Source organism: Mucilaginibacter sp. P4_E8 (assembly GCF_056401495.1).
This window is the reverse complement of sequence record NZ_JBFUJG010000007.1, coordinates 1-57,671: the sequence shown is the minus strand read 5'-3', so window position 1 is coordinate 57,671 and position 57,671 is coordinate 1. Positions and strand designations below refer to the sequence as shown.

General features: G+C 43.0%; 47 protein-coding genes and 2 pseudogenes (1 of these 49 running past the window's edge). 35 read left to right on the top strand and 14 right to left on the bottom strand.

What is annotated here, in order from left to right; translation table 11 throughout:
- The 4 genes from AC1DRQ_RS04950 to AC1DRQ_RS04935 form a co-directional block, all read right to left on the bottom strand.
- On the bottom strand, positions 1-552 hold the 5' portion of the coding sequence (locus tag AC1DRQ_RS04950; protein WP_477422568.1) for a glycoside hydrolase family 2 protein. It extends 1,290 nt beyond the left edge of the window; 552 of the gene's 1,842 nt are visible here — the first part of the coding sequence; its start codon is at positions 550-552; its stop codon lies beyond the left edge, outside the window.
- A gap of 88 nt (positions 553-640) precedes the next feature.
- The gene (locus AC1DRQ_RS04945) at positions 641-1,339 is read right to left on the bottom strand and encodes a DUF3823 domain-containing protein (protein WP_477422566.1); all 699 of its coding nucleotides are present in this window, start codon (positions 1,337-1,339) and stop codon (positions 641-643) included.
- Between the two features lie 4 nt (positions 1,340-1,343).
- Positions 1,344-3,293, bottom strand: a complete 1,950-nt coding sequence (locus AC1DRQ_RS04940) for a RagB/SusD family nutrient uptake outer membrane protein (RefSeq protein WP_429397002.1) — start codon at positions 3,291-3,293, stop codon at positions 1,344-1,346.
- 24 nt (positions 3,294-3,317) lie between these two features.
- Entirely contained in the window at positions 3,318-6,542 is a 3,225-nt protein-coding gene (locus AC1DRQ_RS04935) for a SusC/RagA family TonB-linked outer membrane protein (RefSeq protein WP_477422564.1), read from the bottom strand.
- Positions 6,543-6,734: 192 nt separating this feature from the next.
- Between AC1DRQ_RS04935 and AC1DRQ_RS04930 the strand changes: the two genes are divergently transcribed.
- The 6 genes from AC1DRQ_RS04930 (at position 6,735) to AC1DRQ_RS04905 (ending at position 16,594) form a co-directional block, all read left to right on the top strand.
- The gene (locus AC1DRQ_RS04930; protein WP_477422562.1) at positions 6,735-10,730 is read left to right on the top strand and encodes a hybrid sensor histidine kinase/response regulator transcription factor; all 3,996 of its coding nucleotides are present in this window, start codon (positions 6,735-6,737) and stop codon (positions 10,728-10,730) included.
- Positions 10,731-10,748: 18 nt separating this feature from the next.
- Entirely contained in the window at positions 10,749-11,792 is a 1,044-nt protein-coding gene (locus AC1DRQ_RS04925; RefSeq protein ID WP_477422561.1) for a glycoside hydrolase family 43 protein, read from the top strand.
- Positions 11,793-11,808: 16 nt separating this feature from the next.
- The gene (locus AC1DRQ_RS04920) at positions 11,809-11,949 is read left to right on the top strand and encodes a hypothetical protein (protein WP_477422560.1); all 141 of its coding nucleotides are present in this window, start codon (positions 11,809-11,811) and stop codon (positions 11,947-11,949) included.
- A 173-nt stretch (positions 11,950-12,122) separates the two neighbouring features.
- Entirely contained in the window at positions 12,123-12,719 is a 597-nt protein-coding gene (locus tag AC1DRQ_RS04915) for a short chain dehydrogenase (protein ID WP_477422558.1), read from the top strand.
- 318 nt (positions 12,720-13,037) lie between these two features.
- Positions 13,038-14,951, top strand: a complete 1,914-nt coding sequence (locus AC1DRQ_RS04910; protein ID WP_477422557.1) for an AMP-dependent synthetase/ligase — start codon at positions 13,038-13,040, stop codon at positions 14,949-14,951.
- 440 nt (positions 14,952-15,391) lie between these two features.
- Positions 15,392-16,594 (top strand): DUF763 domain-containing protein, encoded by a 1,203-nt coding sequence (locus tag AC1DRQ_RS04905; RefSeq protein ID WP_477422556.1) that lies wholly within the window; start codon positions 15,392-15,394, stop codon positions 16,592-16,594.
- Here the strand turns inward: AC1DRQ_RS04905 and AC1DRQ_RS04900 are convergent.
- Positions 16,586-17,116 carry a DUF4142 domain-containing protein gene (locus AC1DRQ_RS04900; protein WP_477422554.1) on the bottom strand — a complete coding sequence of 177 codons (531 nt, stop codon included), beginning with the start codon at positions 17,114-17,116 and terminating at the stop codon, positions 16,586-16,588. The two genes, AC1DRQ_RS04905 and AC1DRQ_RS04900, sit on opposite strands and share 9 nt — an antisense overlap.
- A 187-nt stretch (positions 17,117-17,303) precedes the next feature.
- On the opposite strand from AC1DRQ_RS04900, the gene AC1DRQ_RS04895 reads away from it, so the two are divergent.
- The 6 genes from AC1DRQ_RS04895 (at position 17,304) to AC1DRQ_RS04870 (ending at position 23,182) form a co-directional block, all read left to right on the top strand.
- Positions 17,304-17,651 carry an ArsR/SmtB family transcription factor gene (locus tag AC1DRQ_RS04895; RefSeq protein WP_429396986.1) on the top strand — a complete coding sequence of 116 codons (348 nt, stop codon included), beginning with the start codon at positions 17,304-17,306 and terminating at the stop codon, positions 17,649-17,651.
- On the top strand, positions 17,648-18,073 hold the full coding sequence (locus tag AC1DRQ_RS04890) for an SRPBCC family protein (protein ID WP_477422552.1): 426 nt from the start codon (positions 17,648-17,650) through the stop codon (positions 18,071-18,073). Before AC1DRQ_RS04895 ends, AC1DRQ_RS04890 begins: the two co-directional genes overlap by 4 nt.
- A gap of 12 nt (positions 18,074-18,085) precedes the next feature.
- A complete protein-coding gene (locus tag AC1DRQ_RS04885; RefSeq protein WP_429396983.1) occupies positions 18,086-18,211 on the top strand; it encodes a hypothetical protein in 126 nt (41 codons plus the stop codon).
- Positions 18,212-18,332: 121 nt separating this feature from the next.
- Complete coding sequence (locus AC1DRQ_RS04880) at positions 18,333-18,905, top strand: Crp/Fnr family transcriptional regulator (RefSeq protein WP_477422550.1); 573 nt, start codon at positions 18,333-18,335, stop codon at positions 18,903-18,905.
- A gap of 82 nt (positions 18,906-18,987) precedes the next feature.
- Positions 18,988-19,425, top strand: a complete 438-nt coding sequence (locus AC1DRQ_RS04875; protein ID WP_477422548.1) for a carboxymuconolactone decarboxylase family protein — start codon at positions 18,988-18,990, stop codon at positions 19,423-19,425.
- 187 nt (positions 19,426-19,612) lie between these two features.
- Positions 19,613-23,182, top strand: a complete 3,570-nt coding sequence (locus AC1DRQ_RS04870; protein WP_477422546.1) for a TraB/GumN family protein — start codon at positions 19,613-19,615, stop codon at positions 23,180-23,182.
- A gap of 75 nt (positions 23,183-23,257) precedes the next feature.
- Here AC1DRQ_RS04870 and AC1DRQ_RS04865 read toward each other — a convergent pair whose 3' ends face one another.
- A complete protein-coding gene (locus tag AC1DRQ_RS04865; protein WP_429396978.1) occupies positions 23,258-24,736 on the bottom strand; it encodes a glutamate synthase subunit beta in 1,479 nt (492 codons plus the stop codon).
- Positions 24,737-24,741: 5 nt separating this feature from the next.
- The gene (gltB, locus tag AC1DRQ_RS04860) at positions 24,742-29,259 is read right to left on the bottom strand and encodes a glutamate synthase large subunit (protein ID WP_429396976.1); all 4,518 of its coding nucleotides are present in this window, start codon (positions 29,257-29,259) and stop codon (positions 24,742-24,744) included.
- A gap of 395 nt (positions 29,260-29,654) precedes the next feature.
- Between gltB and AC1DRQ_RS04855 the strand changes: the two genes are divergently transcribed.
- From AC1DRQ_RS04855 to AC1DRQ_RS04800, 12 genes and pseudogenes are all read left to right on the top strand, one after another.
- Complete coding sequence (locus AC1DRQ_RS04855; protein WP_477422544.1) at positions 29,655-30,146, top strand: D-glycero-alpha-D-manno-heptose-1,7-bisphosphate 7-phosphatase; 492 nt, start codon at positions 29,655-29,657, stop codon at positions 30,144-30,146.
- A gap of 153 nt (positions 30,147-30,299) precedes the next feature.
- On the top strand, positions 30,300-31,829 hold the full coding sequence (locus AC1DRQ_RS04850; RefSeq protein ID WP_477422543.1) for a hypothetical protein: 1,530 nt from the start codon (positions 30,300-30,302) through the stop codon (positions 31,827-31,829).
- Between the two features lie 298 nt (positions 31,830-32,127).
- A complete protein-coding gene (hisG, locus tag AC1DRQ_RS04845; RefSeq protein WP_477422541.1) occupies positions 32,128-32,979 on the top strand; it encodes an ATP phosphoribosyltransferase in 852 nt (283 codons plus the stop codon).
- 112 nt (positions 32,980-33,091) lie between these two features.
- Complete coding sequence (gene hisD, locus AC1DRQ_RS04840) at positions 33,092-34,387, top strand: histidinol dehydrogenase (protein WP_477422540.1); 1,296 nt, start codon at positions 33,092-33,094, stop codon at positions 34,385-34,387.
- A gap of 35 nt (positions 34,388-34,422) precedes the next feature.
- Positions 34,423-35,574 carry a histidinol-phosphate transaminase gene (hisC, locus tag AC1DRQ_RS04835; protein WP_477422539.1) on the top strand — a complete coding sequence of 384 codons (1,152 nt, stop codon included), beginning with the start codon at positions 34,423-34,425 and terminating at the stop codon, positions 35,572-35,574.
- The gene (gene hisB / locus AC1DRQ_RS04830) at positions 35,571-36,713 is read left to right on the top strand and encodes a bifunctional histidinol-phosphatase/imidazoleglycerol-phosphate dehydratase HisB (RefSeq protein ID WP_477422537.1); all 1,143 of its coding nucleotides are present in this window, start codon (positions 35,571-35,573) and stop codon (positions 36,711-36,713) included. Before hisC ends, hisB begins: the two co-directional genes overlap by 4 nt.
- 43 nt (positions 36,714-36,756) lie before the next feature.
- Positions 36,757-37,410: an imidazole glycerol phosphate synthase subunit HisH gene (gene hisH, locus AC1DRQ_RS04825; protein ID WP_477422536.1), complete on the top strand. Its 654-nt coding sequence runs from the start codon at positions 36,757-36,759 to the stop codon at positions 37,408-37,410.
- A 5-nt stretch (positions 37,411-37,415) separates the two neighbouring features.
- Complete coding sequence (locus AC1DRQ_RS04820) at positions 37,416-38,165, top strand: 1-(5-phosphoribosyl)-5-[(5-phosphoribosylamino)methylideneamino]imidazole-4-carboxamide isomerase (RefSeq protein WP_477422534.1); 750 nt, start codon at positions 37,416-37,418, stop codon at positions 38,163-38,165.
- A 41-nt stretch (positions 38,166-38,206) separates the two neighbouring features.
- Positions 38,207-38,551: pseudogene (locus AC1DRQ_RS04815) on the top strand (endonuclease domain-containing protein); the annotation flags it as partial.
- Positions 38,552-38,560: 9 nt separating this feature from the next.
- On the top strand, positions 38,561-39,346 hold the full coding sequence (gene hisF / locus AC1DRQ_RS04810) for an imidazole glycerol phosphate synthase subunit HisF (RefSeq protein ID WP_477422651.1): 786 nt from the start codon (positions 38,561-38,563) through the stop codon (positions 39,344-39,346).
- Between the two features lie 190 nt (positions 39,347-39,536).
- Positions 39,537-40,139: pseudogene (gene hisIE / locus AC1DRQ_RS04805) on the top strand (bifunctional phosphoribosyl-AMP cyclohydrolase/phosphoribosyl-ATP diphosphatase HisIE); the annotation flags it as partial.
- Between the two features lie 75 nt (positions 40,140-40,214).
- Positions 40,215-41,123 carry a WD40 repeat domain-containing protein gene (locus AC1DRQ_RS04800; RefSeq protein ID WP_477422533.1) on the top strand — a complete coding sequence of 303 codons (909 nt, stop codon included), beginning with the start codon at positions 40,215-40,217 and terminating at the stop codon, positions 41,121-41,123.
- A gap of 190 nt (positions 41,124-41,313) precedes the next feature.
- Here the strand turns inward: AC1DRQ_RS04800 and AC1DRQ_RS04795 are convergent, their stop codons facing one another.
- Positions 41,314-42,075 carry a C40 family peptidase gene (locus AC1DRQ_RS04795; protein ID WP_477422531.1) on the bottom strand — a complete coding sequence of 254 codons (762 nt, stop codon included), beginning with the start codon at positions 42,073-42,075 and terminating at the stop codon, positions 41,314-41,316.
- 66 nt (positions 42,076-42,141) lie between these two features.
- On the opposite strand from AC1DRQ_RS04795, the gene AC1DRQ_RS04790 reads away from it, so the two are divergent.
- A complete protein-coding gene (locus tag AC1DRQ_RS04790; protein WP_477422529.1) occupies positions 42,142-43,098 on the top strand; it encodes a bifunctional helix-turn-helix transcriptional regulator/GNAT family N-acetyltransferase in 957 nt (318 codons plus the stop codon).
- Positions 43,099-43,212: 114 nt separating this feature from the next.
- On the opposite strand, the gene AC1DRQ_RS04785 is transcribed toward AC1DRQ_RS04790, so the two are convergent.
- The gene (locus AC1DRQ_RS04785; RefSeq protein ID WP_429396954.1) at positions 43,213-43,566 is read right to left on the bottom strand and encodes a 4Fe-4S dicluster domain-containing protein; all 354 of its coding nucleotides are present in this window, start codon (positions 43,564-43,566) and stop codon (positions 43,213-43,215) included.
- Between the two features lie 101 nt (positions 43,567-43,667).
- Between AC1DRQ_RS04785 and AC1DRQ_RS04780 the strand changes: the two genes are divergently transcribed.
- The 9 genes from AC1DRQ_RS04780 to AC1DRQ_RS04740 all read left to right on the top strand — a co-directional run bounded on the left by AC1DRQ_RS04780 (position 43,668) and on the right by AC1DRQ_RS04740 (position 52,413).
- Positions 43,668-44,693, top strand: coding sequence for an acyl-CoA reductase (locus AC1DRQ_RS04780; RefSeq protein WP_477422527.1), 1,026 nt, complete (start codon positions 43,668-43,670; stop codon positions 44,691-44,693).
- Positions 44,694-44,804: 111 nt separating this feature from the next.
- Positions 44,805-45,008, top strand: a complete 204-nt coding sequence (locus AC1DRQ_RS04775) for a fructose-6-phosphate aldolase (protein WP_429396951.1) — start codon at positions 44,805-44,807, stop codon at positions 45,006-45,008.
- Between the two features lie 6 nt (positions 45,009-45,014).
- The gene (locus tag AC1DRQ_RS04770; protein WP_429396949.1) at positions 45,015-45,695 is read left to right on the top strand and encodes a cell division ATP-binding protein FtsE; all 681 of its coding nucleotides are present in this window, start codon (positions 45,015-45,017) and stop codon (positions 45,693-45,695) included.
- Positions 45,696-46,024: 329 nt separating this feature from the next.
- Positions 46,025-46,621, top strand: a complete 597-nt coding sequence (locus AC1DRQ_RS04765) for a nucleotide exchange factor GrpE (protein WP_477422525.1) — start codon at positions 46,025-46,027, stop codon at positions 46,619-46,621.
- A gap of 120 nt (positions 46,622-46,741) precedes the next feature.
- The gene (dnaJ, locus tag AC1DRQ_RS04760; protein ID WP_477422523.1) at positions 46,742-47,911 is read left to right on the top strand and encodes a molecular chaperone DnaJ; all 1,170 of its coding nucleotides are present in this window, start codon (positions 46,742-46,744) and stop codon (positions 47,909-47,911) included.
- 91 nt (positions 47,912-48,002) lie between these two features.
- A complete protein-coding gene (locus tag AC1DRQ_RS04755) occupies positions 48,003-49,172 on the top strand; it encodes an exo-alpha-sialidase (RefSeq protein ID WP_477422522.1) in 1,170 nt (389 codons plus the stop codon).
- Between the two features lie 77 nt (positions 49,173-49,249).
- Complete coding sequence (locus tag AC1DRQ_RS04750; protein WP_429396939.1) at positions 49,250-50,158, top strand: ABC transporter ATP-binding protein; 909 nt, start codon at positions 49,250-49,252, stop codon at positions 50,156-50,158.
- 3 nt (positions 50,159-50,161) lie between these two features.
- Positions 50,162-51,412 carry an ABC transporter permease gene (locus tag AC1DRQ_RS04745; protein WP_477422521.1) on the top strand — a complete coding sequence of 417 codons (1,251 nt, stop codon included), beginning with the start codon at positions 50,162-50,164 and terminating at the stop codon, positions 51,410-51,412.
- A 74-nt stretch (positions 51,413-51,486) separates the two neighbouring features.
- Positions 51,487-52,413: a Ppx/GppA phosphatase family protein gene (locus AC1DRQ_RS04740; RefSeq protein WP_477422519.1), complete on the top strand. Its 927-nt coding sequence runs from the start codon at positions 51,487-51,489 to the stop codon at positions 52,411-52,413.
- Here AC1DRQ_RS04740 and AC1DRQ_RS04735 read toward each other — a convergent pair.
- Genes AC1DRQ_RS04735 through AC1DRQ_RS04720 form a run of 4 tightly spaced genes read right to left on the bottom strand, consistent with a single transcriptional unit; the run spans position 52,410 to position 55,161 of the window.
- A complete protein-coding gene (locus AC1DRQ_RS04735; RefSeq protein WP_477422518.1) occupies positions 52,410-52,679 on the bottom strand; it encodes a hypothetical protein in 270 nt (89 codons plus the stop codon). The genes AC1DRQ_RS04740 and AC1DRQ_RS04735 overlap by 4 nt on opposite strands.
- Positions 52,680-52,683: 4 nt before the next feature.
- A complete protein-coding gene (locus AC1DRQ_RS04730; protein WP_477422517.1) occupies positions 52,684-53,022 on the bottom strand; it encodes a hypothetical protein in 339 nt (112 codons plus the stop codon).
- Complete coding sequence (locus AC1DRQ_RS04725; protein ID WP_477422515.1) at positions 53,022-54,419, bottom strand: radical SAM protein; 1,398 nt, start codon at positions 54,417-54,419, stop codon at positions 53,022-53,024. The genes AC1DRQ_RS04730 and AC1DRQ_RS04725 overlap by 1 nt, the downstream gene beginning before the upstream one ends.
- A complete protein-coding gene (locus tag AC1DRQ_RS04720; protein WP_477422514.1) occupies positions 54,412-55,161 on the bottom strand; it encodes a prolipoprotein diacylglyceryl transferase in 750 nt (249 codons plus the stop codon). The genes AC1DRQ_RS04725 and AC1DRQ_RS04720 overlap by 8 nt, the downstream gene beginning before the upstream one ends.
- Before the next feature lie 111 nt (positions 55,162-55,272).
- Here AC1DRQ_RS04720 and AC1DRQ_RS04715 point away from each other — a divergent pair, with 111 nt between their 5' ends.
- On the top strand, positions 55,273-57,261 hold the full coding sequence (locus AC1DRQ_RS04715; protein WP_477422513.1) for a M1 family metallopeptidase: 1,989 nt from the start codon (positions 55,273-55,275) through the stop codon (positions 57,259-57,261).
- Positions 57,262-57,476: 215 nt separating this feature from the next.
- Here the strand turns inward: AC1DRQ_RS04715 and AC1DRQ_RS04710 are convergent.
- A partial coding sequence (locus AC1DRQ_RS04710; protein ID WP_477422512.1) for a hypothetical protein occupies positions 57,477-57,671 on the bottom strand: 195 nt, incomplete at its 5' end.

The window sequence follows — 57,671 nt, the reverse complement described above, 5'->3', positions numbered from 1 at the left end:
CTGCGGACCATCATCTGTTGGATCCCACACGCTTACTTTTATTTCCTGTTTGGAGCCGCCTTTTAAATATGGGGTTATGTTAAATGTAAAGGGATCAAAACCGCCCTCGTGTATACCTGCGCTTTTACCGTTCACAAAAACCTCGGTACGCCAGTCAACCGCGCCAAAATGCAGCAGCACATCCTTACCTTTTATGGTTTTGTTGAGGCTGATGGTGGTTTTATACCACAGCATACTGTCTTTACCTACAGTTTTACCAACACCAGAAAGTGCTGATTCTACCGCGAAAGGAACCAGTATTTCACCTGTGTATTTAGCCGGTCCGGTTACCGCTTTGGGGACTATAGCATAACTCCACAACCCATTTAAGTTTTGCCAGTTGGCCCTAACCAGTTGCGGCCGGGGATATTCGGGCAGTGGCGCCTTCGGATCAACCTTTTCGGCCCAGGGCGTGGTGATCTTATCTTTTAGGAGGTGCCAGTTACTTTCTTGAGCATTGGCTGATAATGTAGCTGAGATTAAGAGCGATAAACAAAGATTACGTTTTTTCATCAGGTGTTAACAGGGTCAGTAATAGAATATTAAAGAGTTACATTTTAAAATTAGGGTCATACCTAAGCATGACCCTAATTTACTGTATTTAGTACGACAACTTCACCAACGGCGAAAATATCATATCCTCCACCCCGGCTATCTTGATGCCTACACGGGCAAAAACATAGTTTTGTGAGGGCGAAATACCGGGAATATTTACATTCATGGTGATGTTATTTAAGCTGCCGATGGCTGATCCGGCAAGATCAGTGACCGCGATATTATCGCCACCGGATACAAACTGGGTTTTGTTGATGTATAAGCTAACCCTGTCGATATCCTTCGCGTTGGCATCGGTAACCACTTTTTCAATGTTGAAGGTTGCCGTTACTTTTCCGCTGGCGGCAGTTAGTTTGGCATCCCTGATCATGTAGAACGGGGTTACCTCTACATCTAAAGTTTGACTGCCTGTAAGCGAAACAGCTACAGAATCCCTTTTACCTGATGATAGTTCCTTCCACAGGAATGGGCCCTGATTAGGCGGAATGGTAAATTTATAGTTACCCTTAAACAGCAGGGACGAGTATGTACCATCCTGCCCAAAGGTTTGACCGATGGGGCCTACTTTACCAAAACCCGGTTGATAAAGCTCATAAGGCACCTGGTTGTATTCAACTCCTATGGCTTCGCCCTTGTACACCAACCTGCCGGTAAGCTTTAATGAAGGCGCGTCATAATTATCTTTCTTACAACCCAGGGTTGCCAGCAAGAGCGCCAGTATGATATAATGAAATTTCATTTTCATGATCTTATTGATTTGGTTGTTTAACAATTTTAGGATTGGCCGATATTACATCATTACCAATTTGTGAGTAATAATTACCTAACTGAAACCTGTTACGTCCGGTTACAGGGGCCGGTAACACTTCTTTAAATAGCCACTTACCGTTGTTAGCATTACCCGGATTGTAATATTTATATGGCCATAAACCATAAGGCTGCGTGTTACGTTTTTTGGCGTTGCCGATGTTGGTAACCAGGTCTGTAACGGTCATAGGGGTACCGTCCCAAACGGAGGTTGCCAGTCGCCAGCGTTTCATATCAAACAGGGTGTGTCCTTCAAATACCAGTTCCACACGGCGTTCATGAACAATCCTGTCAAACGTAATATCAGCAGTTGTTAGCGGGGTTGTTAAACCAACGCGGGCTCTTACCTGGTTCATATAACCGGCAGCTACTGATGTTTGGCCCAATTCAAAAGCCGCTTCAGCAGCATTTAACAAAACTTCGGCATAACGGTAGCGGATAAAGGCAACATCGCTGCCACGGCCCCTACGCCCTGAACCTACCGTTGGATCAAGATATTTACGAATATAAAAACCGGTTTGTGACCTAAACTCCTGGCCGTTTACCACGCCATCTTTACCTACTACCTGTACTGCTGTTGATGTGCCTGGCAGTGGTTTTAAATGCCCTGCATCATCACTGGTAAGTACACTGCCATCTGCTAACTGATAGCCTGCCCAAACATCGGTCTTTTTACCTTTAAATGAACCACCAGGTAAAAGTATGGTACCGGCAAGTCTTGCATCGCGGCCGGCAAAAATATCCAGCTGGTTCGCGTAGTATATTGGGTTGCCGGAGCCATCTTTGGTTGCCATTGGCGCATAAGTGTTATCCAGTTTTTCAAAGGCTTCAACCAGGTTCAATGATGGGTTTAAACGCCCTGCATCCAAACCTTCGTCAGATATAGAAAATGGCTGATCGTTGGTAGTAAAGCCATGCACACGGCCGCTGTTTACTTTAAAATCCTCCACAAATATCGATTCCTGGTTTACGCTGCTTTTATCCAGAAAAACGGCAGCAAAATTATCGGCCAGATCAGGCAAAACTTTATAAAGCTGATAGGTACCCGCGGTGCCATTAATAATGGCCTGCGCCGCAGCTAAAGCTTTAGTATAATATCCGCTGGCCATGCCGGCTGGTATACCTACCTCGCCGCCAGACAAGGAAACCTGTGGCGTAGTAGCGCCGTATTTGGCTATAGAACCTGCATATAAAGCAGCCCTTGCTTCCATCGCTAACGCGGCGGCTTTAGTTGCCCTTGACTTTTCATTAACATCGGCCGGTAACAGATCCTTAATGGCCTCGGCCTCGCTTATCACAAAATCATATATTTCTGATTCCTTAGCGCGTGGCTTTTGCAGCGGTGTAACATTTCCTGTATAATCATAAGCAAGCGGATCGGTAATAAGCGGTACGCCACCCATCCTCTTAACCATTTCAAAATAGTAATTGGCACGCAGGAACCGGGCTTCGGCTATAAAACGGGTTTTATCGCCATCAGTAAGTTTGGTTGCTGCCGTAGCTCTTTGGATAAACAGGTTAAGATCGCGGATGTAACCATAATCCCAAATTTTCCATTCGCCATAGTCCCAGCCAGTTCTTTGTACAATAAAACTACTGCCATTCTCTGATGGAAAAGCCTCGCTAAAATCGGCAAAAGTGCGCCACCCGGGTTCGGTATCGCCTGAAGGGGATAAAGGATATTCTCTGGACGGATATCCATCCAGGCTCGAAAAATCTCTTTGCCTGTTATATAAGTCGCCCAATATGGATAACACCAGGGCCGGGTCTGAAAAGGCCAGCTCAGTAGGCAGTACCTGCTTTGGCGGCACATCTAAAAATGCACTATCTTTTTTGCATGATCCTGTACCTAACAGAATTGCAAACATGGTTATTGATAATATTTTTTTCATTTGAATTTAAACTTAGGGGATCAATTAAAAGGTTAAATTAACACCAAAGTTGAGCACCTTGCTTTGAGGGAATTGAAGCCCGTTATCGTCGTTAACTTCGGGGTCAACGGAGTATTGCTTCAGGTTATCGAACGAAAACAGGTTGTACGCATTTACATAAAATCTTGCCCGTTTGATCTTAACCCTGGTTAACCATTGTGATGGCAATGAATAACCCAGCTCTATAGTTCTGGCCCTTAAGTATTTTACACTGTGCAGCCAGAAAGTTGAATTCCGCTGTCCATTTAGTTCATAATCACTGTGGCCAAAACCCGGATTAACCCTGTTTGCAGGATATTTACCCGGCACCCAGGCACTGTTCACATTAAATGGATCTGAATGATGCCACCTGTCTTCGAAAATGGTGTTTAAGTTCCCGTTATTCTGGAATGCCCATCTTGATTCATAGTTCTGGAACCAGGTATAACCGGCAGCTCCCGAGAAATCGGCATGAAAATCAAAACCTTTATACGCGGCACCAAGTGTAAAACCGAAGTTAATATTAGGCTGTTTACCGCCACCAAAGCCAACAGGGCGTTCGTCATACTGGTCAATCTTACCATCGCCATTCTGATCTTTATACATCAGGTCGCCGGGCAGCAGGGAACGGTTGCCCTTGCCATCGTTATTGATGGTGTAATTGTTGATTTGCTCCTGTGATGTGAACTGACCAATTACCTCATACCCCCAGTCGATGTGTGAGTACCTGTTTTGGGTAGAGTTGCGGTATTGATCCCACGAGTTATAAAACAGTGGATTGTATTGCGTAAGATCTTTAGAGCGGGTAAATGAAAAATTACCACCCACATTAAAGCTTACCTGCCCAATTTTATTGTTATAGTTCAGGGAAATTTCCTCGCCGTACTGGGCATCGCTGTTAGCGTTTTCCTGCGGCAGCGAGTAACCAATTTCAATTGGAACTATAACATCATTTTTAGTGCCCAGCAGGCCGGTACGTTTCCTGTAAAAATAATCAATCGTTCCTGTTAACTTATTGTTCAGCAAGCTAAAATCCATACCTACATCGGTGATCTTGCTTTTTAACCACGAGATACGGTTAACCGGGATACCTTTATCCCTTGATACGGTTATGGCGTTACCATCCAATATCGCGGTACCCTGGTTATAGTTATATCCGGGTAAATAGGCATAAGCCGGAACGATAGGGTTAGCTGTGTTATTAGGATCCCTGTCATCACCCAATACACCGTATGATCCACGGATCTTTAAGTCGTTAAGCACGCTATTTTCGCCCAAAAGGCTTTTCATAAAACCTTCCTGGGTAATTCTCCAACCGGCAGATACGCCAGGGAAATAACCTACACGCCTATCGGGAGCAAACAAATAAGATGCATCCCTCCTGGCCGAAGCCTCTAAATAGTATTTATTATCGTAGTTATAGTTTACACGGCCTATGTAGCCAATACGGGCCTCTTTATTATCACTATCCTGATACTGATCAGTAGTAGGGAAATAAATGAGCGGCAAATTATTTGAAATTGGCGAAGCATGGATCCAGTTCCTTAAATGGTTAAGCTCAATACGCTCCGCAACAAAGGTGGCACCTATAGTGCTTTTGCCAAATGTATTATTGTAGTTTAACTGGGCTTGCATAGTTTTTGCAAACTCTTTTCTTTGTTCGCGCTCGCGCCACGGGTTGGTACTACCACCGGTTACATCATAAGTGCCGGTTGCGGGCCTGTAGGTGTAGGCATTGTAGGTATACTCCTGGTTGTTAAGCAAGTAATCGGCAATATAATAGGAGTATAATCCTTTAAGCGATAAGCCCTTAACACCGGGGATCTGATATTCGGCATTAAAGTTGGTTTGCAGAACACGCCAGTCGCTGTGATATAAACCCGACAGGTCTTTATTTAAAAACGCGTAATTTGATTCGGTATGGCCAATATCATTCAGATACGCGGGGTTATCATTGGCATAAGGCCGCTCTAACGGGGTGTTCCTTAATACGGCAAACTTGGCTAAAAAGTAATCATCGCCGCCCGGTACACCCGGATTTTCGCGGGTTTCAATACGCCCGTTAATATCCAGGCTCACTTTTAAACCATTAGCAACCTTAACAGAAACATTCGACTGGATATTGGAGCGGTTAAATTTATACTCCTTACCCAGTTGCGAGTTTTGAAACAGGTTAGTTGCCGATACATAATAGTTAACCTTATCTGTACCGCCGGTGAAGTTGGCGTTTACCGAATTTTGAGGAGCGTTGTTATTGCTTTTCAAAACGTAATCGCGCCAGTTAAAACTCCGGTAAGCCGGATCAGTACCTGCTTTGTATTTATCAAGCTCGGCCGGGGTTATGCTGGTTGAACCATTGGTATTCACATCAGCTTCGGCCTTGTAGCGCATATAATCATAGGAGCTGGTAAGCACGTTAGGGAACCTTGTCCAGTTTTGATAACCCGTATAGGCATCGATATTAATGCGGCTTTCACCCGATCCCTTTTTAGTGGTTACCACCACCACGCCATTGGCCGCGCGCACACCATATATAGCAGCCGAACCATCCTTTAACACGGTGATGCTTTCCACATCATTTGGCGAAAGGTTATTAAACTGGCCTTCATCCTGCTGTATGCCATCAATTACATACAATGGCGAACCCATGTTACGGATCTGGATGCTGGCGCTTGCTCCCGGCCGGCCCTCAGATTGCCTGAACGTTACGCCCGGAATTTTACCCGCCAGTCCGGTACTTACCGTTGAACCGGCATGTACCCGCTCCAGATCTTTACTGGTTACACTGGATATAGCACCCGTTATTGATTCCCGCCGCTGTGTACCGTATCCTGTTACCACAATTTCCTGCAGGGAGGAGTTTGCTGATTTAAGGCGGATATTGATAAGTGAACGGCCATTTATAGGCACTTCCTGGGTAGTAAAGCCTATATAGCTAACTACCAAAGTCCCGTTGGCATCGGGAGCAGTAAGATTAAATTTTCCTTTAACATCAGTTGTTGTACCGGCCTGGGTTCCTTTCACCCTGATCGCTACACCGGTTAGTACCTCGCCCGTAGTGTCGGCAACGGTACCACTCACCTGTATTTTGTTTTGGGCTGATGCCGGAAACGAAACAAGCAGGTAAATCATGCAGGAAAAAATAATTAATGTTACTTTTTGGCCCCATTTACTGGGCGGCCATTGCAAGCGGAAATACCCTACTTGCCTGAGTAGTAAAAATTTTCTCATAAATAATTTATTAATTGGTTAAGTTTTAATTTAAAAATGTACGATTGACAGATTTAAATTATACTGTAAAGAAAAAGGATTTTGTTTGCTGTTTATTAACCAAATCATATCAATTATTAGTCAAAAAGTATCATTTTTTACCAGGACGAAAACCCTTGGAGAGAATGGCTATATTTGTTTCAACGAACGATTTTGAGACCTACATATTTAATTTACTTATTATTTCTCCTGCCCTTTAATGTCTGCCATGCACAGTCGTATTACTTCAAGCATTACCAGGTAGAACAGGGCCTGTCAAACAACACGGTTTACTGCACCCTGCAGGATAAGCATGGATTTTTATGGTTTGGAACCAAGGATGGGCTTAACCGTTTTGATGGTTATACATTTAAAATTTTCAGGCATGATCCAAAGGATAAGAACAGTGTTTCGAGCAACATGATACATGCCCTAAGTCTGGATAAGGATGGCAATTTGTGGGTAGGCAATGACCAGGGACTTGATAAATACAATTTTAAAACTGAAAATTTTACACATGTAAACGCGTCAAACACCGATGCTGTACGGTGCATTGTGAACGACCAGAACAATAACTGCTGGTTTGTTGCCGGGCCAGTAGTTACAAAGTACAACATAAGATCAGGCAAAATAACTGATTATAAACCATTTCAGCATTTTGAAGCAACATCAATAGCGATCAATAATGATGGCTCAATTTGGGTATCATCAACAACAGGCTCATTAGAAAGACTGGATACCATAGGCCGCTCATTTATAAGCTATAGTATGTTTAAAAACTCTAAATGGGTAGCTTCAAACTTTATCGAAAAAATATACAGCGCCGGCAACAACAAAATATTTGTGGGTACTACCAACCAGGGCTTTAAGGAGTTTGATTGCGTTACAGGCAGCTACCGGGATCTTTTAACCTATAACCCCGATAAAACCGAGGTATATGTGCGTGACTTTGTAAAATACTCCGATAATGAGTTTTGGGTAGCCACAGAATCGGGCGTGTTTATTTATGATGTGCAAAAAGGTACTTTCATCAATCTTAAAAAGCATTTTAATGATCCTTATTCCATATCAGACAATGCTATTTACACCCTTTATAAAGACGCCGAAGGCGGCGTTTGGGCCGGGACTTACTTTGGTGGGGTAAACTATTATCCAAAACAATACTCCACCTTTAATAAGTTCTATCCTGGTTCTGATAAAACCGGCCTGCATGGTAACGTGGTACGCGAAATTTGCAAAGACATGTACGGCAACCTATGGATGGGCACCGAAGATAATGGCCTGAACAAGTTAAGTCCTGATAAACGCACCTGGACACATTATTACCCCGGTGTTAAAAACGGGATATCAAACACCAACATACATGGGTTACTGGCCAACGGTAACGAACTGTTTATTGGCACGTTTGAACGTGGTTTGGATATTCTGGACATACCCAGCGGCAAGGTAGTTAGGTATTATCTGGCTGGCAAGGCAAAAAACATGCTGAAAAGTAATTTTATAATTACCTTTTGCAAAACCCGGTCGGGCATTATTTTGGTTGGTACTACCCGCGGCCTTTACAGGTATAATACCACAACCAAAGATTTTACGCTTATAAACAGCGTTCCTTTTTATGATTTTATTTACTGCATAACAGAAGATCATAATGGAAAAATATGGGTAGGTACTGTACATGACGGCATTTACTTTTATGATCCCGACAATAATTCGGGTTACAAATTAAATGATAGCCATACCTCAACCAATGCGTTTAACAGCAGTACGGTTAACGGAATATTTGAAGACAGCGATCACCAGTTATGGTTTGCAACAGAAGGTTTGGGCTTGTGGAACTATGACCCGGTAAAGAAAAGCTATAAGTTTTATGACCTGAACAGTGGTTTCCCCAGTAATTACGTTTTCAGGATCCTGGAGGATGATCATAAGAACATTTGGGTAAGCACAACCCGCGGACTGGTATGTTTAAATATAACCAACAGGAATATAAAAATTTATACCAGGGCCAGTGGCCTCCTGAGCGACCAGTTTAATTATAACTCCGCTTTTAAAGATACGGATGGCACCATGTATTTTGGGTGTGTAAAGGGGATGGTAAGTTTTAACCCCTCGCAATTTAAAAAGAATGATTTTATCGCGCCGGTGTATATTACCGGTTTTCAGGTTCATAACCAGGAAATTTCTGTTAACGGTAGTGATTCATTGTTGCAGCGGTCAATTATTTGCACCAAACAAATTAACCTTAACCATAACCAATCCTCATTTAGTATTGATTTCGCGGCGTTGAGCTATCCATCGMCCGAGATGACCCAGTACAAATATATCATGAAGGGACTTGACCGTGGGTGGACGTCATTAAAAACAAACAGAAAGGTTTATTTCACCCAGCTTTTACCGGGGCATTATACGTTTATTGTTAAAGCAGCAAACTATAACGGCATATGGACACCACAGGAAACCCGGCTTGAAATTACCATAACCCCTCCGTTTTGGGAAAGCGTATGGGCTTATATTATTTATATCTTGCTTGTACTGCTTACCGTATATTATTTACTGAGGCAGTATCACCTTAAAACCCGCGAAAAAAATAAACGGTTAATTGAGATCCTGGAAAATGATAAAGAGAAACAGATTTATAATGCCAAAATAGAGTTTTTCACCAATGTAGCGCACGAGATCCGTACACCACTTACCCTTATCAAGGGGCCCATGGAAAAGGTGATCAAAAGAGCCGGGAGCGTTCCTGATATTCAGAACAATCTCCAAATAATGGAGAAGAATACCAACCGGCTTTTGGACCTTACCAACCAGCTGCTCGATTTCAGGAAGACCGAAACCAATGGCTTTAGCCTCAGTTTTGTTAAAACCGATATAACCGAACTGCTTGCCGATACCTTTTTAAGGTTTAAGCCTATGACCGAGCAAAAGAATATGCGTTATGAGTTTATCCATCAGCATAAAAATTTATATGCCTATGTGGATATTGAGGCTTTTACAAAAATTGTAAGCAACCTGATCAATAATGCCATTAAGTACGGCAAATCTGTTGTTGAGGTGGAATTGCTGGAACACCAGGAAGACGATTTCACTTTTTCTATCGAGATCAGAAATAATGGCTATATAGTGCCTTATGAAATGCGCGAAAAGATTTTTGAACCTTTCTTCAGGCTTAAGGAATCGGAGAAGCAGATAGGTACCGGTATAGGTTTGTCTTTATCCCGCTCACTGGCCGAGCTGCATAAAGGGGTGCTGGTATTAAACAAGTCTGTAAATGATCTGAATATTTTTATGCTTACCCTGCCTGTGCACCAGGAAAAGGAGTTTGACCTGTACAATACACCTGATGATTATGAACTGACTGATAAAAATAAAGAGGAGGATTTTGACTTTATGAAACCAATTATACTTTTAGTGGACGACAATCCCGAGATACTTGATTTTATTTCGGACGACCTGAGCGAAAAATATGCAGTTATTAAAGCCCTTAACGGCCAGGAAGCGCTTGATATGATCGAGATAGAGAACATTCAGCTCATTATTAGTGATGTAATGATGCCCGTAATGGATGGCTTTGAGCTGTGCAAAAAAATAAAGACCAATTTTGATTACAGCCATATCCCTATTATACTGCTTACCGCTAAAAACACCCTGCAAAGTAAAATTGAAGGGCTGGAAGTAGGTGCCGATGCTTATATCGAAAAACCATTCTCGCCCGAGCATCTGCAGGTGCAAATAGCCAACCTGCTCATCAACCGCAATAAAATAAGGGAGCATTTTGCAAGTTCGCCGCTGGCCAATATCAACACCATGGCCTACTCCAAACCCGATGAAAGCTTTTTAGACAGACTGAACGCGGCCATCAATAAAAACATCCAGAACCCTGATCTTGATGTGGAGCACATAGCAGGTTTAATGAATATGAGCAAGCCTACGCTGTATCGCAAGGTAAAAGCCATATCAAACCTTACCATTAATGAGCTCATTAACATAACCCGTTTAAAAGCCGCAGCCAAACTGCTAGAAGATGGCGATTATAAAATATATGAGGTGGCCAGCATGGTTGGTTACAGCTCACAATCGCATCTGGGCCGCAACTTTTTAAAACAGTTTGGCACTACCCCTACCGAGTATCAGCAAAACAAACGAAACCTTAAAACACGATCACTTTAACCGGTTACCTGATCAGCTATGAAAAAGATAACAAGCGCTTTTTGCCTTTTATTAATTACCACCATTACCTGTTTAGCCCAGCAAAAAGAGGCTGCAACATTCACCAATCCGCTGCTACCATCTGGTGCCGATCCCTGGGTTATATACAAAAACGGTTATTACTACTATACTAACACCGCTGGCCGCAACCTCGTGATCTGGAAAACCAAACATATAGCCGACCTGGATAAGGCCGGGAAAAAAACAATATGGACACCGCCCACTGGTACAGCCTACTCCAAAGAGTTATGGGCTCCTGAACTGCATTTTTTGAAAGGCAAATGGTATATGTACTTTGCTGCCGATGATGGGGATAACAACCATCACCGTTTATACGTAATTGAAAACGCGTCTGCTGATCCGATGCTGGGTGAATGGATATTTAAAGGACAGGTAGGCGACAGTACCAACAAATGGGCTATTGATGGATCGGTTTTTGAAAACAAAGGACAGCTATACATGATATGGGCCGGCTGGGAAGGCGACGTGAACGGGCAGCAGAATATTTATATCGCCAAAATGAAAGATCCTGTTACCATAAGCAGCGAACGTGTTAAAATATCGAGCCCTGAATATCAATGGGAAAAATATGGCGACCTGCATGACGATAACAACCCGGCCCATGTAAATGTAAACGAGGGCCCCGAAATACTGGTGCATAACAACAAGCTATTCCTCATTTACTCGGCAAGCGGCTGCTGGACGGATTATTATGCCCTTGGGATGCTTGCTACAACCACTAACAGCAATTTGCTTGATCCCGCTTCATGGAAAAAATCGTCGGAGCCGGTGTTTAAACAATCGCCCGAAAATGAAGTTTATGCGCCTGGGCATAATTCATTTTTTAAATCGCCAAACGGCAGGGAGGATTGGATACTTTACCATGCCAACTCAAAACCGGGCCAGGGCTGCGGTAAGGACCGTTCGCCACGGGCACAAAAGTTCAGCTGGAATAAAGATGGTTCTCCAAATTTTGGCGTCCCTGTAAAAGCGGGTACTGCGCTGCCTGTTCCAGGCGAATAGCAGACCACAGCAAGTCATGCCGAATTTATTTCGGCATCCCATAGGACAGGTTGGTCATCATAAAGGTGAATTTACAGGTGAGATGCTGAAACAAGTTCAGCATGACCTGTTTTATAATATTCAAACGACCTGTCACCCTGAGCCTGTCGAAGGGTAGTGCGCAGAGGCCTTCACCCACGAGTCTTCGACAGGCTCAGACTGACGGGCCTTTTTGGGGGTTGTATTTCATAACAATATATACCCGAAATTTTATGACACTGAAATAATTATTCACAATGAATTAATACCTAAACTGGCATTAATAATTTATTCATTAAAAACATCGGGCATATGAAAATAGTTGTTGTTGGCGCCAGTGGCACCATAGGTAAAAAAGTAACCGAAGCATTGCGCGGGGAAAATGAAATCATTACCGCTGGTTCCAAAAGCGGCGACGTGCAGGTTGATATTACTTCAAGCGAATCTATCGAAGCATTTTATAAACAAATTGGCAGTTTCGACGCGCTGGTTAGCGTTACCGGCAGTGCACATTTCGGACCATTGAATACCATGACAGCCAAAGACTTTGATAGTGGCTTACAGAACAAACTTTTAGGGCAGGTTAACTTGGTGCTTATCGGTCAGCATTATATTAATCCCAAAGGGTCATTTACCCTCACATCAGGCATTTTGGCCGACGACCCTATTGTACTTGGCGCCAACCTGAGCGCGGTAAATGCCGCCCTTAACGCCTTTGCCATGGCCGCCGCCATTGAACTGGAAAACGGCGTACGTATTAACACCGTAAGCGCCGGTGTGGTTGAAGATTCGCCTGGCTATTTCCCTTATTTCCCTGGTCATATACCTATTGAAATGAGTAAAGTGGCAAATGCCTACTATAAAAGCGTGTTTGGCGCTTTAACCGGGCAAACTATCAAGGTTTGGTAATTTTGTCTGAACCGGGATTAATGGGATTAAAGGATTTATAGGATTTTAGTTCTTTTCTCGTAAAAGACTTAGTTTTTCAATTCCCCTCTTGAGAGGGGGAGCGCAGGGCTGCGTTGTTGCAGGGGTGTGTTAACCGCGAGTAAATAACACACCCCTCCACCCCTCTCAAGAGGGGAATCGCACAAATCCTTACTCGTCACGCTCTGCCTCCCAGGCGCGGTTGGCCTCATCTAACCGAATGTGGGGATATGTGCCATTTCATTTTAGTTTTAACTTTAAAAAACATAAGTTTGATGCTTGTAAATCCTTTTAAATTTAATGAACCAGGTAATAGAACCGTCAACCGTTCCGGCATTTATCCGCAACGTTGTAGCCAATATCCATCCCGATAGCCAAACTTTTTTATTACATAAAGTAAAAGATACCTGGGTTGAGATAACTTACAGGCAGGCTTTGGATAAAATAGATGCCATATCTGCCTGGTTCCTGCACATGGGTATCAGGAAAGGCGATCGCCTTTCGCTGCTTATTGAGAACGGTCCGGATTATGTTTATTATGATCAGGCCCTGCAGCAGATCGGCGCTGTAAATACCTCCATATACCCCACCCTTACCGAAACCGAAATAGAATATATCCTGAACGATTCGGGCGCTAAAATCATTATTGCAGGTAACCCTTTCCTGTTCCGCAAGGTGCTTAAGGTGGCCAATAACTGTGAATCACTGATCCGTATTATCCCGGCATTTGATGATTTTGAAAAATACAGCGATAAACTGACCCTAAATGCCGGTGTTATTGGTTTTGACCAAGTGATACAGGAAGGTTTAGGCCTGATTGAGCAATACAAACATGCCATAAGTGCCGCCCGCGAGGCCATTTTATCATCAGATATTTCATGCCTTATTTATACATCGGGTACAACGGGCATACCTAAAGGGGTAATGCTTACGCACCATAACCTTACTCAAAACGTAATTAACAGCCTCATCCAAATCCCCTTTATCGAAAAAACCGATCTGTTCCTGTCATTCCTGCCGTTATCGCACGTGTTTGAACGTACGGCTACTTACCATATTTGCCTGTACAAAGGTTGTAAAATTGCCTTTGCCCAAAGCCTGGAGCTATTGGCCAAAAACATGGCCGAGGTTAAACCAACTGTACTTAATTGTGTACCCCGCCTGCTGGAGCGCATACATGACAAGGCTATTAAAAATGGAACATCAGCCGGAGGCGTAAAATCAAAGATATTTTTGTGGGCGCTGGAAATCGGCAAAAAATACCGTTTGGTAAAAGAAGCCGGCAAAACGCCGGGTGTAATTTTAAGTGGTCAGCAAAAAATTGCCGAAAAATTGGTATTCAGTAAAATTAAGGAAAAAACGGGTGGTCGCTTAAAGTTCATGGTATCGGGCGGCGGCGCCTTGCCCAAAAACATCGGCGAGTTTTTTGGCGATCTGGGCATTATAATATTAGAAGGTTTTGGTCTTACCGAAACATCACCTGTTATGGCCGTTACCGAGCATCACCGTGTAATATATGGTACCGTTGGCCGCATTATTCCGGGTATTGAGGTGGCTATTCAAAATGTAGATACGCAGCATATTTATACGATACAAACCCATGATAGCTTTAAAGAGGATCTGCAATCGGAAGAAGGGGAGATCATTGTTCGCGGGCATTGCGTAATGAAGGGTTACTGGAACAAACCCGAGGAAACCGCTACGGTTATTGACCCTCAGGGCTGGTTTCATACCGGCGATATCGGCCGCTTTTACAGGGGAAACCTGCAAATAACCGACCGTCTTAAAAACATGCTGGTGAATGCCTACGGCAAAAACATATATCCCACCCCGGTAGAAAACACCTACCTGAAAAGTCCTAAGATAGAGCAGGTATTTTTAGTGGGCGATAAACGCGAATATATTACGGCCATTATTGTGCCCTCGCGCGAAACCATGCAGGAAGCCTTCGGTCTCAAGGATGATTTTTTTGAGCAACCCAATGTATTTGTTGAAGATAAAGAACTGGTTGACTGGATTGGCCAGGACCTGCGCAAGCTCAGCAACGAACTGGCCAAGTTTGAGCGTATTAAAGCATTCAAAGTAAAACGCAACCCCTTCAGTATGGACGATGGCGAAATTACCCCTACCATGAAAGCCAAACGTAAGGTAATTGAAAAGAAATACGCCGCCGATATTGACGATATGTACCTGCAGGAAACAGAAGCGGATTAATAACCGTTGATTTTCTGTGATTGCATTGATTACGTTGATCTTTGCACGTGCTGCCGCGAGCCTCCGGCTCGTGGTTAACATGGTTTCAGCTTTCAGCTGAACTTGTAAGCCAAAGACTTACCTCATGCCTACCACGAGTTACGCTGCGCTAAACTCGCGGTAGCGTAAGAAATAAAAACGTTGTCATTTCGATAGAGCTGGGAAAGGGAATGCGGGTAGCGCGAAAGAGAAATCTTCTACACGGTGCAAAGCCCGTATGAAAAGTCGTATAAGATTTCTCCTCGTACCTCGTTCGAAATGACATGCGTTTTATTTCTTCCGAACACTTGTGGGCTGGAACTGAACGCCAACTCTTCAAATCAAGACTATCCTAAAATCCTCTAATCAAGGTTCAGAAAAAAATCAATTGGATCAATAATCTTTTTGCTAACTTTGTTAGTATGAAACGATCCGGAAGTGCCGATCTGCCTTTACATTATGGTTATGTGCCGCAATGGCTTGCCGAGCGTATGGCAAAGCTGGGACTTGCCGTGATAGAAAATATCGTGATAGATTACGGCAAGGATGAGGTTCTTCGTCGCCTGAGCGATCCTTTCTGGTTTCAAAGCCTGGGTGCGGTAATGGGTATGGACTGGCATTCGTCGGGCATTACTACCTCGGTGATGGGCGCCCTTAAACGAGCCATCAATCCGCACAGCCGTGAACTGGGTATATACATTTGTGGGGGTAAGGGTAAATACTCCAAGCAAACCCCTGCCGAGCTTTTAAAGATCAGCGAAACCACAGGTCTGGATGGCAATTACCTGGTAAAATGCAGCAAGCTAAGCGCCAAGGTTGATAACACCGCTATTCAGGATGGTTTTCAGCTATACACTCATAACTTTATCCTGAGCGATACCGGTAAATGGGCCGTAGTACAGCAAGGCATGAGCGATAGCAGCAAAACCGCACGGCGTTACCATTGGCATTCAGAACAACTTACCTCCTTTGTCGATGATCCGCATACGTTTATCTATGGGCAAAATCACGGCCTGATCCTGAACATGGCCGATAAGCAGGCGGATAGTTCAAGAAATGGCGTAATGCAGATAGCCGCTGAAAACCCTGAGCTCATGCTGCGGGAGATCAATAAACTGGTGATGCCCGATCATCATCATGTAACCGCTAAAGATGTGGACCTGAAACGGCTTGGCGCGGTACTGTGGCTGGCCCACGAAAAACAACCTGCCGATTTTGAAGAACTGTTGTTGCTGCAGGGATTAGGTCCGCGTACATTACAATCGCTGGCGCTGGTAAGTGAGGTGATTCATGGTACGCCATCAAGGTTTAAGGATCCGGCCCGGTTTTCATTTGCTCATGGTGGTAAGGATGGGCATCCCTTCCCGGTACCCATAAAAGTTTATGACGAAACCATCAGCATCCTGCAAAACGCGGTTTACAAATCAAAAATAGGACAATCCGAAAAAAATGAAGCCATTAAACGCTTATCGAAAATTGCAGAGAATGCCGAAAAAGATTTTACCCCAAATGCTAATTTTGACCAGGTAATAGCCCGGGAACGCGAAAATTGGTGGAAATATGGTGGCCGCACTGTTTTAGGCAAAGTTAAACCACCAGTGCAGCAGCAATTGAAACTATTTTAAAATTAAGCTGATAACTTTAGCCGAATCCAGGTGTGCTTTTAAAACCGGAAGTGTTTTTTTAGCAAAGTCTGAAACATTAATATTTTTGTTCAGGCTGGCTGCATTAAACAAAACGATCTGTTGTTCATACTCGTTAATTACCTCCTGTATGTACGTTTTATCAAATATACCTGCACGTTTTTTTTCCAGATCGGCTATTATTTGCTGATGTATAGCGTTAATGGAATCTTTGGGTGTTATAAAATTATCGGTCTGCAATTTTTTCAGATCAACGGCAAGCCGGGTATGCTCATCTATCATCAATTTCGCGAATTGGATAACCTGCAGATTCTTTGAATTGGATATAACCAGGCCCGAAGCCTTAACGCTGGTGAGGCTTGCCTCAGCTGCATGGGTAAAAAACAACAGTCCTTCATCGTCAATCAGGGGCTTATTGTAATTGTTTGCACGCTTGTTATCCTGGCATGACAGTACCAAAACCAGGGTGACCAAACCCAACAACACACCCGCTATCCGCTTCATTTTCAGTTTGTTTATGATCCTCTTCTCATGTAACAAAAATTAACCGTTCTGGTTTCCTATGGCATCATAAAATATCAGCTGATCGTACCAATTTCAGTTAGCTACAATTTTTTTCACTTTTTTATTGCGTAACCAAAAGGTTTCACATATATTTGTAACCAAATGGTTTCATATAACCATCAAAATCATGTACAGAGATGTTTTTAGGGCCATAGCCGACCCTACCCGACGCGAAATAATTAACCTGATTGCCCATCAAAGCATGAATTTAAATACCGTGGCCGATAATTTTGACATGAGCCGACCGGCGGTATCAAAACATATAAAAATACTAACCGAGTGCGGTCTGCTGGTTATAAAACAACAAGGCCGTGAAAGATTTTGCCATGCCGACTTGCACCAGCTAAAAGAAGTAACCGATTGGGCCGAACAGTACCGCAGATTCTGGACCCAAAAGCTGGATGCCCTGGGCGATTTCCTTAATAAAGAGCAAGAATCAACCAATAATGTTAAACATAAAAATAAGAAGTTATGAGCGCACAACCTTTTGTAATTGAACGAGTTTACAACGCCCCTGCCTATGCAGTTTGGCAAGCCATTACCGATCATGCCAAAATGAARGAATGGTATTTTGACATTCCGGATTTTAAACCGGTAGTTGGATTTGAATTTACCTTTACCGGCGGAAGCAAAGAACAAACATATATTCATCTGTGCCGGGTAACCGAAGTTGTGGAAGGGCGCAAATTATCCCATACCTGGAGATACGATGGATACGAAGGTAATTCGGAGGTAACGTGGGAGCTTTTTCCAGAGGGCGACCAAACCAAAGTTATACTTACACATACTGGCCTGGAAACCTTCCCACCTCTAAAAGACTTTGCAAGAGAAAGCTTTACAAAGGGCTGGACAGAGATTGTTGGCCATATGTTAAAAGAGTATGTAGAAAAGGCATAAAAAGTATATCTAATGTTTATTGATTACAACCAGCAGAATTTGGCTAAAGCCATATTTCTGCTGGCTCTTTATCCGTTGGCTGAAGCCAACGGCAATGAATTAAACAGTTCATTGCCGTCCCTTTTAAGGGACGGATAACTATATAAGTCAGGAATTGGGCTTTAGCCGCCATAGTCTATTTGCAATAACTTGATTTGTAGTATTTTAACAACATCAATCCATATATCCAAGTCCTTATCATTATATTCGGGTTGTAATTATGCTAAACAACCTTACAGATCATATCAAAAAATTTGTGGAGCTTAATGAGACCGATATAGCGATCATTAATGCGGCTGTGGTAGTGAAACAGGTTAAAAAAAAGACTTACCTGCTGGAGCCTGATCATATATGCAAAGACACCTATTTTGTGAGCAAAGGCTGTTTGCGCTCTTATTTCATCAACAAAAAGTTAAATGAACAAATAACCCAGTTTGCTATTGAAAACTGGTGGATGAGTGACTATTACAGCCTGGAAAGCGACAAGCCCTCAAACTGTTATATACAGGCTGTTGAAAACTCAGAGATCATCAGCATCAATAAAAACAAACTTGAAGAACTTTTTGAAAAAACGCCCCGGCTTGAGCGCTATTTCAGGATAGTACAACAAAGGGCTTTTACCGCCGCGCAAAAACGCATTGAATACATTTACAGCTTTAGCGACGAAGAACGCTACAGGAACTTTAGCGAGCGTTTTCCTGATTTTATACAGCGCATACCACAATATATGCTGGCATCGTACCTGGGTTTTACTCCGCAGTTTATGAGTAAGATCAGGGCAAAAAAAGTTTAGTCCTGTATAAATTTCTTAATCTTGATTCATTTTTTGAGGCCTGTTTTGTCCCCACCTTTGGGTAACACAAAACAATAAGAAAATGAAAGCAAGAATCATCATCCCCAAGGTAGAACCAGAAGGATACAAAGCAATGTTAGGTTTTGACCATTACCTTAATAACACCGGTTTAACAAAAACACATAAAGAGCTAATAAAAATACGCGCGTCGCAAATAAATGGTTGTGCTTATTGCATTGACCTGCACACCAAAGATGCCCGCAAAGCCGGCGAAACCGAGCAACGTATTTATGCCCTTAACGCCTGGCGCGAAACCCCTTTCTTTACTGAAGAAGAAAGAGCAATACTGGCCTTAACCGAAGAAGTTACCCTGATACAAAACCATGTATCTGACAAAACCTATGAAGAAGCTGCAAGGCTTTTTGACGAACACTACCTGGCACAGGTAATTATGGCCGCCATAGCTATTAATGCCTGGAACAGGATAGGTATTGCTACTGGCCTGCAACCTGCTCTTTAAGTGTCATGCACATTCAATATATTCAGTAAAAACCTATAAAGCCATCTTAGGGGGAACAATCCAAAAGATGGCTTTATAATTACCCCAGATAAGTTTATCAAAATTTTCTCAATCCTATATTAAGGATAATAATATACTTTATATTAGTAGGTCGCTTATTTAAAATAAGCACTATTGATAATATTTTATGACCAAACCTTACTTTTCACAACTCCTGCAATTTATATTGCCCCTTAATTATTTATCAGGCTTTCTGAAGCCATTTTTATTGTTCGCAGCTTTGTTATGTATACTTCAACCTGTTGAAGCTCAGCAAAAAGGCAGTTATAACCTGCTATGGCGAATTAGCGGCAAAGGCCTAAGCAAACCCTCCTATTTATTTGGCACCATGCACGTGAAAGACAAACGGGCCTTTGGCTTTAGCGACTCCGTGATGTTGGCCATCCAAAATTCGCAGGCTTTCGCGCTTGAGGTTCACCCGGATACACTGATCGGTAAAATGTTTGAAACCCTACGTGAAAAAGACAGTACGCGCAGCGTCCGTAAACTACTTGGCAAGAATGATTATGCCCGGCTGGCCAAACGTTTCCAGGAAAAGAACGGGTACCCGATGGGCAACCTCGACCCGGTTCAGCTGGAATCAATGATGAAACCCGAAAAGAAAAAAGCCGATGACAAAAAAACCTTTATCGACGCTTATTTATACGGCGTAGCCCGCGCTATGAACAAAAGCATTTACGGGCTTGAGAACGCCGCTGAGCAATTCGACGAAAATTTTGGCTCAAAAGCCGATCTGAAATCAAAACTGCAAAACCTGCTTGATGACGATGAAGAACAAGATCTTGAAAATACCGAACGGATGACCAAAGTATACAGCACCGGTAACCTGGAAAGTATTTTAGCATTCATGGACGAAAATAACATCAGCACTGATGAAATTATTGTCCGTAACAAAGTAATGGCGAACAGCATGATGCTGCATATGAAAGATCAATCGCTGTTTACGGCTGTTGGCGTAGCGCATTTGCCAGGTGAGCAAGGTGTTATTGCGTTACTCAAAAAAGCAGGATATACGCTAACACCAGTTAACGCGAGTTTTACAGGTGTGGCCAACAACTATAATACCGATTACTCCAAACTCCAATGGCAAACTTATACGGAAGAAAATAATGGCTATTCTATAGATCTGCCTTTTAAACCCATCAAAACCAATATGCTTTTGGGTTTAAGCACAACCCTTTATGCCGATATTGCCAATGATACTTTTTTTGGCGCCTTTGCTATAATAAAAGGTTCTGATCAAAAACCTGCAAGCCAGGCAGAAGTTATGCAGAGCATGATTAACAGGTTTAAAGCCGATAAGAAAAATCATATCCTGAGTGAAAAACCAGTGGTGGTAAACGGATTAAAGGGTACTGATATCGTTATGAGATCGGGTAATAATGTTTTAAAATACAGGCTGTTATTTGATAACAACTACCTGTACTGCCTGTATGGCGGTAATGATGAGGCAACGATCAATTCGGCTTATGCCAATCGATTTTTCAATTCCTTTAAAAGCTTTAAAACCGCGGCAAAACCAAACCCCAGCTGGATGACCTTTAAAAATGATACCGGCGCATTTTCAGTTAATTTACCTGTAAAACCCCAATTAATTGAAAAGGAGATCCCCGATCCTAACAATATCCATGGTGATCCTTACCGGATGAAGATGTATTTAGCAACTGATACCGTTAACTTAGAGAACTACATTATAAGGTATAATGATTATCCAGAACAAAAGTACCTGGCCTATAAGGATAAAGTTTTTGAGGCAATAATCACTGAAATTAAATCAAAAGGAAAACAAACAGGCAAGGTCCAAAAAGTATTAAAAGATGGATATGAAGGCAGAGAGTTTGGTCTGCTTCTTTCAGATAAGTATAACTGCACCGTGCAAGTATTTGTACGCGGAAACAGGATCTACATGCTGATGAAACAAAACCTTCAGGCAGGATCATTGCAGCAGACGAAGGATGATTTTTTTGAGTCGTTTAAATTCACCCCCTATTTTAAGCAACAATTAGCACCCTATAAAATTGACAATGGAGCTTTTACAGCAGCTGCCTTCTCAAAATTAAAAACCGTAAATGACGTAGCACATGATCATACTTCGTTTTTGCGAACCATATCAGATACTTATTTAACCAATCCGGCATCCGGAGGTTTGTATATTTTAGAACATGCAACCATCAGTAAATATTACCGGACAAAAAATACAGACTCATTGTATAACTATCTGACGCCTAAACTTGTTACTTATCCCGACTCCCTTATTAAAACCGATACGATTACAGCTAACGGACTTAAGGGCCGTGAATTTATAACACTACAAAAGGCAACCGCAGAAAAAAAACGATACAGGATATTTATTGATAACAGCGATCTGTTCTTCTTTTTCGGGCATATGGCTAATGAAGAGCTATTTACCGAAAGCAATAACACCTTTTATAATTCTCTTACCAAAACGCGGGATACTGCGCAAATTGATCTTAGTGCTTCAAAAGCCGCTTTAATAACTACTGATTTACTGGCTTCAGATACCAGCAACTATAAAGCAGCACTCGGGGCTCTGTCCTACTATAAATTTGATAAGGATGAGCTTCCCTTTGTTTATAAGGCACTTGATAAAAAATACGCCGATGATACCAGTAGTAAAGGAGCACGTTCAAAATTGATCAAAGCACTGGCTAAGGTAAACGATAGCAAAACCATCGACAAATTAACTTCGCTTTTCAAAAGCACGGATACGGATGACGAGCTTAAGGTGAACATTCTGGCCACTATCCCCGAAGTAAATAAAAAAGAGGGATATGATATTTATCTCGACCTGTTAACCAATTCGCCTGCTTTAAAAACAGATAATGTTTATCCGGCATTAAGACCGTTGAGTGATTCGGTTGAATACGCGGCTGTTAATTTTAAACGCCTGCTGCCTTTATTAAAATACCCGGATTATCGTAAAAAACTCCTTTCCATTACGCAACAGATGCAGTATACCGACGTTAAGGAGAAATATTTACCATTATTAAAAACCCATTTTACCGACCTAACGCAATATGCCGAAGCCGATCTGGATGCCTATCTTTCAAAAACAGATACAGTTAATAACAAATGGTTCTCCTCAGGCTATTATTATCTTCATCTGATGCAATCCATCAAAAATCAACCCTTAACAGACCGGTTTACAGCAAAGCTTATCCGCGATGACCATACCGGGAGTCAATTGTACGAAGCTGTGACCACTCGGATAATTAATCATTTGGTTACCGATCAAAAATTGATAAACCAGCTTTTGGATAGTATGGAAAACCGATATACTCTAATAGAAACCCTAAATAAGGAAAAACAACTATCGCAGGTACCGCTTAAATATAAAAAGCAGGACGAGTTTGCCAAAATCAGCCTTTATCAATCCCTGGTTAATAGCGACGACGACAATACCGCACCAAAAAATATAAACCTGTTGGGCACCTTACCGGATAAGGGAAGTATTTATTATGTATTTAAGTACACCTTGCCATACGACGACGAAAACACGCCATACATCGGTATATGTGGCCCTTACGCTCCGGGATCAGCCAAATTGGATTTCAGCAGCTATCATGCTTATTTTGATGGATCGCCCAGGAAAACCAACTGGCAGCAACAGGCCAAGGGTATGATGATCAAACTTAAACAGCAAAACAAAGAGGAGCTTGCTAAAGCCGGTAAGTGATCCTTTTTTCGGCAACAAAAAAAGCCGGGTCTTTTTCAAGAACCCGGCTTTTGGATTTGGATTTATAATTTAAATTTAGAACACTTGCTCAAACTGGTCAACAGAATCCTTGCTTTCCAGCACGGTGTGACCCATTAAAAATTCATCAACCTTACGGGCTGTTTCGCGGCCTTCAGATATGGCCCATACCACCAGTGATTGTCCGCGGCGCATATCACCAGCGGTAAACACTTTGCTTACATTGGTACGGTATACACCTTCCTTAGCCTTAACATTTTTACGTTCATCAAGCTCAACGCCTAATTGATGTATCATGCCAACATGCTGAGGATGCACAAAACCCATGGCCAGGAATACACGCTGGCAAGGTATTTCGCGCTCAGAGCCTTCAACTATATTTAATTTAATCGGGCGGCCCATTACGTCCTGTTCCCAGGTTACATCAACAACTTTTAAAGCACGCAGGTTACCATTTTCATCACCCAAAAATTCTTTGGTATCAATACCCCAAAAACGGTCAACACCTTCTTCGTGTGAGCTGGTTGTTTTCAGTATCATGGGGTAAGTAGGCCATGGCATATGCTTTGTACGCTGTTCAGGCGGTTGATACATCACCTCAAACTGTTTAATTGATTTTGCACCCTGGCGGTTTGATGTACCCACACAGTCTGACCCGGTATCGCCACCACCTATTACCACTACATCTTTACCGGTAGCCAGTATATCATCACCATCAACAGTAATATCACTTACCCGTTTGTTTTGTTGTTTCAAAAAGTCCATCGCAAAATGGATACCTTTTAACTCGCGGCCCGGAATATTCAAGTTACGTGGTATGGTTGAACCACCTGCCAGTACAACGGCGTCGTTGTTGCGGACCAGCTCATCGGCTGCTACGTTTTTGCCAACTTCGCTGTTCAGTTTAAATACAACGCCATCTTTTTCCATTACTTCAATACGGCGTTCAACAACCCATTTTTCCAGCTTAAAATCGGGGATACCATAACGCAGTAAACCACCGGGTTTATCATCACGCTCGTAAACAGTAACCGCGTGACCTGCTTTGATCAATTGAGCGGCAGCAGCCAGCCCAGCCGGACCCGAACCTACTACAGCTACCTTTTTGCCGGTTTTAACCAATGGCGCTGTAGGTTTAACCAGATTTTTCTGGAAAGCTATTTCAATAATATGTTTCTCAATTTCCTCAATGGCAACAGCCGGTTTGTTAATACCTAACACACATGCCGATTCGCAAGGTGCAGGGCATATACGGCCTGTAAACTCAGGAAAATTATTGGTTGACGATAAAATATGGTAAGCCTCTTCCCAATTTTTACGATACACCGCATCGTTAAATTCCGGAATAATGTTCCCCAGCGGGCATCCCGAATGGCAAAAAGGGATACCGCAATTCATACACCTGGCCGATTGCTGATTAAGCTTCTCGTCGGTATATAAATTAACAAACTCTTTATAGTTCTTTACGCGTTCAGCAGCGGGTACTTTAGTAGGAAGCTCCCTGTTAAACTCCTGAAATCCTGTTGGTTTTCCCATGAAATTTAGCCTATTGTTTGATATTGTAATTTCTCTAATACTTTTTTATACTCTTTTGGATACACCTTAACAAACTGGGTTGATACTTCATTCCAATTGTTAAGCAGCTGCTGGGCAAGCTTACTGCCTGTAAGGCTGATGTGCTTACGCAGTAATGCCAGGATCTGCTCGTTGTCTGTTGCTGATAACGGATCAAGGTCAACCATTTCGGTGTTGCAGTTTTCGGCAAAGGTGCCGTCGGGGTTATATACCCAGGCTAAACCGCCGCTCATGCCGGCTGCAAAGTTTCTGCCTGTTTTACCCAAAATCAATGCACGGCCGCCGGTCATATACTCACAACCATGATCGCCTATACCTTCAACAACGGTGGTAGCACCTGAGTTACGCACAGCAAAACGCTCACCAGCCATACCGCCGATAAATACTTCACCTGCCGTAGCTCCGTACAAAGCAACGTTACCAATGATGATATTATCTTCAGGAACAAAAGTTGCATTGGCTGCCGGATAGATAGCCAGCTGCGCGCCTGATAAGCCTTTACCTACATAGTCATTGGCTTCGCCTTCCAGTTCAAACGATAAACCTTTGGTAGCAAACGCGCCAAAGCTTTGTCCGGCTGAGCCTTTGAATTTATAGTTGATCGTATTATCTGGTAATCCTGCTGATCCGTATTTTTTGGAGATCTCGTTTGATAACAGCGTGCCTATGGTACGGTTAACGTTGATCACATCAAAAGTTGCAAACACCGGTGTTTTATCTTCAATAGCGGTTTTAGCGGTTTCTAACAACTGCCAATCCAGTATCTCGTCCATGCCGTGATCCTGTTTTTCGCTGTTGTACAGGGTCATTCCCTTGGTATTGGTAACTGGGTGTAATATGCCCGAAAGATCGATCTTTTTAGCCTTCCAGCTATCCAGGTGATCCTTCACTTTCAGGAACTGAACACGGCCAACCATTTCGTTAATGGTACGGAAACCAAGTTCAGCCATGATCTCGCGAAGCTCTTCGGCCATAAAGCGGAACAGGTTAACCACATGCTCAGGTTTGCCCGAGAATAATTTCCTCAGTTCAGGATCTTGTGTGGCAACACCTACAGGGCAGGTATTTAAGTGACACTTGCGCATCATGATACAACCACCTGCAACAAGGGCCGCCGTAGCAACACCCCATTCTTCGGCACCCATCAGGGCGGCAATGGCCAAATCCCTGCCAGTTTTTAACTGACCATCAGTTTGTAATACCACACGGCTGCGCAGTTTGTTGCGTACCAGTGTTTGGTGAGCTTCGGTTAAACCAAGCTCCCATGGTAAGCCCGCGTGTTTTACTGAACTTATTGGCGATGCGCCGGTACCACCATCATAACCCGCAATCAGGATCACATCGGCGTGTGCCTTGGCAACACCTGCTGCTATAGTACCAACACCGGCTTTTGAAACCAGTTTTACGTTGATACGCGCGGCACGGTTAGCATTTTTAAGATCAAATATTAATTGCGCCAGATCCTCGATAGAATAAATATCGTGGTGTGGCGGCGGAGATATTAAACCAACTCCTGGTGTAGAGTGACGTGTACGTGCGATCCAGTCATCAACTTTATGACCCGGAAGCTGTCCACCCTCGCCCGGTTTTGCGCCCTGCGCCATTTTTATCTGCAGCTCATCGGCATTGGTAAGGTAGTTTGAAGTTACCCCAAAACGGGCCGAAGCTATTTGTTTAATAGCAGAACGCATAGAATCGCCATTTGGCAGCTTTTCATAACGCATTTCATCTTCACCACCCTCGCCGGTATTGCTTTTGCCACCTATGCGGTTCATGGCAATTGCCATGGTGCTATGCGCCTCGTGTGAGATAGATCCGAATGACATGGCGCCCGTTGCAAAGCGTTTCATGATATTTTCGGCCGGTTCAACCTCATCAAGGGCAATAGCCTCGCGGTGATGTGCAAAGTCAAGCAAACCACGTATGGTGAAATGCTTTTCGGTTTGCTCGTTAATTACTTTAGCATAGTTTTTATATACCTCGTAATCATTGGTACGGGTTGCATGTTGTAATAAGTGTACGGTAGTAGGGTTAAACAAGTGCACCTCGCCCCTGCGTTTCCACTGGTAAATACCACCTTCGGGCAGTAAATTATCCGCGGCTTTAGCGCCAAAACCTATGCGGTGTTTGCAAAGGGCTTCGCGGGCAATTTCATCCAAACCTAAACCGCCTATGCGGGTAACAGCTCCGGAGAAATAACGGTCGACTACTGATTTGTTTAAACCTAGTATTTCAAATACCTGCGATCCGTGGTATGACTGTAATGTGGAGATCCCCATTTTTGAGAATATCTTCAGCAAACCATCGTTTACAGATTTTACATAATTTTTATGAAGCGTCTTGATATCCAGACTGGTTTCCAGGCTGCCATTGTTTTTAACCGTTTCAATGGTTGACAGGGCCAGGTATGGATTAATAGCGGTAGCGCCAAATGCCAGTAAACAGGCAAAATGGTGTACTTCCCAGGCATCGCCGGTTTCAACAACCAAACCTACAGCGCCACGACGACCTTTTTTGATCAGGTGGTGGTGTACTGCTGATACAGCCAGTAACGTTGGAATAGGCGCGTGTTCAGAATCAACAGCACGATCTGAAAGGATCAATACCTCAAAACCATCGTCAACAGCGTCCTCGGCATAGCGGCAAAGCCTTGCAATGCCTTTTTCTAATGAACCCGGCTGTCCGTCGGCATTAAAATAGGTTTGCAGTGTTTTGGCATGGAAAAGGCCGGTATCAATACTTCTCAGTTTTTCCAACTGATGGTTTTTTAATATCGGGTGTTTTAATACCACGCAATGGCAATGCATTTTATCCTCATCAAGCAAATTGCCGTTGTTACCTATAAACGTAGCCAAACTCATTACCAAACGCTCACGGATAGGATCAATAGGCGGATTGGTAACCTGCGCGAAAAATTGTTTAAAATAGCTGGATAAATGCTGCGGCTTATCAGATAATATAGCCAGCGGCACATCAGTACCCATAGAACCTACAGGCTCCTTACCATCAACCGCCATTGGCTTAATAATGGTATCAATATCCTCGCGGCTGTAGCCAAATACCTGCTGGTAACGGAATACAGATGCTTCTGAAAGGCTGGCAAAAGCCAAACGCGGTTCAGACAGTTCGCTCAGGTTTATTTTATAATTCTCTAACCAACGACCATAAGGCTGTTGTGAGGTGATCTGTTGTTTTATCTCATCATCGGTAATGATCCTGGCTTGCTCGGTATCAATCAGCAGCATTTTACCGGGTTGTAAACGGCCTTTGCGCAGCACGGTGCTCTCGTCAATGGTCAATGTACCGGCTTCTGACGCGGCAATTACACGGCCATCGTTGGTGATCACATAACGCAGCGGGCGTAGTCCGTTACGGTCAAGCAGGGCGCCTACCAATTTACCATCGGTAAAGGTGATAGCAGCCGGGCCATCCCAGGGTTCCATTAAAGTGGCATGATACTCGTAAAATGCTTTTTTAACCGGGTCCATCTGTTCGTTGCCATCCCACGCTTCGGGTATCAGCATCATCATTACGTGTGGTAATGAACGGCCGGTGTGCAGCAGCATTTCGATGATATTATCCAAACAGGCTGAATCAGATTGGTTGTTATCAATCACCGGCAACAGCATCTCCATTTCTTCGGCAGTAAAATACGAAGAAACATATGATTTTAAGCCCGAATAGAACCAGTTAAGGTTACCTGTAAGCGTATTGATCTCGCCATTATGAGCGATCAAACGGAAAGGCTGGGCCAGTTTCCATGATGGGAAAGTATTGGTTGAGAAACGCGAGTGGATCATGGCAAAGCCCGATGCAATACGCGGATCAGAAAGATCTGAATAGTATTTACGCAGCTGATAGGTGGTTACCTGTCCTTTGTAAATAATTGTTTTACATGATAACGAGGTAAAATAAAAATGCTCAGCCGCTGCCGGTATGGTTTCGGTGATGGTTTTATTAATATACCTTCTTAATACAAAAAGCTTTCGCTCAAAATCATCAGCATTGGTAATGTTTTGGGGCCTTGCTATAAATATTTGTTCAACATCAGGTTCGGCCTGGCGGGCGGTTTCGCCAACAACCATTGAATCTACGGTTAATTTGCGGTAACCTAACTTATGCAAACCCAACTTTTCAATAGCATTGGTAATAACGATACGGCAAGCTTTTTTCTGTGCCGAATCTTTTGGAAAAAATATCATCCCAACACCATACTCACCAGGCTCAGGCAGGCTGATCTCCAGGTTTGAGCATTCTTCCATCAAAAACTCATGAGGTAGTTGTATCAATATACCAGCGCCATCGCCGGTTTCAGGGTCGCATCCGCAGGCACCGCGATGTTCCATATTTTCAAGCATGGTAAGCGCGTCATCAATAATCTGGTTACTTTTATGACCATTAATATTGGTTATAAAACCAGTTCCGCAGGAGTCGTGTTCAAATTCTGGCCTATAAAGGCCCTGGTGGCTCTCAGTTTGATTCATCGTAAATTAAACCGTTTTATAAAAAGGGTGTAACTACGAAGTTACTAAATACTACATAAATTATAAAATCATCGGTTATTTTTGAAGATTTCTAAAAAATCAATTATTTTAATCATATTTATTTAACAATTTAACAACAGAAATAAACAATTATTATGATTAACTAAATGAAAAGCGGCATTTACTTATTTAGAATCGATATAAAGTTGCACAAACAATGCAATAATCATTTATACAATCGGTAATTGTTGCTATAACAGAATTTAATTTTGTACTGTTTACCCTATATATACAGTAGAATATAACATTCTTAAGCACGGTTTGGTGAATTCAAAAATAAAGCAACATTTAAGGTAAGTTTAAGAATTGTTAACTTCGCCAAAAATTTTAAACAGATGCCTGCAAAAAACAAAGCCGTTTTTTTAGATCGTGATGGAGTACTTAACCAGGAAATGGGCGATTATGTGCGCCGTTTTGAGGATTTTCATATACTGGATAATTTTGAAGCCCTGAAAACCCTGCAGGATAAAGGCTATATGCTGCTGGTTGCCACCAACCAGGGTGGCCTGGCCAAAGGCTGGTACACCGAAGATGAGCTTGCAAAAATGCACAGCCACCTGAAACAGGTTTATAAAGAGCATGGCGTAGATATAGTTGACTTTTTTTATTGCCCCCATCACCCGCTGTTTACCGGCGATTGCGACTGCCGCAAACCTAAACCGGGCCTTTTATTACAGGGTATAGCCAAATACAACATCGATCCGTCAAAGTCCTATTTTATTGGCGACCGTGAACGCGACGTTGAGGCAGGTACCGCGGCAGGCGTTAAAGGTATATTAATAGATAGCGACCAACCTATAAGTACCGTGCTTGATTTGATAAAATAAGAGCCTCACCCAACCCTCTCCTGAAGGAGAGGGCTTTATAAGCATTATTAAGTAAAAGTCTCACCCTTTAGGGTGAGATTTAGAGGGGGCTTAAAATTTTTTAAAACATTTTACGCCCGTACAACTTTTACCACTATTACAAAGTAAAACCACATGCAACTAAGCCGCTACTTAAAAAACTACGATACTTTCATCGCTGCGTTAATTGGGTTTGTTGCTGTACAGATATTTTGTAGCTACAGTGGCATAGGGATCTCACCCGATTCTATTATGTACACCAGCGCTGCCCGCAGTTTAAATACCACCGGCACACTCCACACATTTAACCATATCCCCATTGTTGATTTCCCGGTGTTCTATCCTATTTTCCTGGGGACAATTATGTTTATTACCCGTACAGATCCTGTAATTTATGGTGCCATATTAAACAGTTTCATGTTTGCCGCCTTAATATACACCAGCGGATGGATCATGCACCGGTTTGTCCCGGCATCGCGCGTATATAAGTGGCTGGTACTGGTGTCCATTATATTGAGTCCGGCGTTGTTGCAGGCATACTCCTATTTATGGTCCGAAACTTTGTTTATCCTCGAAACCTTATTTTTCCTGGTCGCTTTCAGGGAGTATCTTTTAAAACATACGGTTAAAACGCTCATCATAGCTGCGGCCATAGCGGCTATTGCCTGTGTAACCAGGTATGCCGCGGTTACTATTGTTGGTACCGGGGGCTTGCTGTTACTGCTCGACAGGGTTTTACCGCTTAAAAAGAAAATCGTACATATTATTATATACGGCTTTGTTTGTATTTCGCTGCTGGTAAGCAATTTGGTGTTTAATGCTTTCATGTCGGGTACAACAACGGGGCCACGGGAGCCGTCCATTACTTCATTTGGCAAAAACCTGTACTATTTTGGCACCGTAATGTGCGATTGGATGGGCTTAACTCCTAACCAGTATTTCCTGGCCACGCCGCTTGCTGTTATCATATTGGTTGGCTTTATCGCGGCGCTGGCCTATAACTACTACCGCCGCAGGTTAACCAGTTATGAGAACCTGGCTATCACCTTTGCATTGGTGTACGGTTTGTTCATTATTTTGTCTTCTACATTTTCGCGTTATGAGCGTATTAATCACCGTTTATTAGCGCCTATATATATACCGGCCCTATGGGGGTATACCAGCTGGGGATTGCTTTTATTAAAAAAGATCACCAATATAACTACGCGCAGAATTGTTGCCACCGTGTTTATTGCGATGATGCTGGGCTTTGTAACCAAAGAGTTCCTGATTGACAGGAACCGCTATATCGACCAGATAGAAGACGATTATGGCAATCCCGGTTATACAGACGATAGCTGGCTCGAATCGCCATTTGCGGCATACCTTAAACATATAGATAAAAGCATGTTTAAGCCAAAGGTTACTATTTATACCGATGCACATGAGGCTGTTTACTTTTTCTCGGGCATGTCTTCATACCTGGTGCCGCATAAATTTTTCAAAAAGGATATTGCCAAGTTTTATCAGAAAAAACAGTTTTACCTCATCTGGTTCAAAAACCTTGAGAACCCCGAGCTGATCAATATTAAGGATATTGAAAAAGTAAAAAAACTGAAGCTGATCAAGGATTTTGGTGATGAAGGTGCCATTTATGAGTATGATGAAAGTCAGAATTTGAATTAAATATTTTTAAGATTAACAAAATTAGATTCTAAAAACCAGTTCAATTCGGGTTCAAACATTGCAAAAATTTTAAAATTTTGAAAAATCTGACGTTGGAGCTTTGATTTAAAAAACATCTGTATATATTTGCGCCTGCTTATCTATAGTTTTACTATACAAAAAAAATGAACGGTACCGCACTACATCATCTTCATCTGCACCATCACCACCATGTGGTGATTAGATAATGTATGTTTCTACGCGAAATAACAAACTCCGTTTATACTCTTTTTTATTGTAGTTCCTTAAATTCAATCTTTTGAAAACACTTAAAATAGCGATCCAGAAATCGGGTCGGCTCAACGAAAAATCCGTTGAATTATTAAAAAATTGCGGCTTAAACTTCGAAAATTACAAGAGCTCGCTCATCTCTCCTGTATCAAACTTCCCTTTAGAGATCCTTTTTCTTCGCGATGATGATATCCCCGAATACGTTCAGGACGGCATTGCCGATCTGGGTATTGTTGGCGAAAACGTGATACAGGAAACCGAGGTAGAGGTAAGCTACCTGCAACGTTTAGGCTTTGGTAAATGCTCTTTAAAAATAGCTGTACCCAACAATAACGCTATTCAAAACCTTAATGATCTTAACGGAAAAGCCATTGCGACTACCTACCCGGTTATATTGGGTAAGTTTTTGAAGCAACAAAACATAGTGGCCGATATCCGTACCATTTCGGGTTCTGTAGAAATTTCGCCGGGTCTGGGTTTAAGCGATGCCATTTGCGATCTGGTTTCAACCGGTGGCACTTTAAAAAGCAATGGCCTAAAACCATTTGCCGATGTGATGTCGTCAGAAGCGGTACTGATTGGCAGCAAGAATTCTGAAAACAACCATCTGGTACAGGAACTGATACAACGCATCCAATCTGTTTTACGCGCCAAAGAGACTAAGTATGTGGTACTTAACGTTCATAAAGATAACCTCGACACAGTAATCGCTTTATTGCCCGGAGTAAAAAGTCCGTCGGTAGTAGGATTAGCCGAGGCCGACTGGGTTGCTGTACACACCGTTATCCCCGAACGTGATTTCTGGGACAGGATAAGCCAGCTAAAACAAGCCGGCGCACAAGGCATTGTGGTAATGCCAATTGAAAAGATAATATTATAGGGCAGCCAGCCCCAACCCTCCCCGGAAGGGAGGGCTTTAATTGATTAAGGGGCTTAACTAAACATAAAATCAAAAAGTCTCCCCTACTGGGGGAGATTTAGAGGGGGCTTATATGCGACTATACAACTATTCAGATTTAAGTACAGCCGATATTCAACAGCTGGTTCAACGTAATGTTGACCCGGCCAATGAGATCCGTACTATTGTTGAGGATGTGATAAACCACGTTCAGCAACATGGCGACCGTGCCTTGTATGATTATGCCAACAAGTTTGATAAGGTTCAGTTAAGCAACCTGTATCTGGACAAGGCCGATCTGGAAGAACTTGCTGAAACTGTCTCGGCCGAACAAAAGGCAGCGCTTGAAACGGCGTACAACAATATCTATAAATTTCACAAAGCCCAGTTAAAAGCCGAGGACAAGATAGAGACCATGCCCGGCGTTACCTGCTGGCGCGAGTTGCGACCAATTGAAAAGGTTGGTTTATACATTCCCGGCGGCACAGCCGTTTTACCAAGTACTTTTTTAATGCTGGGTATACCAGCCCGCATAGCAGGTTGTCATGAAATTGTGGTTTGTTCGCCCCCGCAAAAAAACGGTAAGGTTAACGCCTTTATAGCTTATGTAGCATTACTGCTGGGTATTGATAAAATATACCTTGTAGGCGGTTCGCAGGCTATAGCGGCTATGGCTTACGGAACCGAGAGCATTACTAAGGTTGATAAGATCTTTGGCCCCGGCAACCAGTTTGTAACCAAGGCTAAAACCATTATACAATCAACCACCACAACGGCTATTGATATGCCCGCCGGCCCGTCAGAAGTTTTGGTGATTGCAGATGAAACCGCTACTCCGGCTTATATAGCTGCCGATCTGCTGGCACAGGCCGAGCATGGCATTGATAGTCAGTCGGTTTTGGTTTGCACATCAGCAAAAATAGCAAATGAGGCAATAGCCGAGGTTGAAAGACAGTTACCAACCCTGCCCCGTGCCGAAATAGCCAGACTGGCTATGGATAACTCTTATATAGTGATTACATCGGGGCTTCATGAGGCAATGGATTTTAGCAACCACTACGCGCCAGAACACTTGATCTTAGCGACCGAAAACTGGCAGCAGATCACCGGGAGCATTATTAATGCAGGTTCGGTTTTCCTGGGTAATTTAACCCCCGAGGCCGCAGGTGATTATGCATCGGGCACTAATCATACCCTGCCAACCAGTAGCTATGCCAGGGCCTATTCGGGTGTATCGGTCGATTCGTTTGTTAAAAAGATCACCTTCCAGCATATCACCCGCGAAGGCATCCAAAATATTGGCCCATCGGTTGAAATTTTGGCCGAGATGGAAGGTTTGCACGCGCACAGGAATGCGGTATCAATAAGAATAAGCCCCCCAACCCCCTAAAGGGGGAGCAAGAATATCCTAAAAGATTAATTACAATGAGTAAAATTATAAATACAATACAAGGTCAAGATCAACCTGATGACAACTCCCCCTTTAGGGGGCAGGGGGGCTACTATAGCGGCCCTGACGGTAACTCCCCCTTTAGGGGGTTAGGGGGGCTATTACGTGAAAATATAAAACGACTTGTACCCTACTCGTCCGCGCGTGATGAGTACCAGGGTGAGGCCAGTGTTTTTTTGGATGCTAATGAAAATGCCTTTGGTTCGCCGCTGGCACAGCAGTTTAACCGTTACCCTGATCCTTTGCAGTATGAGGTAAAAAAACGTTTAACCGCGATTAAAGGAGTACCGCCGCGCAATATATTTATAGGCAATGGCAGCGATGAAGCTATCGATATCCTTTTCCGCAGCTTTTGTAACCCGGGTGTTGATAATGTGATCATTGTGCCACCAACTTATGGCATGTATCAGGTATCGGCCAATATCAATGATGTAGAGGCCCGCAAGGTTTTACTGACCGAAGATTACCAGCTTAACCTGGAAGGCATTGCCGAAGCGATTGACGAACATACCAAGCTTATTTTCATCTGCTCGCCCAATAACCCAACCGGCAACTCCATTAACCGCGAGGATGTAGAAACCCTGCTGGCTAACTTTAACGGATTGGTTATTGTTGATGAGGCTTATATCAATTTCAGTCGCCAAAAAACTTTTATACAGGAGCTTACCGAATATGCCAATCTGGTAGTGCTGCAGACACTTTCAAAAGCCTGGGGACTTGCCGGTTTACGCGTAGGCATGGCATTTGCCAGCGAGGAGATCGTTGAAGTGATGAATAAGGTAAAACCCCCTTATAACGTTAACGAAGCATCGCAGCAATTGGCATTGGAAGCACTCTCCAATATCGACCAGGTGAACAACTGGATCAAAGAAACTTTAGTTCAGCGTGACAGGTTGGTACTTGAATTGAAATTGTTTGATTTTGTGCTGGACATTTACCCGTCAGATGCTAACTTTATCCTTGTGAAAACCACCGATGCCAACAGGATCTATGATTTCCTGGTCGATAAAGGCATCATTATACGCAACCGTTCAAAAGTTGAACTATGCGAAGGCTGCCTCCGTATAACCGTAGGCACGCCCGATGAAAACACCCTATTACTTCAAACCCTACAGAATTTTAAATGAGCAACCTACAGAAAATATTGTTTGTTGACCGCGACGGCACTATGATCAAAGAGCCTGCTGATGAGCAGATAGATTCTTTTGAAAAATTAGAGTTTTATCCCGGCGCGCTAACCTACCTGCCTAAAATTGCCAAAGAGCTTGATTTTGAGCTGGTGATGGTTACTAATCAGGACGGTCTGGGTACGGCATCATACCCGGAAGATACTTTTTGGCCGGTGCATAACTTTATCCTGAAAACGTTTGAAGCTGAGGGTGTAAAGTTTAGCAATATTGTAATTGACCGTACCTTCCCTGCCGAAAACGCGCCTACCCGTAAACCGGGTACTGCGCTGTTGACCCAATATTTGGACGCTGAAAAGTATGATCTTAAAGGCTCATTTACCATTGGCGACCGCAAGAATGACGTATTATTAGGACGAAATTTAGGTGCAAAGGCCATCTGGCTTAATAACAATTCGGGATTAGGTGGTGCTGAATTTACAGAGGCTGATCATATTGGCGATACCATTGCTTTAGAAACAACCGATTGGCAAAAGATCTATGAGTTCCTGAAACTGGGTCAACGCATAATTGAACACCGCCGCAGTACTAAGGAAACTGATATCTACATCAAAATAAACCTGGATGGTACAGGCGAGGCCAAGGTTTCAACCGGGCTGCATTTTTTTGACCACATGCTTGACCAAATTGCCCGCCACGGCAGCATCGATCTGGAAATTATAGCCAACGGCGACCTGCATATTGACGAACACCATACTATTGAAGATACCGGCATTGCTTTAGGCGAGGTTTTTGCAGAAGCATTAGGTAATAAAAAAGGAATTGAACGCTACGGTTTTTGCCTGCCAATGGATGACTGTTTGGCACAGGCAGCTATTGATTTTGGCGGCAGGAACTGGATTGTATGGGATGCTGAATTTAACAGGGAAAAGATTGGCGAAATGCCTACCGAAATGTTTTATCATTTCTTTAAATCATTCTCTGACGCGGCTAAATGTAATTTGAATATAAAAGCCGAAGGACAAAACGAACATCATAAAATTGAGGCAATATTTAAAGTATTTGCCAAGGCAATAAAAATGGCCGTAAAGCGTGATGTAGATAAGATGGTTTTACCAAGTACTAAAGGGGTATTGTAGGAGCCCCCCAGCCCCCTGAAGGGGGTGTTTTTTGATTAGCATAATGGACAGAAATCAGGAAAATACAGATAGCACTTCAACAGCTCCCCCTTCAGGGGGCGGGGGGGCTGTTGGCATAATAAGATACGGGGCAGGTAATATTTTTTCGCTCACAGCGGCTTTGGAGCGGCTGGGCATCCCTTATGGTATGATCAATAGCGAGGAGGATTTTGAAAAATTCGACCGTTATATTATTCCGGGTGTGGGCCATGCAGGCGCTGCTATGCGTAAATTGGAACAAACCGGATTGGTACCTACCATCAAGGCGCTTAACAAACCTACACTGGGAATTTGTGTAGGGATGCAATTACTTACGTCCTATTCTGAAGAGGGTGATACCAACTTACTAAATATCTTTCCAATTAAAACTTCAAGGTTTAAGGATAGTAATTTATATAAAGTACCACATACCGGATGGAACCAGGTATTTCCTGAAAAAGAAAACCCATTATTTCAAAATATTCCGGCCGGATCACACTTTTACTTTGTACATTCATACTTTATTGAGTACGATAAAGCATATACTTTATCCTCGGCCACATACAATAATGAATTTTCGGCATCAATTTGGCATGATAACTTCTACGGCGTACAATTTCACCCTGAAAAATCAGGTGTGTATGGCGAAACACTGTTAACAAACTTTTCAAAATTATAAAAGACATGTATATTATCCCCGCTATTGACATATTGAACAAAAAGGTAGTGCGTTTACGTGAAGGCGATTACGGTCAGGTAACAGAATACGATGTTACACTTGAAGAAATGATTGAACGATACCAAAGCAATGGTACCAACTTTATACATATCATAGATCTGAACGGCGCTAAAAACGATTTCAGCAACCAGCAATACCTGTTTGATGTGATCCGCAAAACCGACATGAAAGTGCAGTACGGCGGCGGCATCCGCAGTATTGAGAAAGTTAAAGAACTGATTGATGCCGGCATTCACCGCGTTATTGTAGGTACACAGGCACTTACTAACCCTAACTTCTTATCTGAACTGGGTTCGGCTATTTGTGGTCGCGATAAATGCTCAGACCAGGTAGTTATTGCCATTGATGTGCTCGACGAGGTGATCAAATACTCCGGCTGGATGGAAAGCTCGCCTATTAAGCTTAAGGACTACATTGATAAATGTCTTGCATTAGGCTTTTTCCGTTTTTTATGCACCGATATTAATAAGGATGGTAAACTGGGCGGTGCCGGTATAGAACTGTACGAAAAACTACTCGATCATTCGCCTTTCATCAAACTCATTGCATCAGGTGGTGTAAGTTCTATGAAAGATATTGAGCAGCTCAGCCGCTTAAAAGTAGAATCATGCGTAGTTGGCAAAGCCATTTACGAGGGCCACATAACTATTGAAGACGTAAAAAACTGGAATCTGGAATCCCTTATTTCAATATAAGCAGCCCCCCGCCCCCTAAGGGGGCGTTTTTGATTAGCATTATGAAAAAACAGATGTTCGGTGGTGCCAGTCATCTTATATTTAAAAATGCACATGCGTTAAGATATAATATGACTCAAGCAGAAACTGTGCTTTGGGGATATTTAAAAGGGAACCAACTTGGTGCTAAGTTCAGAAGGCAGCATCCCATAGGAATTTACATAGCTGATTTCTATTGTCATCAACATAAATTGATAATTGAATTAGATGGCAGCATTCATAACTTACCCAATATAATTCAAAGTGATATTGAACGTCAAGTCAACTTAGAGCTTGATGGCCTCAAATTATTAAGATTTACAAATGATCAAGTATTCAACAACTTAAATAAAGTATTGGAAGATATAAACACGCAAATCAAAAGCTCCCCCTTTAGGGGGCGGGGGGGGCTCGCCAAGCGCATTATCCCTTGTCTTGACGTTAAAGACGGCCGTACCGTAAAAGGTGTGAACTTTGTTGATCTTCGCGATGCCGGCGACCCGGTTGAACTGGCCTGGAACTACTCGCGCCAGGGAGCCGATGAACTGGTTTTCCTGGATATTACCGCTACGGTTGAACGTCGTAAAACCATGGTTGAGCTGGTGAAATCAGTAGCACGGCAGATCAATATACCATTTACCATAGGTGGTGGCATTAACGAAATTGCCGATGCCGATGCACTTTTAAATGCCGGTGCCGATAAAATTTCTATCAACTCGGCAGCTGTACGTAACCCTGCCCTGATAGATGAACTGGCCAAAGCATTTGGGGTTCAGTTTGTAGTAATAGCGGTTGATACCCGCAGCATTGGCGACAAAAATATCGTCCATTTAAATGGCGGGCGTTTACCAACTGAGCGCGAAACGTTGGAGTGGATACTGGAAGCTGAAAGCCGTGGCGCAGGCGAGATCCTGCTGACCTCGATGGATCACGATGGCACTAAAAATGGATTTGACAACGGTTTGCTAAAAATAGTTAACGATGCCGTACATATCCCTGTAATTGCCTCGGGCGGTGCAGGCGCCGTACAGCATTTTGTTGATGTATTTGAAAAAACAAATGTTGATGCAGCGCTGGCAGCATCGGTATTTCATTACGGTGAAATATTGATACCCGATTTGAAAGCTGTATTAAAAAGTAATAATATTGAGGTAAGGATTTAATGAGGTTCGAGTGGCGTGTTATGGGTTTCCTGAGACGATTGCTCCAAAACCTCGCAAATGTCATCCCGAATTTATTTCGGGATCCCACATGCAAAGTTTACAACATCAAATGTAATACCTTGCTGATGGGGTGCTGAAACAAGTTCAGCATGACCCACTTTTTTAACAAACACACGAACCACAAACCTGGCAACAGGCAACAGATATGAATATAGATTTCAACAAAACAGACGGACTGGTACCGGTAATTATTCAGGATGAGCAAACTTTAGAGGTGCTGATGCTGGGTTATATGAACCAGGAGGCCTATGATAAAACCGTACAGGAAAATATCGTTACCTTTTTTTCCCGTTCAAAAAAACGTTTGTGGACCAAAGGCGAAACCAGCAACAACTTTCTGCATGTAAAAAACATCAGCATTGATTGCGATAATGATACTATCCTGATCAAGGTTAAAGCCGACGGACCAACCTGCCACACCGGCTCACGCAGCTGTTTTAAAACCGAATATAACCAGAACTTTATACTGGAGCTGGAAAACATTATTGCCGACAGGTACGAAAACCCGGTAGAAGGCTCTTATGTAAACAAGCTCCGTAATAAAGGACTTAACAAAATAGCGCAAAAGGTAGGCGAAGAAGGTGTAGAAACCGTTATAGCAGCCCTGGCTGAAACAGAAACCGACCTGATCAATGAGTCGTCTGACCTGGTTTTTCACCTGCTGGTACTACTACGGGAAAAAGGCCTCGACCTGAAAACCATAGCTAAAAATTTAGAAGGAAGACACAAATAAGTCTTAAGTCCATAGTCGATAGTCCATACCAATTGGATTTAAGGCTATGGTCTATGCATAAACTATCGACCGATTATGATCACCGTTGAAAAAATAGCTGAACTAACCGGGCACGGCAATCCCATTTTCACACTGGAGCTTTCGCAAAAGCCGGGTATATTATTTACCGGTGGCAATGATAAGGGCTTGGTTGAATGGAGCCTGAAGGATTTTACTTTTATAAAAGTGATGTTCCCGGTTAATGCTTCTATCTATGCTATTCATGGTCCTGCCGGTTACCCTTTATTGTTTACCGGTTTGCGCAGCGGCGAGGTTTTGGTGTTTGATTTTATTCAGCAAAAGGTCATTAAATCGCTCAGGCATCATCTTAAACCAATTTTCGATATCAAATCTATCAGCAAAAAAAAAGAATTGCTCATAGCGTCTGAAGATGGAACAGTATCGGTATGGAACCTGGAAACGCTGGAGATGGTGCATAGCATCAAAGTATCAACCGATACTGTACGTTGCATAGCCATTTCGCCCGACGAAAAACAAGTGGCTTTTGGCTGCCGGGATAACGCTATACAAATTTACGATCTGGAAGATTATGCGTTGCTGAAGGCTCTTCATGGTCATACCATGTCGGTTTTTGCATTGGCCTACAGTCCCGATGGTACTTATCTTGCATCCGGTGGGCGCGACGCACAAATAAAAATTTGGGATAGTGTAACCTATCAGCCCATAAAAAATATTCCCGCGCATTTATTCGCGGTTAACCATATTTTGTTTCACCCTTCCCTGCCCTACTTTGCTACGGCAAGCATGGATAAAGGCATCAAGATATGGGGAGCGGATGACTTTAAATTATACAAGATCATCAGCCGCGAAAAAGGGCATCCCAGTCATCCCCTGTCTGTAAACAAGCTGGCCTGGAACGGCGATCAACTGATATCAGTAAGCGATGATAAAAAGGTTATCATCTGGGATATTAAGTTTGATTGATAAAGAAAATAATTTCCTCATTAAATTCCCTCCCCACGGAAGGGGTGYGTTGAATTGTGTGATGGCAGGGAGGGGTTTCTACGCCTAATATAAGCTGGTAATGTTCACCAAACCCCTTCCTCCCCTTCCCCGAGGAAGGAATAGCACTATCCCCGCTTTTCTCTATTTTTAGCCCAAATTATATTATCTATTATATAAACCGCCTTATACTATGCAATGTATGCGTATGGCGTTTTTGTTCTTCAGAGTAGATCCCATCCTTATCAATCGTATCAATTTTTACTTTACCCGATGCATGAATAATATGTTCATCATTTAGCAGGATACCCACATGCGTTACGCGGCCTTCCGCATTATTGAAAAACGCAAGGTCGCCCAAACGGGCCTGGCTTAAGCTTTCCACCAAAACACCTTCCTGAACCTGCTGACTTGCATCGCGCTTTAGCTGAATGTTGTTCAGCTTAAATACAACCTGTGTAAACCCAGAGCAGTCAATACCAAAATGCGTGCGGCCACCCCATAAATATGGCGCATTCAAAAACGACTTTGCCGTTGTGGCTATATCCTCACGCTCGCCTATTTCACCTATGATCTCAAAACGTTCGGTGCCTATGTGGCATGTTGTGCCTTCTAAAAAAGCAAGCGAGCTGCCTGCCGGCAAATAAACAACGCTATTGTCAGCAATTTTCCAGGCCTGCGTTACCGCCCGGTAAGTTAAAGGCGACTTTGTACGTTTAAGACTTTTATAGGCTATATGGCCCAGCATAACAAATTGCAGCCGGCCTATCCATCCTGTATAGTTATCATTTTCGGTGATGATCTTTATCCATCGCTCACCCCATTCTATGATTTCAAATGCCTCGCCAAATAACACTTGCGACACCTGTTCGCTCCGGTCATTTGGCTCTGCACGCAGCGGGATTACCGCAAGGTTACAAATACCGTATTCCATTTATAATAGTTGTATACAAAATAAATAAAAATAAATTATACATTTGTAAGTACTTACGTAAATACTATGTCAATAATTGATGAACTGGAAGAATTAGCCATTGGAGCAAGGCTAAAACGCTTGTATGAATATTTTGCCAAAGATGTTGTTTTGATCTATAAAGATGAGCAGCTTAACTTTGAGCCAAAGTACTTTACCCTTTATTATTTGATTAGCAAACAGGGCGAGGCCGGGGTAACCGAAATTGCCGAAGAACTGGGCCTTACCCATCCCGGCGTTATCCATCTGGCTAAGGAACTGGAGGAACTGGGTTTTATTGAATCGGTAAAATCGGCAACGGATAGCCGCAGGCGAATGCTCCGGTTATCAAAAAAAGGCCGGGAATCATTACCAAAATTTGAGCGGGTTTGGGTTAAAATAGTAGCGCTTAATAGAGCGCTTTTCAGCAGCCAGCAAAACAACCTGTTAAACGCTATTATCGAAACCGAAGCACAGTTAAATGAAAAGCCCTATTATCAGCGGTTCCAGGAAATGTTTAATCCGCAAGGTCATAGCGCGGTTAAGGTGATCGCCTATGAGCCGCAATATGCGCGCTATTTTAAAAACCTGAACATTGAGTGGATCAATACTTACTTTACGGTAGAAGAGCATGACCTGGAGCAGCTCAATCACCCTGAGGAGCATATCCTGGCCGATGGCGGCGAAATACTTTTCGCACAGATCAATGATGACATTGCCGGCACCTGCGCCCTCATCAAAACCGGCCCAACGGAGTATGAACTGGCCAAAATGGGTGTTAGTCCCAAATACCAGGGTCGCAAAATTGGCAATTTACTTATGGATGCGGCCATAGCCAAAACAAAAGAACTGGGTGGCACAAGGCTTTGGCTTGGATCAAACAGAAGGCTCACCCCTGCATTATCGTTATACAGAAAATATGGATTTAAAGAATTTAAGGTAGCGGCAACACCCTACGCCCGCGCCGATATACACATGGAGCTTGAGCTGGGAGAAAAGATTTGAGATGTTAGATATTAGATCTTAGACATCTATTTAAAATCACATTAGCCAAATTATCAGGTACAAAAAAGGGAATAGCAAGCTATTCCCTTTTTTTATATCATTAAAAAACGGATATTATTCGTTCATGTGCAGCCAATCTTTTTTGGCTAACAGTTCTTCTTTGCTTTCGCGTATATCTTCGTCATCCACACAACAGTCTACAGGGCATACTGCTGCACACTGCGGCTCATCATGAAACCCAACACACTCTGTACATTTATCAGGCACAATGTAATATATATCGTCAGACAGGGCAGCTTGTGTTTCTTCGGCATTTAATGTATTACCATCGCCAAAATCAATAACACCTTTAAGTCCCGTACCATCGCTAAAACGCCATGCCGCGCCTGCATCATAAATGGCATTATTAGGGCATTCAGGTTCGCAAGCTCCGCAGTTTATGCATTCATCGGTGATTTTAATCGCCATATTTCTAAATATCTAATATTCTCAATTAACTTTGCCTGCAATTAACAAGCGTACAAATATAACAAAAAAAGGTTTTAAGGGTTTAAATCCTTACCATATATATGTCAAAAATTAATACAATAAGCGCAATAAATTCATTTTCAGGTTTAGGAAAGCAGTTACAGGAGCCAGATTCACAACTTATGGCTATTATTAATGATGAACAATATCACAATGCCTGGTTCACTCCCGAAAGTGTTTTAAGAGCTGTAACCGCCATTGGTAAAATGCTTAACGAGGCCGATCTGCAAACCTGGCTATCAAAATACAACCTCGATAATAGTAAACCCGGTAAAAAAGTGGGACTTATTCTGGCGGGCAATATCCCACTGGTGGGTTTTCATGATGTATTGTGTGTACTGGCTACGGGCAACCACGCGCTTATTAAAGCATCATCGCAGGATGCGCGCCTGATCAAACAAGTACTGCAACGCTTAGTTGACATTGACGGTAGCTTTGCCGATCAGTTCAGTTTTGTGGAAAGATTAGTGGATTTTGATGCCATTATAGCCACCGGCAGCAATAACAGCTCGCGTTATTTTGATTATTATTTTGGCAAAGTGCCTAACATCATCCGCAAAAACCGTAATAGTATAGCCCTGCTCACCGGCACCGAAACGGCCGAAGAACTCTTTAATTTAGGCCATGATATTTTTGATTATTATGGCCTGGGCTGTCGTAATGTGTCAAAATTGATGGTTCCTGAAGGATACATCTTCAATTTCTTTTTTGAGTCGATAGAGGATCATAAGGCCATTATCCATCATCATAAATACAACAACAATTATGACTATAACAAATCCATATACCTGGTAAACAGCGATAAACACCTCGACAATGGATTTTTGATGGTAAAGGAAGATGAAAGGATGGCATCGCCCCTGTCGGTAGTATATTTTAGCTATTACACTGATTTGCCGGCTGCACAACAATTACTTACGGAGCAAAGCGAAAACATACAGTGTATTGTTACCACCGCACCCATCAATGTGCCTAACCAGGTGGTAGGTTTTGGCCAAAGCCAGCAACCCGCTTTATGGGATTATGCCGATGGTATTGATACAATGCATTTCTTGGCAAATCTTTAAAATAACAATACCTTTGGAGGTAAGTGGTCATTGAGTCACTCGGTCATTAAGTCATTGAATTGTTCAATACACCAATGACCTAATGATGCAATGACTTAATGACTCAAAACAATGTATATTATAAAAGTTAAAGGCGTTGCCAAAATACCTGATTATGTACAGCTGCGGGATGATAAATTTACGCTGTTGGCCTATTTCAGGGTTGACAGGCCCGAAAAATCATTGGACAAGGCAGGATTGGCCGATAAGGCCGAATACATTATGAATATTATAAAGGATTTGCCTTTTGGGCAGATCTTAAAATTAGAGCTATAAAAAAAGATGATCGGAAACTCTATTATTAAGCTAAACAATGTTGATATTTTTCAGCAGGCACACCTGGTATTATCAAACGTTAACCTGCATGTTGATAAAGGGGATTTTGTATGGTTGATAGGCCAAACAGGATCGGGCAAAAGTAGCCTGCTTAAAGTGATCTATGGCGATCTTGGTATCAGGAACGGTACGGGCCACGCCTGCGGCTATGAATTAAGCAAACTTCCGGGCCGCGATGTTCCGTACCTCCGCCGTAAGTTAGGCATTGTTTTTCAGGATTTTCAATTACTTACCGACCGCTCTATTGAACAAAACCTGCTTTTTGTAATGCGCGCCACCGGCTGGAAAGACAAAAAACTGATAGCCGACCGTACACTTGATGTGCTTGAAAAAGTGGGCCTGCGCTCCAAATTAAAGAAAATGCCGCATGAACTGTCTGGTGGCGAACAGCAAAGGGTGGTAATTGCCCGTGCCCTGCTTAACGACCCCGAGATTATACTGGCCGATGAGCCAACCGGTAACCTTGATCCTGAAACATCCGAAGAAATTGTGCTGCTGCTTAAACAGATCAGCCAGTCGGGCACCTCAGTATTGGTTGCTACACATGATTATCATATCATACGCGCTTTCCCATCACGCATTATCAAATGCGAAAATGGTAAGGTTTTGGAAGACGCGGAGATTTAACTGCTGATTATTTTTGATTTCAGTGATTGCGTTGATTTTTGTCTGAACCAGGATTGTCTGAACCAGGATTAAACAGATTTATAGGATTATTAGGATTTTTTCTTAGCAATCTTAAAATTAATTTAATCCAGAAAATCCCTTAATCCCATAAATCCCAGTTCAGACTAACTCAGCTTAAGATAATACCCGTTCAGACAACAATCAGCAATTCAGACAGTCACCTGCCACTCCTGCGTAAAAGGTGTCACACCTGTCTGATATAAATACACGGTACTGACAGCTTGTCGGCTTTAGGGCAATGGCAGGATACTTGATTGGCACTATCAGCTATGAAATTTAACGATATGTTGAAGAAAAAGAAGAAAGAAAATACGGATACTCCAGAAAATATTAATGTGGCAAATCATGAAAATATAGCCGGTGACGGCCAGGAACAAGTTCAGCCTACTGAAACTGCTGAACAGGAACCAATAACATCTCCGGAAGATCTTCTGAAAGAAGAATTGGCCCAGGCAAATGATAAATATCTGCGCCTATATGCCGAGTTTGATAACTTCAGAAGACGCACCATAAAAGAGCGTGCTGAAGCCCGCGAAACTGAAGGTAAAGAGCTGATCGTTGCCTTATTGCCGGTTTTAGACGATTTTGAGCGAGCGCAGCGTTCTATGGAAAATGCGGTTGATGTTGCTCCCGTTAAAGAGGGTGTTACCTTAATTCAAAATAAATTAAAAAACATACTCGCGCAAAAAGGCTTAAAAGAAATGGAATCGATAGGCGCGCCATTTGACGCCGACCTGCATGAAGCCATCACTAATATACCCGCCCCTACCGACGACTTAAAAGGCAAGGTAATTGATGAAATGGAAAAAGGCTATTCCCTGAAAGACAGGGTAATACGTTTTGCCAAAGTAATAGTAGGAGCATAAATGATTTCGGATTTGGGATGTTCGATTTGGGATTTACTTAAAATGAACATCTTCTCCTGATATCAAAATAAAAAATAARAAAAATTCGAAATCGAAATTCCGAAATCCGAAATAAAAATTATGGCTAAAAGAGATTATTACGATATCCTGGGTGTTGCTAAAGGTGCAGATGCCGATGAGATAAAAAAGGCATATCGTAAAATGGCTATTAAATATCACCCTGATAAAAATGAGGGTGACAAAGAAGCTGAAGAAAAATTTAAGGAAGCAGCCGAGGCTTATGAAGTTTTAAGCAGTCCTGAAAAACGCCAGCGATATGACCAGTTTGGTCACGCGGCCAATGCTTCATCGCCAAATGGTGGTGGCTATGGCGGTGGTGGCATGAATATGGACGACATATTCAGTCAGTTTGGCGATATTTTTGGCGGTGGCAGTCCGTTTGAAGGCTTTTTTGGCGGCGGTGGCCGTCAGGGTGGCGGTGCAGGCGGCAGGCGCGTAGCCCGTGGCAGTAACCTGCGCATCAAAGTGCGTTTAACTTTAGAGGAAATTGCTAACGGTGCCGAAAAGAAAATAAAAGTTAATAAACAGATCGTCTGCAGAACCTGCGATGGTTCTGGCGCTAAAGATAAATCATCGTTCCAAACCTGTAAAACCTGTGGCGGTTCGGGCGCGGTGCGCAGGGTAACCAATACTATATTGGGTCAGATGCAAACTACCAGCACCTGCCCTACCTGTAACGGCGAAGGCAGCACCATACTGTCAAAATGTACAGTATGTCATGGTGATGGCGTAGTACGCGGCGAAGAACTGATCACCATAAACGTACCTGCCGGCGTAAGCGAAGGTATGCAGTTAAGCATGAGCGGTAAAGGTAATGCTGCCCCACGTGGCGGTGTACCGGGCGATCTCATCATATTGATTGAAGAGGTACCTCATGAAACACTGAAACGCGACGGTAATAACGTGATATTTGACCTGCATGTAAACTTTGTTGATGCAGCCATTGGTACCACTGTTGAAGTACCTACCATTGACGGTAAAGCCAAGATCAAGATAGATCCTGGAACACAGGGCGGCAAAATACTGCGCCTTAAAGGTAAAGGTGTACCTGAAGTGAATTCCTATCACCGCGGCGACCAATTGGTGCACATCAACATCTGGACACCCAAAGCATTAAGTCGCGAAGAACGTGAGATATTGGAAAAATTGCAATCATCCCCTAACTTTAAACCAAATCCAGGCAAAAACGAAAAAAGCTTTTTCGAAAGGATGAAGGAATATTTTGAATAAAGCTTAAAGCGGAAGGCAAAAAGCTGAAAGCATTTTAAAAAGCTCAAAATCTTTATGATTTTGGGCTTTTTTGTTTGATTGATTTGCCATAATGCTTATTATTGATAACATGCATCCCCACATCAAATCAATACTAAGTATAGCTCTATTATTCTTCATTTACGGCCACCTTTCCGCCCAAACTCCCTCTATCCATAACAACTACCTAACCGAAGCGGGTGTGCCTCATCTAAAAATTGAGCGGAATATGATCTACTCGCCGGATAAGGAATGGCTGTATAATCATCATCCTTCTATCATTCATTTTAAGAATAAATTTATAGTCATATGGAGCAACGGCTTAATTGATGAGGATTCGCCGGGCCAGCGGGTGGTGTATGCTACCTCGACCGATTTTGTGCATTGGTCGAAACCCCAGGTACTGGCATCCCCGGTAAAAGTTAATGATACCCTAACCGTACTTACGGCGGCTGGTTTATATCAATACAGAGGTACACTGGTAGCCTATTACGGCGAATACACCAAGCATCGTCAAAACACCCACCTGTGGGCAAAAACCAGCACCGATGGCCTGCACTGGAGCAATGCTATAGATATGCACGTACCACTGATCCCCAATCACGGACCCGAAGCTATTAAAAGCGGCAGGCTCATCATCAGTGGTAATTTCCTGTTTCCTTATACCGATGATCCGCACGGCATCTCGGGCTGGAAGCTGAGCAGCTTTTACCCAGATTCATTATACACCCAGGATAATTCCGCTGCCTTTTATGCCCCGGCTGCCAAATTGGGTCTGCCACCATTATGCGAAGGATCATTTTTTCAGACGGATGATAAAGTGTTACACATGCTGCTGCGTGTAACCGGTAAGGGATGGAAAGGCCATCTTTGGCTTACTGAAAGCAAGAACAATGGCGTAACGTGGTCGCGCCCGGTAGAGGCTGCATTTTCAGACAATGATAGTAAATTTCATTTTGGCCGGTTACCTGACAAACGATTTTATTATGCAGGCATCCCTGATACCCTGCATCATTATGACCGTAATCCACTGGTTTTATCGCTCTCCAAAAATGGTGAGGCTTTTGATAAAAACTATATTATTGCCGATGAGCTGTATCACCTTAAAAAAGAAGGACTATGGAAAGGCGGCCAATACGGATACCCGCATACCATGATTTATAATGGCTATCTTTATGTGATCATTTCAAGACAAAAAGAAGCTATTGAAACCCTGAGGTTCAGCTTAAAACAGCTTCTTTAATACCCGGCGGTTGATGTAACATTTCGCCATGACCTGTATCTAAAGCATAAATCAATTAACTATTGTAACCTTTATACATGCTAAGCATACGCCATATTGTTAAACAATACGCCGGTCACCGGGCGTTAAATGATGTAAGTTTAGAGGTGGAAAGCGGTCAGATATTTGGACTTTTAGGACCAAACGGCGCCGGTAAAACCTCACTTATACGTATCGTAAACCAGATAACCGCACCCGATTCGGGCGAGATCTATTTTGACGGACAAAAGCTCAACCAATCACATATTGAACGTATTGGCTATTTACCCGAGGAACGCGGCTTGTACAAAAAAATGGAGATCGGCGAGCAAATGATATACCTGGCCCGACTGAAAGGCCTGAGCCGCGATGAAGCCAATAAACGCCTGAAATACTGGTTCGAAAAATTGGGTATTGAAGGCTGGTGGAAAAAAAAGATAGAGGAACTTTCAAAAGGGATGCAGCAAAAGGCTCAGTTTGTGGCCACCGTACTGCATGAGCCCGACCTGATCATCCTCGATGAGCCTTTCAGCGGTTTCGACCCGGTAAATGCCGAGGTGATCAAAGATGAAATATTGGAGCTTAACCGTAAAGGCGCTACCATCCTGTTCTCAACCCACCGCATGGAATCGGTAGAGGAGCTTTGTGATTCCATTGCCCTTATTCATAAATCAGAGAAAATACTCGATGGCAAGGTGAAACACATCCGCAACTCCTACCGTAACGATACCTACCTGATTGAGTATACCGGGCAGCAGTTAAACTTTAACGGCTCACAGCCTTTTGACATCATTGGTGAAACCATTTCTGATGATGACAGGCATACCATCCGTATCAGGCTCAATGGCAACCACAACTCCAATGATGTGCTGCAATACCTCATACCCCAAACCCGTATCAATATGCTACAGGAAGTGATACCCAGCATGAACGAAATATTTATTGAAAAAGTAAACCTGATCCCTTAAGCCATGAACAAAGTATTACTCATTATACAGCGCGAATACCTTACCCGTGTCAGGAAGAGATCATTCATAGTGATGATTTTTGTGGTACCATTGCTGATATTTGCTATGGGCGCTATTATTGCACTGGTAGCTAAAGACAGCGATAAGTTAAGCAGCGAGCAGGTTGTTAATGTGGTTGATGAAAGCAACGTTTTTGCCAGCAAGTTTCACGATGTAAAAAACATTAAGTTTAAGCCGGTCACAGCATCCCTGGAACAATTAGAAGTGGCCGCCAAAACCAACGAAAGCCTGCTGATATTATCTATTCCGGCTGATTATGATAAAAAGAACGTCGTTAAAGTATTTTCAAAAAAGAAACCGTCCCTACTCATTACCGACGAAATTGGGAGGCAAATGAATGATATTGCTGTTAATAATAGTATGCTTCAGCACCATATTGATCCCGTCATTGTTAAGTCTATCAAGAGTAATATAGCTGTAAATGCGGTTGAACTTACCGATACCGGCGCCAAAGATGCCAATGTAGGTCCCAATATGGCCGTAGGCATTGCTTGTGCCATATTGATTTACATATCCCTGTTTATTTATGGGGCACAGGTAATGCGAGGTGTTATTGAAGAAAAAACAAGCCGTATTATTGAAGTGATCATATCATCAGTTAAGCCCTTTCAACTCATGCTGGGTAAAATAATTGGCGTTGGTCTGGTAGGATTAACGCAATTTGGCGCCTGGATAATTTTATCTGTAATATCAACCAAAATAGCCGGTGAGGCATTTAATTCACCACAAGGATCAATGATGGGTGCTCTTGCAGTACTGCAAACCATACCGTTTGGATATATCCTGGGTTGTTTCCTGTTCTATTTTCTTAGTGGCTACCTGCTGTACAGCGCCTTATTTGCAGCGGTAGGCTCGGCTGTTGACAGCGAGACAGAAACACAGCAGTTTATGTTCCCAATTACGTTACCGTTGTTTTTCACTTACATACTGTCAGTGTCCGTTTTATTCCGGGCGCCCGATAGCGCTTTGGCTGTGTGGCTTTCCATTATACCATTTACATCGCCTGTGGCCATGATGGTCAGGATACCTTTTGGTGTGCCTGGCTGGCAACTGGCATTATCCATGTTTATGATGGTAGCAGGCTTTTTATTCACAACCTGGGTTGCAGCCCGCATTTATAGGGTTGGTGTTTTAATGTACGGTAAAAAAGCAAGTTTTAAAGAACTCGGTAAATGGTTCTTTTATAAAGAGTAATAAGCAACCTTCAAAATAAATATATAAATCCCCGGAATATTTAAACAATTTCGGGGATTATTTATTTTAGATGCATGACTAAACGCGTTGCCATAATGGACCTTGGTACCAATACCTTCCATTTATTAATTGCCGAGGGCACTGTGAATAACTATCACGAAATTGTACACTACCACGAAGCCGTAAAACTGGGCGAAGGCGGCATTAACAAAGGGTATATTTTACCCGAGGCTTTTGAGCGCGGAATAAAAACTATGCAACAGTTTCAGGACCAGATCAAAGCAAACGAGGTACAGGAGATACGGGCTATAGCTACATCGGCCCTGCGCAGCGCATCAAACGGCAACGATTTTATTAATGAGGTAAGAGCTAAAACAGGTATAGGCATCGAGATCATCAACGGCGAGCAGGAGGCTGGCCTTATTTATAAGGGCGTAAAGATCAGCGGTTGTTTATCTGACCAAAACTCGCTCATCATGGATATTGGCGGCGGCAGCGTGGAGTTTATTTTAGGCAATACCGATCACATCATCTGGAAACAAAGTTTTGAAATTGGCGCTGCCCGTTTAATGGACCTTTTTCACCGTACTGATCCTATTCCCCCGGCATCAATAGAAGCGCTAAACCTGTATTTGGAGGATAATTTGCCCGATTTGTTTGCCGCTGTTACAGGTCATCAGGTTGATACCCTAATAGGCTCATCAGGCGCATTTGAAACCTTTGCCGAAGTTATCGAAACAGAAAAAGGCCACGCATTCGATCTGAAAACCACCAAAAACTATAGCTTTGATGAAGAAGAACTGCTAACCCAAACCAATAAATTCGTCCAATCAACCCACCTGCAAAGGGCCGCCAATAAAGCCATTATACCTGTCAGGGTTGATATGATCGTGGTGGCCTCGCTCATTACCCGGTTCATTATGCATAAGCTGGAGATTCATAAAGTATTGATGTGTACAAACTCATTAAAAGAAGGCGTTTTGGCGGGGATGTTGGATTAATGAGTAAAAACAACCCAACATGATGAAAAGCCAATGAGTAAAACAACAAGTGCACTTAATAACAATTCTTTACGATAAACAAAAATTGCCATTATCAAACAAAATGCAACTTGAAATGCAATAAAAATTGCCTCTACTAATATAATCAGCTCTTCATTATTGAATACCCGCAAGTAAATTGTATAGGCTATCAGCACCAAAAGATTAATACCCACAATAATCATTTTAGTATTGGGGTTGGAATTGTTTTTCTGTGGTTCTCCCATATTATTAATGCATATTCCCCAGGCTCCCGAACGATACACAAGTTGAAAACCCTATAATCAAAACAAGTAATGCACTCAGGAGCCACATCCAGCTGCGTTTTGCTAAGGCCATAATGATACACACAACTACATGGATCAATATTAAAAACGCGTCAAATATAAAGCCTCCGCCACCGGCATCAATTGAACATAGTACGGCATAAATTGCCAGTATAAGCATATTTATACCCACAATTTTCATCCCGGCAAAACTTTTATTTTGCTCCTTTATGGGAATGTTCTTTATACCCCCGGAATTATTTTCGTCGGCGGGCGAAGGGTTTTCGTCTTTGTTATCTTCCATTATACAGGTATTTCGCTTCGTAATTGTTCCAGGTATTCCCGTTTATCGTCACGGTAAAAAATGTTCATGGTTTCAAACGGGATGATCTGCATATCCTTGTTCACAATATGTACACATGATTTTTTAATGGCGCGCACGTCAAAATTCTGCGCGTCAATAAACTGCATAATGATCACCCTGAACAGGTTATCATAGCTCAGGCTGGGCGCGTCAATCTCTGGCAGGCAGCATAAAAGCGAATGTAAATGCTCCTTCGCCTTATCAACCGAATTACCGGTGCTAAACATATTAAGCAGGTGCCCTTTCAATCTTTCGTCCTGTTCATACACAATGGTGTTGCGGGAATTATCCAGCAGGTCGTCCGGGTTTATCATGCGGGTTAAGGGGATCACTTCGCCGCCCTGTTTAAGGGCGTAACCCATTACCAGCGCGTCGGGGTTACATGGCACCGGGATCAGGTCGTTCTTATTAAAAACGTTAGTTTGTTCCAATATGGCGGTTCGTACTTCTGTCAGGGTATAACGGTCGGTTTTTTCATTAAAGTTCTCCAGGCGGCCGGCCTGCTGCGTTGGCTGAAAAGTTACCCCACGTACACAGGGTTGTTTCAACGCGTATTCAATTATCTTCCCTATTTCATCCGTATTTAAACCCTTTTGCAGAGTAACTACCAGCGTGGTCGATAAATTATATTTATTTAAATGCTCAATAGCCTTGATCCTTACCTCGCGCAGATCCTCGCCCCGCAGTTGTTCAAGCGCCTCTTTCTTAAAAGAATCAAACTGCAGGTATATTTCAAAATCGGGCATATAGGTGGCCAGGCGTTTTACAAATTGCTCATCCTTGGCAATCCTGATGCCGTTAGTATTCACCATGAGGTGTTTAATGGGCTTGGTTTTGGCAATATCCAGGATCTCAAAAAACTGCGGGTGCACGGTAGGCTCTCCCCCGCTTATCTGTACCACATCGGGCTGGCCTTCATTTTCCACAATTACATCCAGCATCTGCTCAATTTCCTGCAGGGTGCGGTGGCGGCCATAAGTAGGCGACGACATGGCATAACAGGTTGGGCAGCTTAAATTACACCGATCGGTAACCTCAACCACGGTAAGGCAGGAGTGCTGTTCATGATCCTGGCACAAGCCGCAATCATACGGGCAGCCATAATGTGTTTTAGAGTTAAATTTAAGCGGCATTTCGCTGCGCTTGGCATAGTTGCGGCAATTTTTATAGTATTCTATATCGGTGGCTATCAGCACCTTTTCAAAACCATGCTGGCGGCAATTTTTAAGCATGTAAACCTTATCATCCTCAAAAACTATTTTAGCATCAACCCTGCGCAAACAGGTGGAGCAAATGCTCAGTGTAAAATCATAATATATATACGGGCGTTCAGGCATGGGGTTTGGTTAGTTTTGATGGATATAGAAATACTTTATAATAATACAAAATACCCGCGATACAAACCAATTGAATTACCGACAGGCCAAAGCCGAAAAAGTAATCGGGCTTAATAAATTCCACAAAAAGCCTAAACAGCAGGTAACTCACCATAAACAGTTTAAACCTTGCGCCATCGGCAAAAGGGTTTTGTTTTTCAAAAGCTTTCAGCCCTATCCAAAGCAACAGCCAAAATAATATCTCGTACAAGTTGGTGGGATGCCTGCGAATGCCATCGCCAAAATTAATGGCCCAGGGAAGGTTGGAAGCAATGCCGTACGTTCCATCCTCCAGGCCGGCAAGGAAACATCCGGTACGTCCTATCACCATAGCCAGTATCAAAGGGTAAACCATCAGATCGCCGGATGATACAGTTACGCCTATTTGTTTCTTGGTAAGCTCTACCCCAATTAAACCACCCAGCATACCGCCAACTATGGTTTTATTACCCATAAAATAAATAATACCGAACTGCGACAGCAAAGTAGGGTTTTCCAGCACACCAACTACATGCGAGCCAACAAACGCCCCAAATGCCGCACCGATGAAAATAATAAGCCGGTTATGGTCGGTTATTTTATCTGCACTTTGTTTACGCAGCCAGGCATAATACCTGTAGCCCAAAAAGTAAGCCAGTGTTTCGCACACAAAATGTACCGGAATGGATGATTTGCCTATAGGAATATTTACAGGGAAGTGCAAGGTTATATAGCGTATTAGTTATACAGGCAATGTACCAATCCTCTGTATCTTTTTTAAAGTAAAATAAAATTTACCACCATCCTTTGTATATTGTGAGCTTAAATACGCTCCATGAAATTAAAATTTACTGGCTTTGGCTTACTTGCATTATTAGCGATCACCGCGCACGCGCAAAAAAGAAAGGTCAATCCTGATGATACTACTTCAAACTATAACCCGGCCGCTGCGTTTTCGCCCCAGTTTTATACCGAAAAAGGCAATGATTTTCATGCGGCTAATGGCAATCCCGGCCCAAAATACTGGCAAAACCGCGCCAACTACCAGCTAAATGTTAAGCTGGATACCGTTAGCAAAACCATCAGCGGTACCGAAACCATTGATTATATCAACAATAGTCCTGATGAGCTGCAATACCTGTGGCTGCAGATGGATCAGAATACTTATAAAAAAGATGCCCGCTCCAACTTTGTAACGGGTATTGCGCCAAAACCAGATCAGCATACCGACGGTTATCAGATCGAGTCGGTTGCGGTAGATGAAGGTGGTGTGGTTAAGCCTGTAAAATTCGTGATAACCGATACGCGTATGCAGGTTCGTTTGCCAAAGGCGGTTTCGGCCAAAGGTCAAGTTCGTTTAAAGATCAAATATCATTATACCATTCCCGGCGCTTTTGGCGGCCGTACGGATTATGTAGATACCAAAAACGGCAAGATCTATGAAATTGCACAGTGGTTTCCGCGTATGTGTGTTTATGACGACAGTCGCGGCTGGGATACCCTGCCATTTTTGGGCAGCGGCGAGTTTTATTTAGATTATGGCGATATTGACTACAGCGTAAATGTACCCTGGGACATGATTGTGGCCGGCTCAGGCGAGTTAGTGAACCCGCAGGACGTATTGACAGCCAAACAAATAACCCGCCTTAACGCCGCCCGCAACAGCGATAAAACGATCATGATCCGCGACCTGGCCGAGGTAAATGATCCGGCAAGTCGCCCGGTACAAAAAGGCACCCTTACCTGGCACTTTAAAATGTTCAACACGCGTGATGTGGCCTTTGGCGCATCAAAAGCTTATATATGGGATGCCGCGAGGGTAAACCTACCCGATGGTAAAAAATCGCTGGCCATGTCTGTTTATCCGGCCGAAAGTTATGGTAATGATGCCTGGGGCAGGGCTACGGAGTATTTGAAAAAATCCATAGAATATTTTTCGGAGAAATGGTTTGTTTACCCCTATCCTGTTGCTGTTAACGAGGCTGGCATAGCCGGCGGTATGGAATATCCCGGTATTGTGTTTGATGGTATTACCGACAAAGGCAGCGAGCTTTACTGGGTAACCGCCCATGAAATTGGTCACAACTGGTTCCCGATGATCGTTGGATCTGACGAGCGCCGCTTTGCCTGGATGGACGAAGGCTTTAACACTTTTATTGATGTGTATGCCTCTGATGCTTTTAACAAAGGCGAGTATGCCCCTAAACGCGACGGAGAATACGCTCCCGGTGGCGGTAACCCTGCCGATGAGATCATCCCATCGATAACCGATCCGGGTTCACCAACTATTATGACCGCGCCTGATGCCATTGCCGAAAAATACCGTCACCCCCTCACCTATTTTAAACCTGCATTTGGAATGGTTTTGCTGCGCGAGCAAATTTTAGGTAAAGACAAGTTCGACTACGCTTTCCGTAATTATATCAATAAATGGGCATACAAACATCCGCAGCCCGATGATTTTTTCAGATCGATGGAGAATGGTGCAGGCGAAGATTTGAGCTGGTTTTGGAAAGGCTGGTTCTACAATAACTGGACGCTTGACCTTGCCCTGATAGACGCTAAACAGGTAGATAATAAAGGCGCTAAAGGCGTAAGTATTACTGTGGTAAATAAAGAACAGCTACCCATGCCTTTTACTGTAGAGGTAAAATACAAAGATGGCAGCAAAAACCGCACTTACCTGCCGGTTGAAACCTGGCTGCAGCACAAACAGATCACCCTCATACTGCCCGGCAACAAGGAAGCCGAAAGTGTGACCGTTGACCCGGATAATGCCCTACCTGATTTGAACAGGGGAAATAATACGTTGAAGGTGAAGTAATTTGTCTGAACCGGGATTCATTGGATTTAGGGATTACACAGATTACTGAGTTTAGCTATGTCAACTTCAGATATGTCATCTCGAACGAGGTACGAGGAGAGATCTTATAAGCGGGATAAATACCAACTGTATAAGATTTCTCCCTCCGGTCGATGACAAAGTTGATAGAAATCAATCCAGCCATCACCCCAAACGTTTAAAATATCCGCAGAAACTCAATCATTCAAAAAATAATCCCTCACGGCCTGCGCCACTTCTGCGGGGGCGGTTTTATCCGGGCCAAAGTGGTCAAGCTTAGGAAATTCCTTAACCTGTGATGATGGTAATACTTTGATCAAAGCTTCGATAGCTTTGCTTACGTATCTGAGTCCACTTTTGCCGCCGTACATCAGCAGTACACCTGCCTGCAC

Excerpts from the sequence above, each read along its gene's own strand:
- AC1DRQ_RS04945 (WP_477422566.1), bottom strand. The coding sequence starts at position 1,339 with ATGAAAATGAAATTTCATTATATCATACTGGCGCTCTTGCTGGCAACC.
- AC1DRQ_RS04940 (WP_429397002.1), bottom strand. The coding sequence starts at position 3,293 with ATGAAAAAAATATTATCAATAACCATGTTTGCAATTCTGTTAGGTACA.
- AC1DRQ_RS04935 (WP_477422564.1), bottom strand. The coding sequence starts at position 6,542 with ATGAGAAAATTTTTACTACTCAGGCAAGTAGGGTATTTCCGCTTGCAA.
- AC1DRQ_RS04925 (WP_477422561.1), top strand. The coding sequence starts at position 10,749 with ATGAAAAAGATAACAAGCGCTTTTTGCCTTTTATTAATTACCACCATT.
- AC1DRQ_RS04920 (WP_477422560.1), top strand. The coding sequence starts at position 11,809 with ATGCCGAATTTATTTCGGCATCCCATAGGACAGGTTGGTCATCATAAA.
- AC1DRQ_RS04915 (WP_477422558.1), top strand. The coding sequence starts at position 12,123 with ATGAAAATAGTTGTTGTTGGCGCCAGTGGCACCATAGGTAAAAAAGTA.
- AC1DRQ_RS04910 (WP_477422557.1), top strand. The coding sequence starts at position 13,038 with ATGAACCAGGTAATAGAACCGTCAACCGTTCCGGCATTTATCCGCAAC.
- AC1DRQ_RS04905 (WP_477422556.1), top strand. The coding sequence starts at position 15,392 with ATGAAACGATCCGGAAGTGCCGATCTGCCTTTACATTATGGTTATGTG.
- AC1DRQ_RS04900 (WP_477422554.1), bottom strand. The coding sequence starts at position 17,116 with ATGAAGCGGATAGCGGGTGTGTTGTTGGGTTTGGTCACCCTGGTTTTG.
- AC1DRQ_RS04895 (WP_429396986.1), top strand. The coding sequence starts at position 17,304 with ATGTACAGAGATGTTTTTAGGGCCATAGCCGACCCTACCCGACGCGAA.
- AC1DRQ_RS04885 (WP_429396983.1), top strand. The coding sequence starts at position 18,086 with ATGTTTATTGATTACAACCAGCAGAATTTGGCTAAAGCCATATTTCTG.
- AC1DRQ_RS04880 (WP_477422550.1), top strand. The coding sequence starts at position 18,333 with ATGCTAAACAACCTTACAGATCATATCAAAAAATTTGTGGAGCTTAAT.
- AC1DRQ_RS04875 (WP_477422548.1), top strand. The coding sequence starts at position 18,988 with ATGAAAGCAAGAATCATCATCCCCAAGGTAGAACCAGAAGGATACAAA.
- AC1DRQ_RS04870 (WP_477422546.1), top strand. The coding sequence starts at position 19,613 with ATGACCAAACCTTACTTTTCACAACTCCTGCAATTTATATTGCCCCTT.
- AC1DRQ_RS04865 (WP_429396978.1), bottom strand. The coding sequence starts at position 24,736 with ATGGGAAAACCAACAGGATTTCAGGAGTTTAACAGGGAGCTTCCTACT.
- gltB (WP_429396976.1), bottom strand. The coding sequence starts at position 29,259 with ATGAATCAAACTGAGAGCCACCAGGGCCTTTATAGGCCAGAATTTGAA.
- AC1DRQ_RS04855 (WP_477422544.1), top strand. The coding sequence starts at position 29,655 with ATGCCTGCAAAAAACAAAGCCGTTTTTTTAGATCGTGATGGAGTACTT.
- AC1DRQ_RS04850 (WP_477422543.1), top strand. The coding sequence starts at position 30,300 with ATGCAACTAAGCCGCTACTTAAAAAACTACGATACTTTCATCGCTGCG.
- hisD (WP_477422540.1), top strand. The coding sequence starts at position 33,092 with ATGCGACTATACAACTATTCAGATTTAAGTACAGCCGATATTCAACAG.
- hisC (WP_477422539.1), top strand. The coding sequence starts at position 34,423 with ATGAGTAAAATTATAAATACAATACAAGGTCAAGATCAACCTGATGAC.
- hisB (WP_477422537.1), top strand. The coding sequence starts at position 35,571 with ATGAGCAACCTACAGAAAATATTGTTTGTTGACCGCGACGGCACTATG.
- hisH (WP_477422536.1), top strand. The coding sequence starts at position 36,757 with ATGGACAGAAATCAGGAAAATACAGATAGCACTTCAACAGCTCCCCCT.
- AC1DRQ_RS04820 (WP_477422534.1), top strand. The coding sequence starts at position 37,416 with ATGTATATTATCCCCGCTATTGACATATTGAACAAAAAGGTAGTGCGT.
- AC1DRQ_RS04800 (WP_477422533.1), top strand. The coding sequence starts at position 40,215 with ATGATCACCGTTGAAAAAATAGCTGAACTAACCGGGCACGGCAATCCC.
- AC1DRQ_RS04795 (WP_477422531.1), bottom strand. The coding sequence starts at position 42,075 with ATGGAATACGGTATTTGTAACCTTGCGGTAATCCCGCTGCGTGCAGAG.
- AC1DRQ_RS04790 (WP_477422529.1), top strand. The coding sequence starts at position 42,142 with ATGTCAATAATTGATGAACTGGAAGAATTAGCCATTGGAGCAAGGCTA.
- AC1DRQ_RS04785 (WP_429396954.1), bottom strand. The coding sequence starts at position 43,566 with ATGGCGATTAAAATCACCGATGAATGCATAAACTGCGGAGCTTGCGAA.
- AC1DRQ_RS04780 (WP_477422527.1), top strand. The coding sequence starts at position 43,668 with ATGTCAAAAATTAATACAATAAGCGCAATAAATTCATTTTCAGGTTTA.
- AC1DRQ_RS04775 (WP_429396951.1), top strand. The coding sequence starts at position 44,805 with ATGTATATTATAAAAGTTAAAGGCGTTGCCAAAATACCTGATTATGTA.
- AC1DRQ_RS04770 (WP_429396949.1), top strand. The coding sequence starts at position 45,015 with ATGATCGGAAACTCTATTATTAAGCTAAACAATGTTGATATTTTTCAG.
- AC1DRQ_RS04765 (WP_477422525.1), top strand. The coding sequence starts at position 46,025 with ATGAAATTTAACGATATGTTGAAGAAAAAGAAGAAAGAAAATACGGAT.
- dnaJ (WP_477422523.1), top strand. The coding sequence starts at position 46,742 with ATGGCTAAAAGAGATTATTACGATATCCTGGGTGTTGCTAAAGGTGCA.
- AC1DRQ_RS04755 (WP_477422522.1), top strand. The coding sequence starts at position 48,003 with ATGCTTATTATTGATAACATGCATCCCCACATCAAATCAATACTAAGT.
- AC1DRQ_RS04750 (WP_429396939.1), top strand. The coding sequence starts at position 49,250 with ATGCTAAGCATACGCCATATTGTTAAACAATACGCCGGTCACCGGGCG.
- AC1DRQ_RS04745 (WP_477422521.1), top strand. The coding sequence starts at position 50,162 with ATGAACAAAGTATTACTCATTATACAGCGCGAATACCTTACCCGTGTC.
- AC1DRQ_RS04740 (WP_477422519.1), top strand. The coding sequence starts at position 51,487 with ATGACTAAACGCGTTGCCATAATGGACCTTGGTACCAATACCTTCCAT.
- AC1DRQ_RS04735 (WP_477422518.1), bottom strand. The coding sequence starts at position 52,679 with ATGGGAGAACCACAGAAAAACAATTCCAACCCCAATACTAAAATGATT.
- AC1DRQ_RS04730 (WP_477422517.1), bottom strand. The coding sequence starts at position 53,022 with ATGGAAGATAACAAAGACGAAAACCCTTCGCCCGCCGACGAAAATAAT.
- AC1DRQ_RS04725 (WP_477422515.1), bottom strand. The coding sequence starts at position 54,419 with ATGCCTGAACGCCCGTATATATATTATGATTTTACACTGAGCATTTGC.
- AC1DRQ_RS04715 (WP_477422513.1), top strand. The coding sequence starts at position 55,273 with ATGAAATTAAAATTTACTGGCTTTGGCTTACTTGCATTATTAGCGATC.